Source organism: Nonomuraea sp. NPDC047529, assembly GCF_040642995.1.
Classification (GTDB): domain Bacteria; phylum Actinomycetota; class Actinomycetes; order Streptosporangiales; family Streptosporangiaceae; genus Nonomuraea.
The window spans coordinates 112,105-166,641 of sequence record NZ_JBEYTJ010000001.1 but is presented as its reverse complement, the minus strand read 5'-3'; the positions used below and the strand labels follow the sequence as shown (position 1 = coordinate 166,641).

Below are 54,537 nucleotides of genomic sequence, written 5' to 3'. Positions count from 1 at the left end.
TCGAGGTTGCCGGTGAGCACGTTGAGCACGTCCACGAGCCACTGGGCCAGCGTGCCGAACTCGGTCGTGCACGTGCCGATCCTGGCGTACACGGCGGCCGTCCGCGCGCCGGCCAGCTCCCTGGCCAGCCGGACGATCGTCGCGGCCGGCACGCCGGTGCGCCGGGCGACCGCCTCGGGCGGGAAGTGCTTGGCCGCCTCGCGCACCTCCGCCAGCCCGTTGACCTCCTGCCACGGCCTGGCCAGCTCCTCGGCGAACAGCGTGTGGACGATCCCGAACAGCAGGTACGCGTCGGTGCCCGGCCGGACGAACACGTGCTCGTCGGCCAGCGCGGCCGTCCTGGTCCGGCGCGGGTCCACCACGACGACCCGGCCGCCGCGCCGGCGCAGGGCCTTCAGCCGGCCGGGGAAGTCGGGGGCGGTGCACAGCGAGCCGTTCGACTCCAGCGGGTTGGCGCCCAGCATGAGCAGGTAGTCGGTCCTGTCCAGGTCGGGGACCGGCACGGCCAGCGGATGGCCGAACATCAGGCCGCTGGCGACGTGCTTGGGCATCTGGTCGGCGGTGGCGGCGGTGTAGACGTTCCGGGTGCCGAGCGCCTTGATCAGCGGCCCGGCGTAGAGGGCGCCGGCCATGGTGTGGGCGTTGGGGTTGCCCAGGTAGATCGCGACCGCCTGACGCCCGTACCGCTCGGTGACCCGGCCGAGGCCCCGCTCGACGGCCGCGAACGCCTCCTCCCAGCTCGCCTCGCGCCACTGGTCGCCCTCGCGGATCAGCGGGCTGCGCAGGCGGTCGGGGTCCTCGTCCAGACGGCCCAGGCTCGCGCCCTTGGGGCAGATGAACCCCTTGCTGAAGGGATCGTCCCTGTCGCCGCGGACATCGGTGACGTGGCCGCCGTCGTCGAGGGTGAGCGTCAGGCCGCAGACGGCCTCGCAGAGCGGACAGGTCCGGTGGACGGTCGACGCCATCACGACTCCTGAGTTCGCCGGGTGAACTCATCTTGGACCGTCTCGTCCGCATGGGGAAGCCCCGGGAGCCCCCGCGGTCCCCGGGGCGTGGTTCAGGAAGATGCCCGGTATTCCTGGATCACCGGCTGACTTGCGGCAACGCCAGTGGCGTGCGCAGATCGGGCGGCTCCTTGAGGTCGGACCTGAGCGGCGTCCAGGAGCGGCGGCCGTACAGGCGTTCCAGCCCGGGAGCGGTCACGCCGGGCAGCTCGTCCCGCCGGACGATCTCCACGACCAGCAGCTGGGCCCGGTCGCGGTGCCTGTGGACGGTGGCACTCCTGGCCCAGCAGGCCGCCGCGATCTCCTCGGCGTACGCCTCGAACTCCTCGGCCGAGATGCCCGCCCTGGTCATGACCAGCGCCTTCTCGCCCCTGGCCGACGGCGTGATCCAGAGCACCAGCGGGATCCGGCCCGCTCGGGTGTGCATGGTGGTCTCCAGGCAGACCCGCTGCAGGCGGTGCCGGGAGACCACGCACCAGAAGTGGGCGACGGCCCAGTTGCGGCCCGTCCTGGTGGCGGCGGGCACCGAGACGGCGCTGCTCAGCAGGACGAACGGCACCCAATGTCCGTCCCGCGTGGCCCCCAGCAGGGCCAGGACGAACAGCCCCGCCACGCCCAGCACCATGACCTCGCTGCGGACGCGCCAGAGCCGTACCAGCAGGCCGCCGCCGCCCGCGCCCGGGAGGTCCTCGTCGGCCGGGTAGATCTGGTTGCGCGGGTTCCTCGACACCTCAGGACACCTCCTCGGGCACCAGCGACGTCACCGTGAGCTGGTCGAAGCGTGGGTCGCGGTAGGTGCGGGCGCCGAAGCCCGTCCTGGTGACGGTCCAGCCCCGGTAGATGGCGAACTCGTCCGGCTCCATGCAGATCTCGCGGTCGGCATACGCGATGCATTCCCGGATCCGGGACTTGATTCGGCCGATCCCCTTGGTACCTTGTGAGTACATAGAAGACCCCTTTCGCGGCATTTCCAGAGGTGGCTTCTTCGCCGGGTCGCAGGTCGGGTCCCGTCCCGCCGCAGGGTGGCAGCCCATATGCGGCGAACGCGGATCCGGTCTCGGCCCGGCATTCTTTTTTCGTGCTCAGACGAGCGACAGTCGCGACGTTCTCTCAGACGATGGGACGGTCCTTCCGGCAAGCGGCCTCCCTGGGGCGGACATTCGTATCCGGGACGGCTCCGTTGCCGGTGAGGCGGCGCTCGCGCGGGCGCCCGATCGTGAGCGGAGAGCCCGACGTGCGAGGCCGTTTCGTCATTCCGGCCTCCCCTCGTCGGTCGAGAACCCTCCTGGCTCGATCGTCCTCCGGGTTCCGGGATGCTGCAATACATCGAGCAAGGGAAGATTTAAGTTTCTTCGCAGATTGCTGTTCCAGTTGCGGTGCAACTTGCACGGATTCTGTCATGGGTTGCAAGGGAAGCAGCGCCGACCGAAATCCTCGTCCCACCTCTATACCTACGTGACGCCTTGCCTTGCTCCTACGCTCTCTCCGTGAAAGCCTTCGAGCAACCCCGCGCGGCAGAGTTCGTGCAAGTTGCAGTGTAAGATCGGGTGAACGGCCCACAAACCGGGTTGCCAAACGATCCGTTCCCGCCACGCCTTCATTCCCGACAAGGAGAGTGGACGGTGCCATCGCAGCAGGGCAGTCCGACAGTGCGCAGGCTCCGCCTAGGCCAGGAGTTGCGCCTCCTTCGCGAACGACGGAAGTTCACCGGGGCCCGCGCGGCGAGAGAGCTCGGCTGGTCGGCGAGCAAGGTCAGCCGCATCGAAGCCGCGAAGACCATGCCCAGCGCGGCCGACATCAAGGCGCTCGGCGAGCTCTACAGCCTCGACACCGCCAGACTTGACGAACTCTTCGGCCTGCTGCGAGATGCGGAGCAGCGTGGGTGGTGGGAAGATTATGAAGACTCCCTGCCCGAGGAGTACATCAGGCTTCTCGGGCTGGAGGCGGAGGCGACGGTTCAGCGCAACTGGGAACCCCAGTTGGTGTCCGGTCTCCTCCAGACCGAGGACTACGCGCGAGAGGTCATTCTCTCCGCGAGCGGAATCGTCCGGATCACGCACAGCGGCGTGCGCAGCCGCGTCGAGGCCCGCCTCGACCGGCAGCAACGGGTGCTGCACCGGCCCGATCCCTGCCGCCTCAACGTGGTGCTCGACGAAGCGGTGCTGATGCGGCGCTTCGGGGAGCCCTCGGTCATGCGGGAGCAGATGGAGCACCTCATCGAGGTCTCCACGTTGCCGCACGTCAACGTCCGGGTGTTGCCGCTGGATTCGCTCCATCCGGTCAATACCGGGGCGTTCATTCACCTGAAATTCACCGGCTTCGACGACGTCGTCTATCTGGAGCACTTGTACACTGCGCACTTCGTGGACGATCTCGAACGAGTCGCCGGATATGAGAACGCTTTTGACCACATGTGGGCAGAGGCGCTCGACGAGGACGAATCCCGCGTGCTCATCCAACGCAAAGCCATGATGTGGCGACGCTAGAGCACGCGGTCCCAGGAGGCGGGCAATGGGGCCCGTCTATAGCCTTTGGGGAGAAAATGCATACCAGCACGATCCAGAACTGGCGGAAGAGCACCTTCTGCAACGGCGCGACCTCTTGTGTCGAGGTCGCCCCCCTGGGAGACGGCAACGTCGCCCTGCGGGACAGCAAGGTGGACGACGGGCCCGTGCTCGTCTTCACGCCGTCCGAGTGGGCCGCCTTCACGGCCGGCGTCCGCGACGGGGAGTTCGACCTGCAGACCTTGGCCGCAGCCGGGTGATCAGGCGGCCCTGACGAGTTGACGACACAACCTTCAGGGCCGCCCATGACGAGGCCCGGCCGGAGCCCACCGGCCTGGTTCGCCTCGGAGTATCCACCGGAGCCGGTCCGCAGCCGCCGCCGCAGCGTTCAGCGCGGCAGGCCGAGCGCGGCGGACGACCAGCTTGAGGAAGAACGGGCCCGCGTCCCGTGAGGGGATCGTTGCCGGAGAGTGGGTCAGCGGCGGGCGCGGACGAGGAAGAGGCTGCTCAGGCCCGCCAGTACGGCCAGGCCGGCCATCGCGACGGCGGCCATGAGGGAGGCCGAGACGGTGCCGTGGCCCTGGCTCAGTGAGATGAACAGCGTGCCCACGGTCGAGACGCCGATGACCTGGCCGAGCTGCATCACGGTGAGCAGCGCGCCGCTCGCGTCCGCCGCGTAGGCGCCGTCCACCTGCTCGGTCGCCATGTTGGTCACCGCCACCTGCACGCCGAGCCCGGCGCCGATGAGGGCGCTCATGATCGCGTAGACGACGCCGCCGTCGGCGGCGAGGCCGAGACCGAGATAGGCCGGCGCGGCCACCACGTAACCGACCGGGACGAGCGGGCGCTGCAACCCGGCGGGCAGGCGCGGCCACAGCAGGCCGACGATGCCGAAGGCGAGCGCGCACGGCACCATCATCATCCCCGAGCCGAGCGGGGAGAAGTGCAGGTCGCCCTGGAGGTGCAGGGCCGAGGTGAACAGGAACGCGCCCCAGGTCGCCGGGCCGAACAGCAGGATCGCCAGGCCGGGACGCATGCCCGGCGCCGCCAGCACCTTGGCGTCCACCAGCGGACGCCCGCCACGACCGGTCACCCAGCGCTCAACGCGGACGAACGCCACGAACATCACGACACTGAGCCCCATCGAGACCCAGCCCCAGACCGGCCAGCCGAGGTCACGCCCGAGCACCAGCGGCACCACGAACAGCAGAACGGCCGCCGACAGCGTCACCAGGCCCCACGGGTCGAGCCCGGTCCTGCCGCCGCCCTCGTCGGCGGGCAACGCGCGGAACCCGATGCCGAGCAGCACGGCCGCCACCGGCACGAGCACCAGGAACACCACCCGCCACCCGGCGCCGAAACCGAGCAGAATGCCGCCGAGCGCCTGGCCGACGACGATGCCGCCGCTGATCACCAGCGACCACAGGCCGATCGCCCGGCCCCGGGCCGCGCCCTGGTAGTTGCGCTGGATCAGGGTCAGCACCTGCGGCATCATCATGGCGGCGCCGGCGCCCTGGGCGAGGCGGAAGCCGATCAGCCAGCCCGTCGAGGGCGCGAGGCCGGCGCCGAGCGTGGTGACGGTGAACAGGGCCAGCCCGCCGAGGAAGGCGTTGCGGTAACCGAAGAGGTCGCCGATCCGGGCGCCGGTGATCAAGAGGACGGCATAGACAATGGTGTAACCGGCGACGATCATCTGCAGCCCCGCGCCGGAGGAGTGCAGGTCCGCCTCGATGGTCGGGGTGGCCACGTTGACGATGTTGACGTTGAGGATGGCCAGGAACTGCCCGACGAGGATCACTGCGAGGAGCAGACCGCTGGCCTTGGCCCTGTCCGGTGGGGTTGCCTGGACAGGAGAGGAAACAGTGGCGGATTCGGTCATGTGTTTCATTATTGTGCGTACCTGGTACCAGTAACGAGTGTCCCTTTATACTGGTATTGGCGGCACCTGGATAAGTGTGCGGCGATGCCCCCATAGTGGAGGTGTGACCGTGACCGAGGCAAGACGTACGGATCTGGCGGCGTTCCTCCGCACCCGCCGGGCACGCATCACCCCCGAGATGGTGGACCTCGCGCCGGGCCCCCGCAGGCGTACGCCGGGGCTGCGCCGCGAGGAGGTCGCCCAGCTCGCCGGGGTGGGCGTCACCTGGTACACGTGGCTGGAGCAGGGCCGGCCGATCAACGTCAGCGGCCAGGTGCTCGACGCCGTCGCCCGTACGCTCATGCTGGACAACGCCGAGCGCCAGCACCTCTACCGGCTCACCGGCCAGGCCGAGGCGCCCGCCGTCGTCGACGCCGGCCGCATACCGGCCGAGATGCAGGGCATCCTCGACCAACTGGGCGACATGCCTGCGTCCGTCACCAACAGCCGTTCGGACGTGCTGGCCTGGAACGCCTCCTACGCCGCCCTGTTCCCGCACGTCGTCGAGGCCCCGGACGGCGAGCGGAACTCGCTCTGGCAGACCTTCGTCAACACCGCGGTCCCGACCAGGCTCGTCAACCGCGAGTCGGAGCTGCCGCGCGCGGTCGCGGTCTTCAGGGGCGCCTACAGCCGGCACTCCGACGACCCCTGCTGGCAGGACTTCGTCCGGCGGCTGAGCGCCGAGAGCGCCGAGTTCGCCCGCATGTGGGCCAGGCAGGACGTGGCCGAGCCCGGCCCCCGGGTGAAGCACTTCGAGCACGAGGTCGTCGGCGCCCTCCGCTTCAGCACGACCAGCCTGAACGCCTCCTCCGCGCCCGAGATGCGACTGATCGTCTACAGCCCCCAGGACGACGCCACCAGGTCCGCTTTGGCATGGTTGGTGGGAAGTGGTGATACCAAGTCCTAATCTGCCGCCCATAGAATGCTCGATCCGGAAAAGTCTGGATCGAGTGGAAATGGCGGTAGATGAGACTCCCCCGTGTCCTGCCGGTGCTGGTCGTCGCCGCCTCCCTCGCGGCATGTTCGTCGGCACCCGAGAAAGAGCCGCTGAGCAAGCAGGTCGACCAGCAGGCGGCCGAGTCGCCGAGCCGGAAGCCGAAGCCCGTACGAAAGCCCTTCACCATCTCCTTCGGCGGCGACGTGCACTTCGAGGGCGTCCTGCGCGGCAGGCTCGCCAACCCGGGCACCGCCCTCGGACCCATCGCGAACGTCCTGCGCAAGTCCGACCTGTCGATGGTCAACCTGGAGACCGCCATCACCACGGCCGGGACGCCCGCGCCGGGCAAGCAGTTCACCTTCCGTGCGCCGGCGACCGCGTTCGCCGCGCTCAAGGCGGCCGGGGTGGACGTCGCCTCCATGGCCAACAACCACGGCATGGACTACATGGAGAGCGGCCTGACCGACTCCCTGGCGGCCATCAAGCGCAGCAAGTTCCCGATCGTGGGGATCGGCGCGAACGCGGCGCAGGCCTACAAACCCTTCCGTAAGACCGTGAACGGCAACCGGGTCTCGATCATCGGCGCGACGCAGGTGCTCGACGCCGAGTTCATCCAGTCGTGGACGGCCACGGCCGACAAGGGCGGGCTGGCCTCGGCCAAGGACGAGGCCAGCCTGCTGAAGGCCGTACGCCAGGCGCGCAAGAACTCCGACACCGTCATCGTGCACCTGCACTGGGGCACCGAGATGCAGAAATGCCCCAACGAGGCCCAGCGCTCACTCGCCCCCAAGCTGGTCGCGGCGGGCGCCGACGTCGTGGTCGGCGGGCACGCGCACATCCTGCTCGGCGCCGGATACCTGGACGACGCCTACGTCAGCTACGGCATGGGCAACTTCGTCTTCTACAACTCGACCCCGGGCACCACGGGCAGGACGGGCGTGCTGACGCTGACCATCAACGGCCGCAAGGTGCTCAAGGACCAGTGGACCCCGGCCACGATCCAGGGCGGCATCCCGGTCCCCATGACGGGCACGGCCAAGACCCAGGCCGTGAACGACTGGAAGGCCCTGCGCTCGTGCTCGGGGCTGGCCGCGCGCCCCTGAGCGATCCACCCTCCGGACGGTTCGACGGGTCACCCCGAGGAGAGCCGTCGCTGATATCCCGCAAATTGAAGAATATTCGCAAAATATCGTCTCGCAATATAGTGTGCCGAACAATATGACGCTCGCGCCCGCCGGAACTTTCTCGAACACACCATCGGCGGCGATCCGCGGGACGTTATCCGGAGCATCGCCCCGAGGACACCGAGCGGACCGGACGGACGTCCACCCTGCCCCGCGGGCCTGCGTCGCAGCGCACATTCGGCCCGCCGAGCAGCGCGGAAATACGGTTATGCCGAGTCGTGGATTTCGCCATGGGCGACGCGGCGCGGCAGCCGTCCGAGAAATCCCGCAAATGAGTAGGTAACGATCGTGCCGACGAGAGAAGATGAATCCGTGTCCTCGCCGCAAATGGATGATGACTGCGTCCACCCCAAAGCTCTCCGGCGGCAGCCGGCCCAACGCCGCAGCGCCCGGCGCGTCGAGCGCATGCTCGACGCCTGCGCCGAACTCCTCGACGAGACCGGCTACGAGGCCCTGTCCACCACCCGCATAGCCGAGCGGGCAGGCGTCGCGATCGGATCGGTCTACCAGTTCTTCCCCGACAAGCGGGCCATCACCCAGGAGCTCACCCGGCGCAACGTCGAGCAGTTCGTGGCGCGGGTGGGCCGCCGGTTCATGGAGGAGGAGTACCGCGGCTGGTGGGAGGCCGTCGACGCGATCATCGACGAGTACGTCGACATGCACCGCACGGTCCCCGGCTTCAGGAGCCTGCACTTCGGCGACGTCGTCGACCTCAACCTGCTCGACTCCGACTCCGAGAACAACACGGTCATCGCGGGCAGGCTGCGCGGCCTGCTGTTCAAGGGGTTCGGGCTGGCCGACAGCGAGACGCTCGACCTGGCCGTGCTGGTCGCCGTCGAGGCCGGCGACGCGGTGCTCAAGCTGGCCTTCCGGCGCGACCCCGCCGGCGCGCCGGACATCATCGACGCCGCCAAGCATCTGGTGCGGGGGTTTCTGTCGCGCCAGCTCAGGTCGTGGTCGCCGCACGAGCTGACCGAGGGCGACGTGGGACGCTGACGCAGATCTGGGCATGACAGCAGTGAGCGATCTTTCATTCACTGTCCGTCACGGGTCCCGGGAGGTGAAGATGTCCGATCTTCCACCGTCCGCCTTCCACCGCAGTGCTCCCTTCGATCCCCGTCGCAGGCGTGGGCCGGTCTACGCCACGTTCGGGCTGGTCCTGGCCGTGGGCGCCAGCGGGGTGATCGGTTACACGGCCGGGTACGCCGCCGACGACACGGAGCCGGCGGTGATGACCGTGCGGCCCGTGGTCGCCTGCCGCGCCGTCCCGCCCGCGGCCGTGCCCGCCGAGGTCGAGGCGCCCGCCCGTCCGGAGGCCGTCGCGGGGGTGCCCGCGCGTCCGGGGGCGCGTCCGGCGGTCGTCGTCGGGGCGCGGGCCCATCGGGAGCGTGCCCGCGTCCGGCGGCCCGCCCGCCCGAGCGCCGTCCGGGTGGCCCCTCCGGTGGCGGTCCCGGTGAAGGCACCAGTCAGGGCCCCGGTGAAGGACCAGGTGAAGGCGCAGGTGCAGGCTACGGTCCGAGCGCCGGTCAGGGCGCCGGTCGGGGCGTCGGTGAGGGTGCCGGTCAGGAAGCCGGTGAGGGAGGCGTTGAGGGAGCTGGACGTCGCCCGCGTGCCAGGGCGCTCACCGCTCGAAGCGCTCGTCCAGGAGATGCGCGGCGACCTCTACGCGCAGGTGATCGACCGGATCACCGGGCGGTACCGGCGATGACCGGCCGCTGGGCGCCCGGTTCGGTCCGCTGCCGCGACCCGGGCGCCAGGGCCTCCGTCTCCCGGTGCAGGCGTCTCATGAGCTCCCGGCCGCCCAGCGCCGTCGCGGGCACCTGCTGGATGCGCGGCGTCAACGGCGTACGAAGGCACGGCAGGGGGAAGGACACTGGCCGGACGTCCCGGGCCTGCCTGACGTCGAGCCTGGCCTCCAGCGCGTGCAGGTTGCGCTCGGCCGTCTGGATGGCCTCGAACCGGGCCGACAGATACCCGGCCACACCGGGCCCGAGGGCCGAGAGAACGACGGCACAGGCCAGCGTGAAGGTCATCTGCTTGGACATGCCCATTACAGCCCCCTCCGCCCGCGAGACGCAAAGCATCGGATATATGCCCTATGACCTGCACAGACACGCGCAGCGTAACCAGTCTTTGACGGAACGTTGCCGAATTTGCATGTGACCGGCGATGCGCATTGACCGGGCAAAGCGCCTGGCGGCTCGGTAGTCTCGCGGTGTGGCGCATGTGACCCGAGAGCACCTTGATCGTCTGCTTGAGCAGGCCCTGCTGGCCGACGACCACAGTTCCTTGGCCAGTCGGCTTTACGACGTCGCGCTCGGTTATTCGTCCGGCGACGTCTCCAGGGCGTCCATCCTCGTCCTGGCCGCCGAGGAGTGGCGAGCGGCGGGACAGCCCGCACGCGCGATGGAGTGTTTCCAGCGCGCCGTGGAGGACGGCGGCGACGCGGGCTTCGACGCGCGCGCCGGCATCGCCGACACCCTCTTCGAGCTCGAAAGGCCCGACGAGGCCCGGGAGCTCATCGAGACCATCCGCGCGGAGGGCGACGTCTCCACGACGACCGCCCACACCATCGCGGAGACCCTGGTCGCCTACGGCGATCTCCAGGGCGGCCTCGAATGGGCCACCCAGGCGGTGCTGGGCTGTGACGAGGGCGACCCCGAGCAGGTGGCGCTGCTGCGGACGCGATACCGGATCAGGGTCGACCTCGGCCTTCCGGAAGACGAGCTCGACGAGCTCGTCTCCTAGTCGAGGGGGCCGGACCGGCGGGCCCCGCGCGGGGCCCTGCTTGTCGCGCGCCCGCAAAACCGTGCGGGAGCAAGCGCGTTGCCCGTCGTGTGCCTGTGGAGCTGGGCCGGAGGGGGCGCGTCAGTGTGTGACGCGGCCCCTCCGGTTGAGAAAGCCGGGCGCGGCAGGCACGACCCGCGCCCGGACACTTCGGCTCAGCGCAGGTCGAGGTCGGGCAGCAGGCGGCTGAAGCCGTCGATCGCGGGGTAGCCGCCGGGCAGCGTGGAGGCGCCCTCGATGCCCTCCACGGCCTTGGGCAGCAGGTTCGAGATGAGGTCGCCGCCGACCTCCCGTACGGGCTGCCGAGCCTCCGCGGCCGACCGCGCCGAGCGGGCCGACGCGGGGGCGGTCGGCTTCTCGCCGACCGTCATCTCGGCGGGCACCCGGGCCGCGATGGGCGGCTGCGGCAACGCGGGGAGCGCGGGCAGAGCGGGCACCTGGAGCGTCGTCGCCAGGTCCCGCATGCCGCTCTCGCCGGAGGCCATGGGGAACAGCGCGGGCGAGACGCTGGTCAGCGACGGCATGCCCCACGTCGCCCCGACGCCCCCGAGGTCGGCCAGCGGTCCCATGGCGGACCTGGCGGCGGCCAGACCGGTCAGACCGAGCCGCCTGGCCATGGCCCCGGCGGCCACGGCGAGCTTGCCGACCTCTTCGGTGACGACCCGGTGGCCGTTCGTCTTGTTCTCGTTGAGCTGGAGGCTGGTACGGCCGTCGCAGAACGAGGCGACCGCCTGGAACCGCGGCCTGCAGGTGTCGGCCACCGAAGGACCGGCGACCGGCCAGGTGACGCCCACGGTCAGAGCGGCCACCGCCAGGATGCTTCGGATCTTCTGAGATGCCACCGCATGTCCCTCTGATCGGAATCGGTGATCTGACGAACGCCGAAGGTAGTCACCTGCCCGACCGGTCGCGTGCGGCTTGTGCGAAGGGTGGCGGGAACCTTACCCCGCCGCGACGCGGGATGACCCTGCCATGACATGCGGGAGCCCGGGGATCGTGAGGATCCCCGGGCTCCGGTGGCGCGGGTCTCAGCCGCGCCGGACGACCAGCTCGTCGTCGCCGAGCTCCACCTCGACCTTGTCGCCGTCGGCGATCTCGCCGGACAGGACGGCCTTGGCCAGCTTGTCGCCGATGGCCGACTGGACCAGGCGGCGCAGCGGACGGGCGCCGTACAGGGGGTCGTAGCCGGTGAGCGAGAGCCATTCGCGGGCGGCCGGGGTGACCTCCAGGGTCAGCCGGCGGTCGGACAGGCGCCGGGCCAGGCGGTCGACCTGGAGGTCGACGATCTGGGCCAGCTCTTCGGAGCCGAGCGCGTCGAAGAGGATGACGTCGTCGAGCCGGTTGAGGAACTCCGGCTTGAACGAAGCGCGCACCGCCCCCATGACGGCCTCGCGCTTGGCGTCGTTCTCCAGCTTCGGGTCGACCAGGAACTGCGAGCCGATGTTGGAGGTCAGGATCAGGATCGTGTTGCGGAAGTCGACCGTGCGGCCCTGGCCGTCGGTCAGCCGTCCGTCGTCGAGCACCTGGAGGAGGATGTCGAAGACCTCCGGGTGCGCCTTCTCCACCTCGTCCAGCAGCACCACCGTGTACGGCCGCCGCCGGACGGCCTCGGTGAGCTGGCCGCCCTCCTCGTAGCCGACGTAGCCGGGAGGCGCGCCGACGAGCCTGGCCACGCTGTGCTTCTCGGAGTACTCGCTCATGTCGATGCGGGTCATCGCCCGCTCGTCGTCGAACAGGAACTCCGCCAGCGCCTTGGCCAGCTCGGTCTTGCCCACCCCCGTGGGGCCGAGGAACAGGAACGAGCCCGTGGGACGGTCGGGGTCGGCGATGCCGGCCCGGCTGCGGCGTACGGCGTCGGAGACGGCCTGTACGGCCTGCTGCTGGCCGATGAGCCGCCGGCCCAGCTCCTCCTCCATGCGCAGCAGCTTGGCCGTCTCCGCCTCCAGCAGGCGCCCGGCGGGGATGCCCGTCCAGGAGGAGATGACCTCGGCGATGTCGTCGGCGCCGACCTCCTCCTTGACCATGGCGTTCTCCGGCGGCGCGGCGTCGGAGGCGGCCTGGAGGGCCTGCTCCAGCCGGGGCACGTCGGCGTACATGAGCCGGGAGGCGGCCTCGAAGTCGCCGTCGCGCTGGGCCCGTTCGGCGGCGCCTCTGGCCTCGTCGAGCTGCTTCTTCAGCTCGCCGACCTTGTTGAGCCCGGCCTTCTCGTGCTCCCAGCGGCCGACGAGCGCGTTGAGCTCCTCCTGGCGGTCGGCCAGCTCCTGGCGCAGGCGGTCGAGCCGCTGGACCGACGCCTCGTCGGTCTCCTTCGTCAGGGCCAGCTCCTCCATCTTCATCCGGTCGACGTTCCGCTGGAGCTGGTCGATCTCCACGGGACGGGAGTCGATCTCCATGCGCAGCCGCGAGGCGGCCTCGTCGACCAGGTCGATGGCCTTGTCGGGGAGGAAGCGGTTGGTGATGTAGCGGTCGGACAGGGCGGCGGCGGCCACCAGGGCGCCGTCGGCGATCTGCACCTGGTGGTGGGCCTCGTAGCGGCCCTTGAGCCCGCGCAGGATCGCAATCGTGTCGCCGACCGTGGGCTCGCCCACGTAGACCTGCTGGAAGCGGCGCTCCAGCGCGGGGTCCTTCTCGATGCGCTCGCGGTATTCGTCGAGCGTGGTCGCGCCGATCATGCGCAGCTCGCCGCGGGCCAGCATGGGCTTGAGCATGTTGCCGGCGTCCATGGCGCCCTCGGCGGCCCCCGCGCCGACGACGGTGTGCAGCTCGTCGATGAACGTGACGATCTGCCCGTTGCTCTCCTTGATCTCGGAGAGCACGGCCTTGAGCCGCTCCTCGAACTCGCCGCGGTACTTCGCGCCGGCCACCATCGCGCCCAGGTCGAGCGAGATCAGCCGCTTGTTGCGCAGCGACTCGGGCACGTCGCCGGCCACGATGCGCTGGGCCAGGCCCTCGACGACGGCGGTCTTGCCCACGCCGGGCTCGCCGATCAGCACCGGGTTGTTCTTGGTGCGGCGGCTGAGCACCTGGACCACGCGACGGATCTCCGAGTCGCGGCCGATCACCGGGTCGAGGCCGCCCCCGCGGGCCCGCTCGGTGAGGTCGACGCCGTACTTCTCCAGCGCCTGGTAGGTGTCCTCGGGCGTCTCGCTGGTGACGCGGGCGTGGCCGCGTACCTTCTCGAAGGCGTCGAGCAGCGCCTGCGGGGTCGCACCCTGCGCCTTCAGCAGCTCGGCCATCGGGCCGCCGTCGGCCGCCAGGCCGACGAGCAGGTGCTCGGTCGAGACGTAGAGGTCTTCGAGCCGGTTGGCGTGCTGGGCGGCGGTGTGCATGACGGTGAGGAGCTGCCGGGAGCTCGAAGGCGCGCCCACTGTCGCGCCCTGGGCCTTCGGCAGCGCCGCGAGCTGCTCCTCGACGCGTGCCCGCAGCGTGCGCCAGTCGGCGCCGACCGCTTCGAGCAGCGGGACGGCCGTGCCGCCCGTCTGGGAGAGCAGCGTGGAGAGCAGATGGGCCGGTGAGATCTCCGGGTTGCCCTCGGCGGCGGCGCGCCGCATGGCACCCGAGAGCGCTTCCTGGCTCTTCTGGGTGAGCTTGTAGTCCATACCTAGGCCCCCGGTGGCAGCTCGTAGCGGATCAGCGCCCTGACCATCCGCATCTCGGCGCGCAGGCGGTGAACCTCCTCACGCAGCCGCAGAGCTTCGTTCTCGAGCTCGAGAATCCGCTTGATGCCCGCGAGGTTGATGCCCTCCTCCTGGGAGAGCCGCTGGACCTCGCGGAGCTGGATGATGTCTCTTGTGGAGTAGAGGCGGCCGCGCCCGGCGGTGCGGCCGGGGCTGACCAGGCCGAGCCGGTCGTACTGGCGCAGCGTCTGCGGATGGAGCCCGGAGAGCTGCGCGGCCACCGAAATCACATAAACAGGCGTGTCGTCGGACAGGTCGAAATAGTTGGCGTCCATCGGCTACTCGCTTCTGGCTCGCTGAATGAGATCGGCCCGCGGGTCGTCGCCCACGGTCGCGGTGTTGAACTCGTTGAGGAGCTCGCGAGACTTGTCGTCGAGCGTCTTCGGGACGAGCACCTCGACACTGGCGAGCAGGTCACCCTTGGTGCCGTCCTTGCGGGTGACGCCTCTGCCCCGCACGCGGAACGTGCGGCCGTTGGGCGTGCCCGCCGGGATGCGCAGGGTCACCGGCATGCCCTTGAGGGTCGGCACCTTGATCTCGGCGCCCAGCGCGGCCTCCGTGAACGTCACGGGGACGGTGATCGTGAGGTTGTCGCCCGCCCTGCCGAACACGTGGTGCGGCTTGACGTGCGTCAGGATGTAGAGATCGCCGGCCGGGCCGCCGTTCTCGCCCGGCGCGCCCTTGGCCTTGAGCTTGACCCGCTGCCCGTCGGCCACGCCGGCGGGGATCCTGGCCTGGATCGTACGGGTGCTCTTGGCCCGGCCGCTGCCCTCGCACACGGGGCAGGGGTCGTCCACGAGCAGCCCGCGGCCCTTGCAGTCGCGGCAGGGCTCGGAGAAGGCGAAGTTGCCCAGGTTGCGGCTGGCCGCGCCGGTGCCCTCACAGGTGGGACAGACCCGGGGGGTCGTACCCGCCTTGGCGCCGGTGCCGCTGCACCCGGTGCAGGCGGCCGAACTGGTCAGCCTGAGCGACACCGTGGTGCCCTCGACGGCCTCGGTGAACGAGAGCGTGACCTCGGACTCGACGTCCTGGCCGCGGCGCGGCCTGGTCGCGCTCGTCGTACGGGTGGAGCCCGCCGCCCCGCCCCGGTTGAACAGCCCGCCGAACAGGTCGCCGAGCCGCTCACCGGCGCCCCCGCCCTGCTGGCCGGCGGTTCCGCCGAACAGGTCGCCGAAGTCGAACGGGAAACCGCCACCGCCGGGGCGCTGACCGCCCACCCCGGACCCGAACAGCGTGCGCGCCTCGTCGTACTCCTTGCGGCGCTTGCCGTCGGACAGGATGTCGTACGCCTCGGAGACCTCCTTGAACTTGGTCTCCTTGGCGGCGTCGCCCTGGTTGGTGTCCGGGTGGTACTGCCTGGCCAGCTTCCGGTACGCCTTCTTGATCTCATCGGCGGTGGCGGTCTTGGGCACACCAAGGACGGCGTAGTAGTCCTTTTCCAGGTAGTCCTTGGTGCTCATCTACGGCCCTTCGTCCTTTGTCAGTTTGCTTCGTCGTCATTGGACGCGGGAGGAGCGTCCTCGGGCTCGGCCACCGCGACCCGTGCCGGGCGCAGCACCCGCTCACCCATCCGGTATCCAGGCTGCAACACCTCGATCGCGGTGGGCTCCGTCACGTCGGGCGAGTAGCTGTGCATCAGCGCCTCGTGGACCGTCGGGTCGAACGGGTCGCCCTTCTGGCCGTAGGCGCTGAGACCCAGCTTGGTGAGCACCGATTCCAGCGACTCCGCCACCTTCGCGAAGCCACCGGTCAGCTCGCCGTGGTCACGGGCCCTTCCGATGTCGTCGAGCACGGGGAGGAGCTCGGTCAGCGCGCCGGCGACGGCCTGCTCACGGACCGCGACCCGGTCGCGCTCGACCCTTCTGCGGTAGTTCGTGTACTCCGCCTGGAGGCGCTGGAGGTCGGCGGTCCGCTCGGCGAGCTGGGCCGCCAGCTCGCCGTCGTGGGCCGCCGCCGGCGCCTGCTCGGCGGGCGCCTCGGGCTGCCCGCCCGAGGTCTCCCGAACCTCACCCGTCTCCGGGTCGATCTTGCGCTTGTCGCGGATCACCGGCTCCTCGTGCCCGTTGTCACGCGCCGGCATCACTGGTCCTTCTTCGGCTGGTCTTCGTCGACGATCTCGGCTTCGACCACGTCGTCGTCGGCCTTGGCGCCCTGACCGGCCGTGGCGTCCTGCGGAGCGCCCTCGGGACCGGCCTGCTGGCCCTGGCTGGCGGCGTAGATCGCCGAGCCCATCTTCTGGCTGACCGTGGCGAGCTTCTCCGCGGAGGTGCGGATGACGTCGGTGTCGGTGCCCTCAAGAGCCTTCTTCAGCTCGGCCAGGGCGTCGTTGACCTCGGTCTTGATGTCGCCGGGGACCTTGTCGTCGTTCTCGCGGAGGAACTTCTCCGTCTGGTAGGCCAGACCGTCCGCGTTGTTGCGGACCTCGGCCTCCTCGCGGCGCTTCTTGTCCTCCTCGGCGTACGACTCGGCCTCGCGCATCATGCGCGCGATGTCGTCCTTCGGCAGCGCGGAGCCGCCGGTGATCGTCATCGTCTGCTCCTTGCCCGTGCCCAGGTCCTTGGCGGAGACGTTGACGATGCCGTTGGCGTCGATGTCGAAGGTGACCTCGATCTGCGGGATGCCGCGCGGCGCCGGGGCGATGCCGGTCAGCTCGAAGGTGGCCAGCTTCTTGTTGTACGAGGCGATCTCGCGCTCGCCCTGGTAGACCTGGATCTGCACCGACGGCTGGTTGTCCTCGGCCGTGGTGAAGACCTCCGAGCGCTTGGTCGGGATCGTCGTGTTGCGCTCGATGATCTTGGTGAAGATGCCGCCCTTGGTCTCGATGCCCAGCGACAGCGGGGTCACGTCGAGCAGGAGGACGTCCTTGACCTCACCCTTGAGCACGCCGGCCTGGAGAGCCGCGCCGATGGCGACGACCTCGTCGGGGTTGACGCCCTTGTTGGGCTCCTTGCCGCCGGTCAGCTCGCGGACGAGCTCGGTGACGGCGGGCATACGGGTCGAGCCGCCGACGAGCACCACGTGGGCGATGTCGGAGACCTTGATGCCGGCGTCCTTGATGACCTGGTGGAACGGGCCCTTGGTCCGCTCGAGCAGGTCGGCCGTCAGGCGCTGGAACTCGGCCCTGGTCAGCTTCTCGTCGAGGTGCAGCGGGCCCTCGGAGGAAGCGGTGATGTAGGGCAGGTTGATGGTGGTCTCGGCCTGGCTGGACAGCTCGATCTTGGCCTTCTCCGCCGCCTCACGCAGGCGCTGGAGGGCCATCTTGTCCTTGGCGAGGTCGACGCCGTGGGCGTTCTGGAAGCGCTTGACGAGCTCGTCGACCACGCGCTGGTCCCAGTCGTCGCCACCGAGGTGGTTGTCGCCGGAGGTGGCCTTGACCTCGACGAAGCCGTGGCCGTCCTCCTGGCCGACGTCGAGCAGCGACACGTCGAAGGTGCCGCCGCCGAGGTCGAAGACCAGGATCGTCTGGTCCTGCTCCTTGTCGAGCCCGTAGGCGAGGGCCGCGGCGGTCGGCTCGTTGATGATGCGGAGCACGTTGAGGCCCGCGACCGTGCCGGCCTCCTTGGTGGCCTGGCGCTGGGCGTCGTTGAAGTACGCCGGGACGGTGACCACCGCGTCGGTGATCTTCTCGCCCAGGTACGCCTCGGCGTCCTGCTTCAGCTTCTGCAGCACGAAGGCGCTGATCTGCTGGGGGGAGAACTTCTTGCCGTCGATCTCCTGGGACCAGTTGGTGCCCATCTCGCGCTTGACCGAGCGGATCGTCCGGTCAACGTTGGTGACGGCCTGCCGCTTGGCGACCTCGCCCACCAGGACCTCGCCGTTCTTCGCGAAGGCGACCACGGACGGCGTGGTCCGCGAGCCCTGCGCGTTGGCGATGACGGTGGGCTCACCGCCCTCGAGGATCGAGACGACGGAGTTGGTCGTCCCAAGGTCGATACCTACCGCACGTGCCATGAGTACGTCCTTGTAGTCAAAGTTGAGTCGGTTGGACTCAAGCTACGGATGCGTGTCGTCTTTGTCAAACGACTTGAGCCTACCCGACTCAACCCCTCTGAGCGTGAAAGCATTCCCGGCAATCGGGCAACAACCACCGCGATTCCACACAACACGCGTAACGGGGGCGAACGCCTGGTGGTTCCATCCGATCGCAGGGCGGCCGGCCGCCAGGACGCGGGTCACGAGGAGGACGTCCTCGACCGCGTGGACGCCGCCCGCTTCACCAGGCTGCCGCTGCGTCCCGACCGGCGGGCCATGGTGCTCCGGCTCCTGGCGGGCCTGCCCGCCACCGACGCGCGCGGCGTCGTCCGTGACCCCGAGGGCAGGCCGGGACTGGAGGTGGTCACCGAGCCGAAGGCGTCGCGCGTCGAGGAGCCGCAACCCAACGTGCTGCTCCTCGACCAGGGCACGGGCGAGCCGCTCACCGCAGCCGCCTACGCGACCGCGGGGGGCAGGCCGTGACGTACCTGCCGGGGAACGGCTGGACCGACGCGCGCCCGGCCGTTCCCAAGGACTGCCGGCGCCCCGGACGCTAGGGCTTCGCGCCGTCCACGAGCTTGCGCTTGCCGAGGGCGTGCTTGAGCTTGACGGTCGTGGTCTTCTCCACGGCCAGCATGATGCAGGAGACGCTCTTGGCCTTGGGGGAGGTGCCCTCGTACAGGGTGATGGTGACCTTCTTGGCCGTCTCCTTGACCTTGACCTCGTCCAGCACGGTGCACGGCTCGACGCCCGACCACCAGGTGAGCCTCACCTGCTTGCCACGTGAGACGGGCGTGGCCTTGGTCCAGCGGACCTTGTGCACGTTGATGGCGTCGCCGACCGGCTTGACCGGCTCAGGCCCCTTGGTCGGGCCGGTGGTGACCGGTGTCACGGAGTGCTCGACGGGCGCCTGCGGCAACGGGCGGGCGGCCGGGGGCGCTGTGGCACAACTCGTCGCGAGCACCAGAGAACCGGCGAGAAGAGTCGCTGTCGTCATTGTGCGCATATCCATAAGACGAAAAGGGCAGGCCCGCGGTTCAGCGATATACCCAGGAAGTGGGCGGTTAGTGTGGGTCACGTGCTTCGTCAGGCAATGCTGGCCGTCTCCAAGAGCGAACGCGCCGAACGCGTCATCACCACTTCGCCGCTGACCAGGGACGTGGTCAAGCGATACGTCGCCGACGACGTCGGCGGGATCATCCGCGAGCTGTCCCACGAGGGCCTGCTCGTGACCGTCGACCACCTGGGCGAGGAGGTGACCGACCGGCGGCAGGCCGAGGAGGCCGTGCGCGAGTACCTGTCGCTCCTCGACCGGCTCCCGCCCGGCGGCGACGCCTCGGTCAAGCTGACCGCGCTCGGGCTGCGGCTGTCGGAGCAGGTCGCGCTGGACAACGCGGCCACCATCTGCGAGGCGGCCGCGCCCCGCGGCATCACGGTCACGCTCGACGCCGAGGAGCACGACACGATCGGTGGCCTGCACTTCGTTCACGCCACGCTGCGCAAGGAGCATCCCGACGTCGGGATCGTGGTCCAGGCGTACCTGCCGGACGCGCTCGAACGCTGCGAGAAGCTGGTCGGCGCCCGCGTACGGCTCTGCAAGGGGGCCTACACCGCCCCCGGCGCGTACAGCAGGCCGGCCGACATCGACCGCTCGTTCGTGCGCTGCCTCAGGATCCTCATGGCGGGCACCGGCTACCCCATGATCGCCACGCACGACCCGAGGATGATCCAGATCGCCTCCACCCTGGCCGTGCTCGACGGCCGCGACGTCAACGGCTTCGAGTACCAGATGTTGTACGGCGTGCGCCCAGCCGAGCAGCGCCGCCTGGCCGGTCTGGGCGGCCAGGTGCGCGTGTACGTCCCGTACGGCGCCGACTGGTACGCCTACCTCATGCGCCGCCTGGCCGAACGCCCCCGCAACCTGGCCTTCTTCCTCAGATCGCTGCTGTCGAGAGGCTAGTAGGCTGGGCCCGCGTCCGTTCCCCTCCGAGAGGTCGAGATGATCGCGATTCTGGGCACTGGCAAGATGGGCGAGGCCCTGCTGTCCGGGCTGCTGCGCGCCGGGTTCGAGCCGGGCGACATCATGGCGACCAGCCGCAGGCCGGAGCGGGCGCAGGCGCTGCGCGAGACCTACGGCGTGCGCACGGTCGACAACGCCGAGGCGGCCAAGGCGGCCGACACCCTGATCCTGGCCGTCAAGCCCCAGGACATGGCGACCCTGCTGGCCGAGATCGCCCCCTACGTCCCGGCCGACCGCCTGGTCATCTCTGCGGCGGCCGGCATCACCACCGCGTTCGTGGAGCAGCGGCTCGGCGTCGAGGTGCCGGTGGTCCGGGTCATGTCCAACACGCCGATCAAGTTCGACGAGGCGATGAGCGTGATCTCGGCGGGCGCGCACGCGGGCGAGGAGCACCTGAAGCTCACCGAGGGCCTGCTCAAGCCGGTCGGCAAGGTGCTGCGCATCCCCGAGTCCCAGCAGGACGCCGCGACCGCGCTGTCCGGCAGCGGCCCCGCCTACTTCTTCTACCTGGTCGAGGCCATGGTCGACGCGGGCATCCTGCTCGGCATGCCGCGGGCGGCCGCGCTCGACATGGTCACCCAGTCGATCGTCGGCGCGGCCGTGATGCTGCGCGACTCCGGTGAGCACCCGGTGATCCTGCGGGAGGCCGTCACCTCGCCGGGCGGCACCACGATCGCGGCCATCGCCGAGCTTGAGCGCCACAGCGTGCGCGCCGCCTTCCTGGCCGCCATCGAGGCCGCCCGCGACCGGGGGCGCCAGCTCGCCTCGGGCTGACCGGCGGCCGTGCGGCTCAGGCGTCCCGCCGCTGCATGAGGACGGCCCCGGCGACCACCGCGACGGCGACCCAGAGCAGGTAGACGCCGAGCCCGCTCCACGGCCCCAGCGGGTTGCCGGGCTGGTCCATCACGACCTCCATGCCGGCGTTGGTGGTGAAGTGGTGGGAGACGGTCTTGCCCCACTGGCCGGGCAGCATGCCGGTGAGCTGCGGCAGCACCAGCATCAGCGCGATGGCCGAGACGAGCGCGCCCGGCGTGTGCCGGACCACCGTGCCGAGCCCGAGCCCGAACAGGCCGCAGGCGGTGAGGTAGAGCCCGGCCCCGAGCACGGACCGCGCCGTCGCGCCCAGGTCGACCGAGGCCGGCTGGATGATCGCCAGGCCGACGGCCACCGCGGCGGCCGACGCGATCGTGCTGACGACCAGCGCCGTCGCGGTGAACACCACGACCTTGCCGCCGAGCAGCCTCATCCGCCGCGGCACCGCCATCATCGACGTGCGGATGCCGCCGGTCCGGTACTCGCTGGAGATCACCAGCACGCCCAGGGTGGCGATGGCCAGCGAGGCGAACATGATGCCGGTGAGGCCCGCCATGACGGCCTGGTCACCGGGGATGGGCCGCCCGTCGGCCGTGGCCTTGGACGCGAACGAGATGAGCCCGCCCAGGCCGATCATGAGCAGGGCGGTGACGGCGAGCGTCCACACCGTCGACCGCACCGAACGGATCTTGGTCCATTCGGACCTCAGGATGTCTGTCATGACGAGTACTCCACACTGTCCTTGGTGAGCTCCATGTAGGCCGCTTCGAGCGAGGGCTGCACGAACGTCAGCTCCTCCAGGGGGATCCCGGCCCGCGCGGTCAGGGTGCCGATCTCCAGCGTGCTCATCGCGGTGACGCGCAGGTGGTCCGGGTACAGCTCGCCCACCTTGACCAGGTCCGCGACCTCGGCCAGGCGCGGGGAGCGCACCCGTACGTAGCCCTGGGAGCTGCGCCCGATGAACTCCTGCACGCTCGTGTCGGCGATCAGCCGTCCCCGGCCGATGACGACCAGGTGGTCGGCCGTCTGGGCCATCTCGCTCATGAGGTGGCTGGAGACGAACACCGTCCGCCCCTCGGCGGCCAGCTTGCGCATGAACGTGCGGATCCACAGGATGCCGTCGGGGTCGAGCCCGTTGACCGGCTCGTCGAAGAGCAGGATCTCGGGGTCGCCGAGCAGCGCGGCCGCGATGCCGAGGCGCTGCGACATGCCGAGCGAGAAGCCGCCGATCCGCCGTCGCGCCACCTCGCGCAGGCCGACGGACTCCAGCACCTCGTTCACCCGGCTCGCCGGGATGCCGTTGCTCTGGGCGATGGCCAGCAGATGGTTGCGGGCGCTGCGCCCGCCGTGCACGGCCTTGGCGTCCAGCAGCGCGCCCACCTTGCGCAGCGGGTGCCGGTGCTCCTGGTACGGCCGCCCGTCCACCAGCACGGATCCGCCGGAGGGCCGGTCGAGGCCCAGGATCATGCGCATGGTCGTGGACTTGCCGGCGCCGTTCGGCCCGAGGAACCCGGTCACCTGACCGGGCTCGACGTCGAATGACAGGTCCGCGACGGCATGGGTGCCGCCGTAGCGCTTGCTCAGGTTGGTTGCGCGAATCGCCGTCATGCACTCAAGCGTGCCGTCGGCGGCCCGCGTTCCTCTTCGGCCGTGAGGACGTTCTTGCCGGGCGCCGCCTGGGAGCCTGGTCCTAGTCTCCAGGTTTGATCAGCGCCGCCTCGTACGCGGCGATCACCGCCTGGGCCCGGTCCCTGACCCCGATCTTGGCGAACAGGCTGGTCACGTGGTTCTTGACGGTCGAGGGGGAGACCGCCAGCTCCCCGGCGATCTCGGTGTTCGACCGGCCCCTGGCGATCAGGACGAGGATCTCCCGCTCGCGCTCGGTCAGTGCCTCCAGCACGCGCGGCACGGGCGCGGCCGGCGGCCTCGACGCCCGGACGAACGTGCCGATCAGCCGGGTCAGCAGGCGCGGCGCGACCGCCGACTCGCCCCGGTGCACCACGCGGACGCCCTCGATCAGCTCCTCGGGGGAGACGTCCTTGGGCAGGAAGCCGTCGGCGCCCGCCCTGAGCGCCGCGACCACGTTCTCGTCCAGGTCGAACGTGCTCAGCGCGAGCACCCGCACGCCCGGCAGCTCCGAGGTGATCAGCTCGGTCGCCCGCACGCCGTCGAGCCCCGGCATGTGCAGGTCCATCAGCACCACGTCGGGCCGCAGCCGCCGGCTCAGCTCGACGGCCCGCTCGCCGTCGGCGGCCTCGCCCACCACCGACAGGTCGGGCTGGGCGTCGAGCATCAGCCTGAACCCCTTGCGCACCAGCTCGTGGTCGTCGACCAGCAGCACCGTGATCATGTTGCCTCCAGGGGGATGCGGGCGTGCACCCGGAATCCTCCCCCGGGACGCGGGCCGGTCGAAAGCCTTCCGCCGCACAGCGCGACCCGCTCGGCCATGCCGCCGAGCCCGAACCCGGGCGTGCCGCCCTGCTGGGCCACCCCGTCGTCGAGCACCTCGATCTCGACCGCCGCGGACCCGTAGGCCAGGAGCACGCTGGCCCGCGCGCCGCTCGCGTGCTTGCGGGTGTTGGTCAGGGCCTCCTGCACGATCCGGTAGACGGCGTGGTCCACGGCCGAGGGCAGCGTCACCGGCTCGCCCGTGACGGTCAGGCTGGCGGGCAGCCCGGCGCTCCTGGCCTCGCCGATGAGCGCGGGCAGCCGGTCGGCGCCCACGCCGGTCGCGGCGTCCGGGCCGTCGTTGCCGTCCGCGCGCAGGACGTGCAGCAGCCGGCGCATCTCCGACATCGCCTGGCGGGCGGTCTGCTGGGCGCTCTCCAGCGCCTCGCGGGTGACCTCCTGCTCGGGCGCGAGTGTGGCCCGCGCGCCGCCGACCAGGGCGTTGATCACCGTGATGTGGTGCGCGACGACGTCGTGCAGCTCCCTCGCGATGCGCCGCCGCTCGGTCTGTACGGCGGCGTCGGCGGCCTCCCGCCTGCCGCGTTCGTTCAGCTCGGCCCTGGCCTTGACCAGCGCGCCGATCCCGGCCGGGATCGCGACGACGAAGGCGCCGGCCAGGAACTGGCCGAGGCCCGGCCCCTTGATCTCCATCACCGCGCCGTAGGCGACCATCCCCGCGACGGTCGTGACCAGCGACGGACGGCCGGAGGAGTAGCGCGCCAGGCTGTAGAAGGCGATGGCCTCCGGAACTGTGGCCGACGTCACCATCCCCGCCGCGATGCCGATCACGTCGAGCGCCGTGACGGCCGCCGCCACCGGCACCGGCCTGCTCCGGCGGACCAGCAGCAGCACGCTGGTCAGCAGGAAGTGCGCCGACCCCGACGCCCCCGCCATCCCCGTCTGGAAGGACGAGAGGAGCAGCCCGAGGCCCGCGAGCACGGCGAGCACGACCACGATCGTGGTGTCGAAAACCCGGGGTCGTCGGAAGAAATTCAAGATTCTGAGGAAAGGTCGCGCCCAGCGCACCATAAAACACTAAGTCACGAAATTGCTGATGCGACCGAAGGCGTCCGCGACGATCACCCGGGCTACAACCAGAAGAGGGCGCTGCGGTAACGTCGGCGCAAGGTGAGGGAGCGCGCGAAGGGCGAGGCATGAGCCGAACGGCACGGGTCATCTGGGACGAAGCTCTCACCTCCTACAATTTCGGCCCAAGCCACCCATTGGCACCCATCAGGGTCGAGCTGACGATCGCGCTCGCCCGCGCGCTCGGCGTCCTCGACAAGGTCGAGATGGCCGGCTGCGCGCCCGCCGACGACGACGAGCTGGCCCTGGTCCACGACCGCGGCTACATCGAGGCGGTCAAGGGCGTCTCGGTCGCCGGCGTGCCCGACCTGCGGGCCGGGCTCGGCACCACCGACAACCCCGCCTTCAAGGGCGTGCACGAGGCGTCCGCGCTGATCGCCGGGGCGTCCCTGGCGGCGGCGCGCGCGGTCTGGGAGGGCGCGGCCGAGCACGCGGTCAACGTCGCGGGCGGGCTCCACCACGCCATGCCGGCCGCCGCCAGCGGCTTCTGCGTCTACAACGACCCCGCCCTGGCCATCGCCTGGCTGCTGGAGCAGGGGGCCACGCGGGTGGCGTACGTGGACGTCGACGTCCACCACGGCGACGGCGTGCAGGCCGTCTTCTACGACGACCCGCGCGTGCTGACGATCAGCCTGCACGAGAGCCCCCGCACGCTGTTCCCCGGCACCGGCTTCCCCCACGAGACCGGCGCGGACGGAACGGCCGTCAACGTGGCGCTCCCGGCCGGCTGCGGCGACTCCGGCTGGCTGCGCGCCTTCCACGCGGTCGTGCCGCCGCTGCTGCGCGAGTTCGACCCTGAGATCCTGGTCACCCAGCACGGCTGCGACAGCCACGCCCTCGACCCCCTCGCCAACCTCATGCTCAGCATCGACGGCCAGCGCGCCGCCTACGCCGCCCTGCACGAGCTGGCGCACGAGACGGCGGGCGGCCGGTGGATCGCGGTGGGCGGCGGCGGTTACGAGCTCGTCCAGGTCGTGCCGCGCATCTGGACGCACCTCATCGCCGAGGCCGCCGGCCATCCCGTCGATCCGGCCACGCCCACCCCCGAGAGCTGGCGCCAGTACGTCAGAGAGCGCACCGGCGAGGTGCCCCCGCTGACCATGACCGACGGACGACACCCGGAATTTCACGACTTCTCCGACGGTTATGACCCAGCGGACCCCATCGACCGTGCGGTCATGGCGACCCGGCGCGCGGTGTTCCCCCTGCACGGCCTCGACCCGATGCCCTGACGACGCTTGACGTGCCCCTGATGAGGAAGACCTGTGCTGAGCCGCGACGAACTCCGCCGACACCTGATCCGAACCCGCATCGCCGGTGACGTCGCGACGTCGCGCGAGAACAACCTCGACCACTACAGCTCGCTGGCCAACCGCGACCCCTACTACATGCTCGGCCTGACGTTCGAGCAGCCGTGGTCCTTCCGGGACGTCCTCGCCCTGATGGCCAAGTCGGCGGGCGTGGTCGCCGATCCCGGTCACCGCCGGGGCCAGGACACCATCGACGCCGACCTGACGATCGACGCGATCGACGCCATGGCCGATCGGATCGCGTCCGTGCTGGCGCGGCCGGCCCCGCGCGTGCTGTTCGCCACCGGGCACCCGACCGGGCTGCTCGCCGTCCACCTGCCGCTGGCCAGGTTCGCCGTCGAGCGCGGCGCGACCCTGCTCACCCCGGCCGAGGGCTGGACGTACGCCGGCTCCGACTTCGGCCGTCCGCGCCGCCTGCGCTACCTCCAGGACGTCGCCATGCTCGACGACCGCGGCGGCTTCGTCCACACCCACGACTCGGCCCCGATGCGGCACATGCTCGACGAGCTCGAAGGCGAGCTGCCCGACCTGGTGATCGCCGACCACGGCTGGGCGGGAGCGGCGGGCGAGGCGGGGGTGCCGACGGTGGCCTTCGCCGACAGCAACGACCCCGGACTGTTCCTCGGCGAGGCCGAGGGAAAGATCGACGTGGTCGTGCCACTCGACGACAATGTGCTACCGCGCTATTACGCTCCGCTGACCGAGCGGTTGGTCACTCTGGTCTCACGAGCCCTTTGAGTCGAAAACGGCCCTCCCCATACCGTCTTTTCGCGCCTGCATTCCAAGGGGCTCGCTGTCCCTTTGCCAACTTTTGATGGTGCTTGGGCGACTCTTATGTGTGGCAACTTGGACAGTTCCAAGGTCCAGGCGAGGTGCTCGGCCTGGCTGCTAACCAGCGACTTTACTGGTCCGGCTGACAGGTGGCTCCGTGGACTGAGAAAATAGGGGGTTTGCGCACCCGGAGTCCCGACTTACGCTGACGGCAGTACACGTGCGTGAGCAATGGCACCAGTGGGGATAACCCGGAAACACGTGCGGAAGAGGCGTCCGATGGGTGCAGGCGAAAGACCTCTCAGCGAGGTGAAGTTCCTGACCGTGGCAGAAGTGGCGACGGTCATGAGGGTGTCCAAGATGACGGTGTACCGGCTCGTCCACTCAGGTGAGCTGCCGGCCATCCGAGTAGGCCGGTCGTTCAGAGTGCCCGAGCAGGCGGTCCACGACTATCTGCGGGAGGCCTACATCGAGGCAGGTTGAAGTAGCGGCGCGCCCGAACGCGCCGTGAATTCGGTCGCGGGAGAGGCCCGGCCTGCGCACCACGAGGCCGGGCTTTCACCCCCCAAGGGGCGATCCACCTCGGATCGCCGGTAGTCTGTCACCCGGTGTGCGCTCGCACATCGATTCAGACTTGCTATCAGTACCTGGGGGTCCCGTGGGCTCTGTGATCAAGAAGCGCCGCAAGCGGATGGCCAAGAAGAAGCACCGCAAGCTGCTCAAGAAGACGCGCATCCAGCGGCGTAACAAGAAGTAACCGACGCAGCTGCGAGGCGCTGATGACCCACACCGTGCTTGTCACCGGGGTCTCGCGCCACATAGGCGCCCGGGTGGCGAGCGTCCTCGCGGCTGACCCGGAGATCAGCCGCGTCATCGGAGTGGACACCGTGCCGCCCCCCTCGCTGACGCGGGACGGCGGCATCACTCTGGGCCGGACGGAGTTCGTCCGGGTCGATCTGCGCAGCCCCGACATCGCTCAGGTGATCGCGGCCGCGGACATCGACACCGTTGTGCACATGAGCCTGGTCAGCGCCCCGTCCAAGGGCGACGGCAGGGCTGCCATGAAGGAGCACAACGTCATAGGCACCATGCAACTGCTCGGTGCCTGCCAGCGGTCGTCGACCGTGCGGCGCGTGGTGGTGCGCTCCACCACCGCCGTCTACGGCTCGTCCCCGCGCGATCCGGCGGTGTTCACCGAGGACCTGGAGCCGCACGAAGGCCCTGTCCACGGCTACGCCAAGGACGCGGCCGAGGTCGAGGGCTACGTGCGCGGTTTCGCGCGCCGCCGGCCCGACGTCACGGTGTCGCTGCTGCGCTTCGCCAACTTCATGGGTCCGGGCGTCGACTCGCCGCTCACGCGTTACTTCACCCAGCCCGTCCTGCCGACGGTGTTCGGCTTCGATCCGCGGTTGCAGTTCGTCCATGAGGACGACGCGGTCGAGGTGCTGCGCAGGATGGCGAACGAAGACCACCCCGGCACGTTCAACGTGGCCGGGGCAGGCGTGTTGCTGCTGTCGCAGTGCGCGCGCCGGGCGGGGCGGGCGTCGCTGCCGCTGTTCTCGCCGGTCTTCCGCGCGCTCGGCAACACCGTGCGCCGGGTGGGCCTCGTCGAGTATTCGCCCGAGCAGCTCCGGCTGATGAGTTACGGCCGGGCGGTCGACACCTCCAAGCTGGAGGCCGAGCTGGGCTGGCGGCCCAAGTACACCACCGCGGCGGCCTTCGACGACTTCGTGCGTTCGCGGGGTATGCATCCGTTCGGAGGTGTGCGTACGTGAGCGTGCCGCACGACGAAGAGGAGGGCCGCGTGATCCCGATCCGCGCCGCGCCCTCGTTCGAGGAGCCCGATCCGCTGGCCCGGGTGCTGGCGTTCGTCCGCCGGCGCATCACCGGCGAGTACGACGTCGACGAGTTCGGCTACGACCCCGAGCTGACCGACAAGGTGCTGCTCGAACTGATCAGGCCGCTCTACCACCACTGGTTCAGGGTGGAGACGGCCGAGCTGAAGAACGTGCCCGCCGAGGGCGGCGCGCTGGTGGTGGCCAACCACTCGGGCACGCTGCCGGTCGACGCGCTCATGATGCAGGTCGCGCTGCACGACGAGGCCGGGCGGGCCGTCCGCCTGCTCGGGGCCGACCTGGTCTACCAGCTTCCGCTGCTCGGCCATCTGTCCCGCAAGACCGGCCACACCCTGGCCTGCCCCGAGGACGCCGACCGGCTGCTGCGCAAGGGCGAGCTGGTCGGGGTGTTCCCCGAGGGGTTCAAGGGGGTCGGCAAGCCGTTCTCCGAGCGCTACAAGCTGCAGCGGTTCGGCCGGGGCGGGTTCGTGGCCTCGGCGATCCGCGCGGGCGTGCCGATCGTGCCCACGGCCATCGTGGGGGCCGAGGAGATCTATCCGAAGATCGGCGACCTGAAGTTCCTGGCCCGCCTGCTCGGCGTCCCCTACCTGCCGATCACGCCGTTCTTCCCGCTGCTCGGGCCGCTCGGGCTGGTGCCGCTGCCGTCGAAGTGGATGATCGAGTTCGGCGAGCCGATCCGCACCGACGAGTACGAGCCCGCCGCGGCCGACGACCCGATGCTGGTGTTCAACCTGACCGACCACGTGCGTGAGGTCATCCAGCAGATGCTCAACGAGTTGCGGCTGCGTAGAGGGCCGGCCTTCCCGCCGCTTCTGTGAGAGTGCAACCGGTCGCGCAGGGCCGGTGTTCTTCCCGGTGTAGTCACTGACACCCGAGAGGAACCTCTTCGATGGATCTCCAGCTTTCCGGCCGTGTGGCCGTCGTCACCGGCGCGTCCAAGGGCATCGGCCTGGCCGTGGCGCGCACCCTGGCGGAGGAGGGCGTGCACGTCGTGGCGGCCTCGCGTACCGCGCCCGACGCCAAGGTGACGCACGTCGCGGTGGACCTGATGGACCCGCAGGCGCCCGCCCAGGTGATCGCCCGCGCCGTCGAGGAGTTCGGCGGCGTGGACATCCTGGTCAACAACGCCGGCGGGCCGCCCCCCGGCGTGACGCTGCCCCGGATCGGCTTCCTGACGCCGGGCGACGACGACTGGCAGGCCATGTTCGAGTTCAACCTGTTCTCGGCCGTACGCATGATCCGCGCGGCCGTGCCCCACCTGGTGGAGCGCGGCGGCGGCTCGATCGTGAACATCTCCTCCGGCTCGGCCCGCCAGCCCGGCGCCATGAACGTGGACTACGGCGCGGCCAAGGCCGCCATGAACCACGTGAGCAAGGCCGTCTCCGAGGAGTACGGCCCGCAGGGCGTCCGGGTGAACACGATCTCGCCCGGCCCGGTGCTCACCGACTGGTGGACCAAGGACGGCGGCGCCGCCGACGTCATCGCCGGGATGGCCGGGGCGTCGAAGGACGACGTGATCGCCCAGGTCGCCCCTGGCATGATGAAGCTGGCCACCGGGCGTCTGGTGAGCCCGCAGGAGATCGCCGACATGGTCGCCCTGCTGGTCTCGCCGCGTTCGGGCAGCACGACCGGCGCCGACATCGCCGTGGACGGCGGCTTCCTCAAGGAGATCTGAACCCTCCTGGCGGGTTGTGGCAAGACATCCGTGACCGATTCCCCACAGAAGGGCGGAGATGATCACGCAACCCGCCACCAGAGGGGCGGACTCGGAGCTGGTGAGCGCCTCCTTGACGGAACCGGAGGCGTTCGCCGAGCTGTTCGACCGCTACTCCGCCATGCTCTACCGGTACGTCTCCAAACGCCTCGGCCCCGAGCCCGCCGAGGATCTCGTCGGTGAGACGTTCCTTGTCGCCTTCTCCCGCAGGAAGAGCTACGACCTGTCGTACCCCGACGCCAGGCCGTGGCTCTTCGGGATTCTCACCAAGCTCATCTCCCGCCACCACCGCAAGGAGGCGGCGCGTTACCGGGCGTTCCTGCGTGCCCCCGTCGACCACGACGTGGAGTCGCCCGCCGACCGCGTCGCCGCGGGGGTCACCGCGCAGGCCGCCGGACCCCGTCTGGCGGGCGCCCTGGCCGCGCTTCCCGCCAAGGACCGGGACGTCCTGCTGCTGATCGCCTGGGGGGACCTCACGTACGAGGAGGCCGCCCAGGCGCTCGGCATCCCGATCGGAACCGTGCGCTCCCGCCTCAACAGGGGCAGGCGGAAGGTGCGGGCCGCGCTCGGCGACACCAACCCCATGCTGGAGGAGGAGTGACCATGGACGATCTGAGGATGCTCCGCGACCTCGGCGGGGCTCTGGAGCACGAGCCGCCCGCGACGCTCGTCCGCCAGCGCGAACGCCTGCTGCGGGACCGCCCGCGCCGCAGGTGGACGCCCTTCTGGACGGCCGGGCTCGTCGCCGTGGGCACGGCCGCGGCCGTCGCGGTGCCGACCCTGCTGGTCAACGGCAACACCGTGGCCGCGCCGGCGATGGGCCCGGGGGCGGCCGACATGAGCGGCGCCCGCAACATCCTGGTGATCGGCTCGGACACGCGCGACGGGCCGGGCAACGCCAAGTACGGCCCCGCCATGGCCAGGACCCCCGGCAAGGGCGGCGGGCGCTCCGACACCATCCTGCTCGTGCACGTGCCCGCCGACCGCGGCGCGGCCGTCGGGGTCAGCCTGCCGCGCGACTCGCTCGTGCGCATCCCGGCGTGCGGGTCGCAGCCGGCGAGACGGGACATGATCAACTCGGCGTACAACTCCGGGGGAGCGAGCTGCCTGAGGAAGACGCTGGAGAAGCTGACCGACGTCCGCATCGACCACACGGTCGAGGTCGACTTCACCGGCTTCAAGGGCATGGTGGACGCGCTCGGCGGCGTGGAGATCACGCTCAGGACGCCCGTGGACGACAAGGCGTCGAAGCTGAAGCTGCCCGCGGGCAGGGTCCAGCTCGACGGCGAGAGCGCCCTCGGCTACGCCCGCCTGCGCCGCTACGGCGACGGCTCGGACGTCCAGCGGATCAAGCGGCAGCAGATCCTGATGCTGGCGCTGCTGAAGAAGGCGAAGAGCGCGGCCTCCGACCCGAACCGGCTGAACGCCTTCCTCGGACAGGTGAGCAAGTCGATCAAGACGGACATGAGCCTCGAATCCATGGTCGAGCTGGCCACGAGCACGTCCGCGACGCGGATGTCGTTCGTCACCGTGCCGTGGAAGCCGGCCAAGGACGATCCGAACCGGCTCGAATGGCGGCAGCCCGAGGCCGCGAAGCTGTTCGAGCGCCTGCGATAGGCGGGTCAGTGGGAGCGGTAGTGCCTGCGCAGGGCGATGCCCGCCGCGACGCCGCCCGCGATCGCGCCGACCCCGGCAGCGATCGGCAGGGCCGTCATGGTGGCCTTGCGGCCGGTGCGGAAGTCCTTGACCGGCCAGTCGTGCTTCCTGGCGTGCTCGCGCAGCTCGCTGTCGGGGTTGATCGCCACCGCGCTGCCGACCAGCGACAACATCGGCAGGTCGTTGGCCGAGTCGCTGTAGGCGGTGCAGCGGGTCAGGTCGAGCCCCTCGCGGCGGGCCAGCGCGCGCACCGCCTCCGCCTTGGCCGGGCCGTGGAGCAGGTCGCCCACCAGATGGCCGGTGTAGATGCCACCGGCCGTCTCGGCGACCGTGCCGAGCGCGCCGGTGAGGCCGAGCCGCTGGGCGATGACCCGGGCCAGCTCGACGGGCGTGGCCGTGACGAGCCACACCCGCTGGCCGGCGTCGAGGTGGCTCTGCGCGAGCGCGCGCGTGCCGCCCCAGATGCGGTCGGCCATGACCTCGTCGTAGATCTCCTCGCCGAGATGGACGACGTCGTCGACCTTGGCGCCCGCGACGAAGGCGAGCGCGGTCTCCCGGGCGACCGCGATGTGCTCGGGGTTCTCGTTGCCCCGCAGCCGGAACACGGCCTGGCCCACGGCGAACTTCAGCAGGTCGGAGGTGGTGAACATGCCGCGCGTGGCAAGGCCGCGGGCGAAGTGGTAGATGGAGGCGCCGCGCATCATGGTGTTGTCGACGTCGAAGAAGGCCGCCGCCTCCAGGTCGGGCTCGACCGGCTCGGCCGGCGCGACGGTGACCGCCGCCCGCGCCGCGGCCTCGCCGGCGGCCTCGGCCCCAACCTCGTGTCGTCGTCGCATTAGCCGCCACATGCGGTTCAGCTTACCTAGCCGGTGCCACGAGCCCCTCGATGTAGTCGAGGTAGCCCGCGGCCTGTCCCTTCTGTGCCTCGTTGAGCTGGTCCAGCATCGGCTCGACCACGTCCCGCTGCTTCTGCGCGAACTTCTTGATCTTGGACGAGCGGGGCTGCGTCCGCGCCAGCCGGCTGATGCCGGAGCGGGTGGAGTCCTCCATGTCCTTGAGCGTCTCGCCCACCAGCGGGCTGTCGGTGGACGAGCCGAGCAGGCTGGCGACCTCCTTGGCACGGGTCTCGGCCGAGGCCAGCTCGCGCGCGCCGCGTTCCGCGTCGTCGGTGCTCAGGTGCACGAAGGTGCTCTCCGCGGCCCTCTTGAGCGGGTACAGCGTGTCGCCAGGGACCGCCTGGTACGTGGTGAAGGCGGCGATCACCATGACCCCCGCCAGGCCGAACGTGGCGAGCTGGGACAGCAGCGGGCGGCGGCGCCGGACGGGCGGGCCGGCCGGGGCCGGGGCGCGCTCCTCGTCGGGGGCCGACAGCAGCAGGCGGCCGGAGACCAGGTCCTCGCGCAGCCGCTCGCGGAAGGCCGGCTCCGGCCCGCCGCCCACGGACGGGCCCCGCAGCTCCGTGAGACGCTCGATGACGAGCTCCCGCCGCCTGCGCGCCCTACTCATGACAGCTCCCTGAGGGATCCAGCCGTGACAACTGGCCTAACGAGGTGCGGGTGGGGGAGGTTACGCCAGGTCGTGCTTGAGTGCCCTGGCGAGCGTTCGAATGGCTCGAAACTGCAGCGCTTTGATCGCTCCACTCTTCTTCCCCATGATCAACGCGGTTTCCGCGAGCGAGAGGCCGTGCAGGAAGCGCAGCACCACGCATTCCTGCTGGTCGGGATTGAGATCGCGGACGGCGCGCAGCACCCGGTCATTGATGATGGCGGTGACCACCGCGTTCTCCGGGATGTGCGAGCCTTCGAGCGGTACGTCGATCAGCTCCCCCGTCGGGATCTCCAGTCGGTAGCGGCCGGACTTGAAGTGGTCGGCGACCAGGTTCCTGGCGATGGTGACGAGCCAGGCGCCGAAGTCGCGGCCCTGCCAGGTGAAGTCGCCGATCCTGCGCAGCGCGCGCAGGAAGGTCTCGCTGGTGAGGTCCTCGGCGAGCTGGTGGGCGCCGACGCGGAAGTAGATGTAGCGGTAGACCAGGTCCACGTAGCGGTCGTAGAGCGTGCCAAAGGAGTCCGTGCATCCGTTCTTGGCGTGCAGCACCAGCGTGCGGATGTCGTCGGGCACTTCTTCGCGCACTTCTTCGCGCACGCCAAGCTCGCCCGTCCGGGCAGGTCCAGCGACCGGCGGAGCAAGCAGCCCGGCGAACGGCCACGAATCAGGCATCCGATATCCCTAGGGGTAAGGGGTGCGGCGTGCTCGAATACTCTAGAAATCAACTCGAAATTCCACAATCCGTGCCCGCTGGCATGGCTACGAGTAATCGCCCTATACCGTATAGGCGCATACCCCACAGCCTGCGGCGAAGCCCCTCATGGAGCGCCTGTTTTCTCTTCGGCTACCGGCCGGGAGGCATCGTCCGGCAGCATTGGAGTCACCATGGAGATCCTTGTTGCTGTCATAGCCCTTGCCGGTGCGCTCCTCGCCGCCGTCGCGACCGGAGCCCTGATCCGCCGGTTGCGCGACGAGCCCGAGGGCTGGTTGATCGCCTGGACCGTTGCAGCTGGAGCCCTGTGCCTGTCGCTGGCCGTGGTCGCCATCGGCTCCGTCCTGGGCTTCGGGCCGGTCACGTTCCGGATCTACCAGGTGACGGGTTCGCTGCTGGCGCCGCTCTGGCTGGCCGTGGGCCTGATCCAGCTGATGGCCGACAAGGTGCCGCCGAGATTCCTCGCATGGCTGTTCGGCATCGCGCTCACCGTCGTCTCCGTCGCGATCCTGACCTTCGACCCGCTCAGGTCCACCGACCTGGGCAAGAAGCTGCCGTCCGGCTCGGCCCTGTGGGGGCTCATCCCGGACAAGCTGCTCATCGGCGTGCACGCGATCGACGTGCTCGTCCTGCTGGCGTGCGTGGTGGTGGCCGCGCTCAAGTGGCGCGGCGGCGACGAGTACGACACCGACAACCTGCACGCGGTCCTGGTCATCGCGCCGTCGAGCATCGCGCTGGTGGGCGCCATGCGGTTCGCGGTCCCGCCGCTGTTCACCACGGCGCTGCTCGCGGTGGGCTCGGCGGCGATCTGGTACACCGTGCTGCGCCCGCTGGCGCCGTACGAGGACGACGACGAGGACGAGCTTGAGGCGCCGCACGACGACCGGGAGCACCGGCCGGGACGCAGGGCCGCGCCGGAGCCCGTGCCGGCCGCCGAGCCGCCTCCCGTGGCGCCCCCGCGCCGCTCACCCGGCCTGGGCGACCTGGTGGCCGAGTACCGGGCGGGCGACCAGCAGGTCGACTACGCCGCCCGCATGGGGGCCGCCCCCGACACCGGCCCGGCGACCGGCTACATCATGAACGGCTCCCCGCCCCCGCGCATGGACACCTCCCCGCGCATGGAGCCCCCGCCCCAGCGGCCCGACTACTCGATGCCCGGCACCGGCGTGGCCTACCCGGGCGCCGAGCTGTTCAGCCCGTCGCAACCGCAACCGCAGCCGCAGCCGCAGCAGGGCGGGGGCCGTCCCGCGCCCAGCATCTACGGCCTGCTCACCGTCTTCACGATCATGGACGGCGCCGGCGCCGCGTTCGACCGCCTGGCGGAGGCCACCGTCGAGGCCGTGCGCCGCAGCGAGCCCGACACGCTCGTCTACGCCTGCCACGCCGTCAAGTCGGCCCCCCTGCAGCGCATCGTCTACGAGCTCTACCGGGACGAGGTCGCCTACCGCGACCACCAGCGCCAGCCGCACGTCGAGCGCTTCCTCAACGAGCGTCAGGCGATGGTCCTGGCCACCAACGTGATCGAGCTCAACGTCAACGCCGCGAAGGTGGTGCCGCTGCCCACCGTGATGTTCTAGGCCAGGGCGGCGCGCAGGCGGGTCTCGTCGACCCGCCAGAAGTCGTGCTGCACGCCGTCGATCAACGTCACCGGGATCATCTCCCAGTACTTCTCCCTCAGCTCCTCGGAGGAGTCGATGCTGACCTCCTCCCACGGCACACCCAGCTCTCCGGCCACCCTGGCGATGACCGCGCGGGCGTCGTCACAGAGGTGGCAGCCGGGCTTGCCGAGCAAGGTGATGCGATGCATGTCCCCAACGGTAGCGCCCCTACTTTGTGCATCGGTTCACAAAGGGATTAACCTGAAAGACGGTTCTAATCCGTTCACGCGGTCCCCACCGCCCGTTCCCTGGAGCTCCGGCACGTGAAGAGCACGTCCCAGTCCCGTGACCGCGGCATCCCCGAGGCGACGGTCGCCAGGCTTCCGTTGTACCTGCGGGCGCTGCACGGGATGGCGGAGCGCGGCGTCGCGACCGTGAGCTCGGAGGACCTGGCCGTGGCCGCGGGCGTGAACTCGGCCAAGCTCCGCAAGGACCTCTCGCACCTCGGCTCGTACGGCACCCGCGGCGTAGGCTATGAGGTGGAGTACCTCGTCTACCAGATCTCCCGCGAACTCGGCCTCACCCAGGACTGGGCGGTGGCGATCGTCGGGGTCGGCAACCTCGGCCGCGCCCTGGCGAACTACGGCGGTTTCGTCTCCAGGGGCTTCCGCGTGGCCGCGCTCTTCGACGCCGACCCCGAAGTCGTGGGCGACACCATCGCGGGGTTGAATGTGGAGCACATCGACGAACTGGAAGCCGTCATCAGGCGGCGTGGAGTCTCGATCGTGGTACTGGCGACACCGGCGGCAGCGGCGCAGGAAGTGTGCGATCGCGTTGTCGCCGTGGGCGTGACCAGCATCCTGAACTTCGCCCCAGTCGTCCTCACCGTTCCGGACACCGTCGACGTCCGGAAGGTCGACCTGTCAATCGAACTGCAGATTCTCGCGTTCCACGAGCAACGCAAAGCTGGGGGGCCACTCATGGCGGTGGACGGTCAATGAGTGTTCTGGCGATCGGACTAAGCCACCGGACCTCTCCGGTGGCTCTTCTCGAACGCGTCTCGGTGACCGGTGACGCGCTGGTCAAGCTGCTGCACGACGTGCAGCAGGACGCCAGCGTCGCGGAGGCCATGGTGATCTCGACCTGCAACAGGGTCGAGATCTACGTCACGGTCGACCGCTTCCACGCCGCGGTCACCTCGATCAGCGGGCTGCTGGCCGTGCACTCGGGTGTGCCGGCCGACGAGCTGACCCCGCATCTTTACGTGCACTACGAGGAGCGGGCCGTCGAGCACCTGTTCTCGATGGCGTGCGGCCTCGACTCCATGGCCGTCGGCGAGGGCCAGATCCTGGGCCAGGTCCGCCAGGCGCTCAAGCTCGCCCAGAAGCACGGCACGGTCGGCGCGACCCTCAACGAGCTGACCCAGCAGGCGCTGCGCGTCGGCAAGCGCGCCCACGCCGACACCGGCATCGACCAGGCGGGCCCCTCGCTGGTCTCGGCGGGCCTCGCGCTCGCGGGCGACCTGGCCGGGCGGCGGGCGCTGGTGGTGGGCGCCGGCTCGATGAGCTCGCTGGCCGCCGTCACGCTGCAGCGCGCCGGCGTCACCGACATCGTCGTGGCCAACCGCACGTACGAGCGGGGCGCGCGGCTGGCCGACTCGGTCGGCGGCCGGGCCGTCGGGTTCGCCGCCGTTCCCGAGGAGCTGGCGGGCGCCGACGTCGTCATCACCTGCACCGGCGCGGGGCGGCACGTCATCACCCCGGATATGCTGACCAGGGGCGCGTTCCTGCTGGACCTGGCGCTGCCGCACGACATCGACCCGGCCGTGCGCGAGGTGCCCGGCATCACACTGGTCGACCTGGAGACCATCCAGGAGTCCGGCATCGGCTCGCACGGCGGCGACGCCGTCGAGTCCGTGCGCGCCCTCGTGGCCGAGGAGCTCAACACCTACCTCGACGCCGCCCGCGCCGCCCGCGTCACCCCCACCGTGGTGGCGCTGCGCAGCAAGGCGGCGGGCGTGGTCGAGTCCGAGCTCGGCCGCCTGATGATGCGTATGCCCGATCTCGACGACAAGGCCAGGGACGAAGTCGCCATGACCGTGCAGAGGGTCGTTGACAAACTGCTTCACGAGCCGACTGTGCGTGTCAAGCAGCTCGCCGCCGGTCCAGGGGGCGATCATTATGCGGAAGCCCTGCGTGAATTGTTCGATCTCGACCCGAAGATGCCCGCGGCCGTGAGGGAGGTGGAGCTGTGAACCTGCGGTTGGGCACCCGCCGCAGTGTGCTGGCGACCACGCAGTCCCAGATGGTGGCCGACGCCCTCACCGAGCGCACCGGGCGTCCGGTCGAGCTGGTGGGCGTGACGACCTTCGGCGACGTGACCAAGGCCCACCTGGCGCAGCTCGGCGGCACCGGCGTGTTCGTCAGCGCGCTGCGGGACAAGCTGGTCGAGGGCGAGATCGACTTCGCCGTCCACTCGCTCAAGGACCTGCCGACCAAGCAGGACCCGCGCTTCACGCTGGCCGCGCTCCCCGAGCGCCACGACCATCGCGACGCGCTGGTCGGCTCGCACAAGTTCGCCGACCTGCCCGCCGGGGCCCGGGTCGGCACGGGCTCGCCGCGCCGGGTCGCCATGCTGAGCGCGCTGCGCCCCGACCTTGAGTACGTCCCGATCCGCGGCAACGCCGACACGCGCATCGGCAAGATCGCCGCGGGCGAGCTCGACGCCGTCGTGCTGGCCAGCGCCGGGCTGACCAGGCTCGGCCGCGGCGGCGAGATCGCGCAGATCTTCGAGGTCGAGGAGCTGCTGCCCGCCCCCGGCCAGGGCGCGCTCGCCGTCGAGTGCCTGGCCGGCCGCGCCGACCTGGTCGAGACCCTGGCAGTGCTCGACGACCCGCGCACGCGCAGCGCGGTGACCGCCGAACGCGCCGTGTTGTCCGCACTGGAGGCCGGCTGCGCCGCTCCCGTGGGTGCTTTCGCGGCCGATGACGGGCACACTCTGAACCTGACCGCCACGGTCGTCTCCATCGACGGCCGCGAAGCGGTCCGCAAGTCCGCCGCCGGCTCTCCTTCGGAGGCTGCACAGCTGGGCCGCCTCCTGGCGGCCGAGATGATCGCCGAAGGGGCCGACAGATTGATGGGGGAGCATTCCCATTGAGCTCCGATAGTCCAACCTCCGGTTTCGTCGCCTTCGTGGGGGCGGGTCCCGGTGACCCCAACCTGCTGACGCTCCGCGCCGCCGAACTCCTGGGCAAGGCGGACGCCGTCGTGCTCGACGACGAGCAGTTCGGCCCGCTGCTCAAGTACTGCCGCGAGGGCGTCGAGGTCGCCGAGGGCGACTACGTCCAGCGGGCCAAGGCCGGGCAGCTCGTGGTGCGCCTGTGCGCGGGCGACCCCATGTTGTTCTCCTCGATCGACGACGAGGTCGCGGCCTGCGTGGCGGCGGAGGTGGACTTCGAGATCGTGCCCGGCGTGCCGCCCGCGACCGCGGTGCTCACCTACGCCGGCATCCCGGCGGCCACGGCCGTGCCCGAGTTCCGGGTCGTCGACGCCGCTCAGGAGCAGGACTGGTCGTCCCACGCCGCCACCCGCGGCACGCTGGTGATCTACAACGGCATCACCGAGGCCGTCGCCATCGGCAAGGCGCTGATCGCCGGCGGCAAGCCCGACACCACGCCCGTCGCGGTCAGCAGCGGCGGCACCACCACCGAGCAGTACACCGTCGTGTCCTCGCTCGGACGGCTGCAGGCCGACCTCAAGCACGCCGGGTTCACCGAGCCCGCGCTGATCGTGGTCGGCGAGGCCGTGGGGCAGCGCGACCGGCTGTCGTGGTTCGAGACCAAGCCGCTGTTCGGGTGGCGGGTGCTGGTGCCGCGTACCAAGGAGCAGTCGCGCAGCCTGTCCGAGCAGCTCATGGCCTACGGCGCGGTGCCCGAGGAGGTGCCGACCATCTCGGTCGAGCCGCCGCGCACGCCGCAGCAGATGGACCGCGCCATCAAGGGCCTGGTCACCGGCCGCTACGAGTGGGTGGCCTTCACCAGCGCCAACGCCGTCAAGGCGGTGCGCGAGAAGTTCGAGGAGTACGGGCTCGACGCGCGGGCCTTCGCCGGGCTCAAGGTGGCCGCCGTGGGCGAGGCCACCTCCCAGGCCCTGGTCGAGTTCGGCGTCAAGCCCGACCTGTTGCCCTCGGGGGAGCAGTCCTCCGAAGGGCTCGTGGCCGAGTGGCCTCCCTACGACTCGATGCTCGACCCGATCAACCGGGTGCTGCTGCCGCGGGCCGACATCTCGACCGACACGCTGGTGGCCGGGCTCACCGAGCTGGGCTGGGAGTGCGACGACGTGACGGCGTACCGGACGGTCCGCGCCGCGCCGCCGCCCGCGCCCATCCGCGAGGCGATCAAGGGCGGCGGGTTCGACGCCGTGCTGTTCACCTCGTCCTCCACCGTGCGCAACCTGGTCGGCATCGCGGGCAAGCCGCACAACGTCACCGTGATCGCGGTGATCGGGCCGCAGACGGCCAAGACGGCCGAGGAGTTCGGGCTCCGGGTCGACGTCATGTCCGACAAGCCATCCGCATCCGCCTTGGCCGCAGCGCTGGCCGAGTTCGGTGCCAAGCAGCGCCAGGCGGCCGTGGCCGCGGGTGACAGCCCGCGCAAGCCCTCCCAGAACCGCCGTGGCGCCAGGAGGAGAGCCAAGTGAGCGCCCAGTTCCCCGTCGCACGTCCCCGGCGCCTGCGCCGCAATCCGGCGCTGCGCCGGCTGGTGTCGGGCACCCGGCTGCACGCCGCCGACCTGATCCTGCCGATGTTCGTCAAGGAGGGCATCGACGAGCCGCAGCCGGTGGCGTCGATGCCGGGTGTGTTCCAGCACACCCGCGACTCGCTGCGCAAGGCCGCGCACGAGGCGGCCGAGGCCGGCGTGGGCGGCCTGATCCTGTTCGGCATCCCGGCGGTCAAGGACGCGACCGGCTCGGCGGCCGACGACCCCGACGGCATCCTCCAGGTCGCCCTGCGCGAGGTGAACGCCGAGGTCGGCGACGCCCTCGTGGTCATGGCCGACACCTGCCTCGACGAGTTCACCGACCACGGCCACTGCGGCATCCTCACCCCGTCCGGCGACGTCGACAACGACGCCACGCTTGAGCGCTACGCCTCGATCGCGGTGGCCCAGGCCGCCGCCGGCTCCCAGATGGTGGCGCCGAGCGGCATGATGGACGGCCAGGTCGGCGCCATCCGGACCGCGCTCGACGGGGCCGGCTACGCGGACGTCCCGATCCTGGCCTACTCCGTCAAGTACGCCTCCGCCTTCTTCGGCCCGTTCCGCGAGGCGGCCGAGTGCGCGCCGCAGTTCGGCGACCGCAGCACCCACCAGCAGGACCCGGCCGGTCCGCTGGAGGAGGCGCTGCGCGAGGTCAGGCTCGACCTGGCGGAGGGCGCTGACGCCGTCATGGTCAAGCCTGCGCTGGCCTACCTCGACGTCATCACCCGGGTGCGCGACGCGGTCGACGTGCCGGTGGCGGCGTACCAGGTGAGCGGCGAGTACGCGATGGTCGAGGCGGCCGCGGCCAACGGCTGGGTCGACCGCGAGCGGATGATCATGGAGTCGCTGGTCGCCATCAAGCGCGCCGGCGCCGACCTGATCCTCACGTACTGGGCGACGGAAGTGGCACGAGGGCTCTAACCATGGGGTTTCCCGTCAACTCCTGAGGCCTGTGCGTTAGAGTGCGATAACAAGTGCTGGTGTGTCCCGCGGTGCGCGAACGGCCCGGAGCCGGGACCTCCTCAGGCGCTGGACTTCGACGGGAGACACCATGGTGGGGGTACCACTGGCTCGGCGTACCAGAAAGCGGTCGCGGCCGACGCGCATCGATACTGTGCTGGAGTACGCGTCCCTGGGCTGGCCCGTCGTGCCGGGGGCCTTTCCGCTGCGTCACGGCCCCCGCGCGTGCTCGTGCGACCGCGTCGGCTGTCCAGACCCGGGCGCCCATCCGCTCTCGCCCGCCTGGCACATGCAGGCCACGACGGACACGACGCTGCTGACCCGCTGGTGGGAGAGCGAGCCCGAGGCCAACGTGATCCTGCCCACAGGGCGCGTGTTCGACGTGTTCGACGTACCGCTCGCCTCCGGCCTGTCGGCCCTCACCAGGATCGACGCCGCCGATGCCCACCCAGGCCCGGTCGCCGCTCAAGGCGACCGGGTCTTGTTTTATGTGGCCACCCGCGGCAACCCCGAGGACGAGGACGAGTGGTGGTCCTGCCAGCTCGACTGCGACCCGGCCACCATCGACGACACGCCGGGCCTGCGCTGGCACTGCCGCGACAGCTACGTGCTCGCGCCGCCCTCGACCCTGCCCACGGGCCAGCCGGTCTCCTGGCTCCGCCCGCCGGACGGCCGCCCGCTGCCCGACCCGCTGCGCATCCTGGAATGGCTGGCCGACTGACCACGCCCTGCGGCGAGGGCACCGGTACGCGGGGCTAACCTGGGTCGGGTGAGCCGTACACAGAACTCCGAGGACCTGTTCGCCCGCGCCAGGGAAGTGGTGCCCGGCGGCGTCAACTCGCCCGTGCGCGCGTTCGGCGCGGTGGGCGGCACGCCGCGTTTCATGGCCTCCGGCCAGGGGCCCTACATCACCGACGTCGACGGCAACCGCTACGTCGACCTGGTCTGCTCCTGGGGTCCGATGATCCTCGGCCACCGGCATCCCGCGGTCGTCGAGGCCGTCTCCGGCGCGGTCGCCCACGGCTTCTCCTACGGCACCGCCACGCCCGGCGAGGTCGAGCTGGCCGAGGAGATCGTCTCCAGGATGGCGCCGGTCGAGAAGGTGCGCCTGGTCAGCTCCGGCACCGAGGCGACGATGAGCGCGGTGCGCCTGGCGCGCGGCTTCACCGGGCGGTCCAAGGTGATCAAGTTCGCCGGCTGCTACCACGGGCACGTCGACGCGCTGCTGGCCTCGGCAGGGTCAGGGGTGGTGACGTTCGGGCTGCCGGACACGCCGGGGGTCACCGGGGCGTCGGCGGCCGACACGATCGTGCTGCCGTACAACGACGTCCAGGCGGTGGAGGAGGCGTTCGCGGCGGCCGAGGTGGCCTGCGTGATCACCGAGGCGTGCCCGGCGAACATGGGCGTCGTCCCGCCGCGCGACGGCTTCAACGCCCGGCTGCGCGAGCTGTGCACGGCCAACGGCGCGCTGCTCATCGTCGACGAGGTGCTCACCGGCTTCCGCGTCTCGTCCGCCGGCTGGTACGGCCTCGACCCCGTCGACGCCGACCTCATGACGTTCGGCAAGGTCATGGGCGGCGGCCTGCCCGCGGCGGCGTTCGGCGGCCGGGCCGACGTGATGGCCTTCCTGGCTCCGGAGGGCCCGGTCTACCAGGCGGGCACGCTGTCGGGCAATCCGCTGGCCTGCGCGGCCGGCCTGGCCACCCTGCGCGCCCTCGACGCCGACGCCTACGCGCGCATCGACGCGGCGGCGCTCGCGGTGGGCGACGCGGCGGCCGAGGCGCTGGCGAAGGCGGGCGTGCCCCACCGGTTGCAGCGGGCCGGCAGCCTGTTCTCGATCTTCTTCGCCGAGGCCGAGGTGAGCAACTTCGACCAGGCGAAGGCCCAGAACACCGCGGCCTTCACCGCGTTCTTCCACGCGATGCTCGACCAGGGTGTCTATCTGCCGCCGTCGGCGTACGAGGCGTGGTTCCTGTCGGCGTCCCACGACGACGAGGCGCTCAACCGGATCGCCGACGCCCTGCCGGCAGCGGCGAAGGCGGCCGCGGCGGTTCTGTGACCCGGCGCGGCCTGGTGCCGGCGTAGAGCACGCCGGCGACGATGAGGGCCGCGGCCAGGAGCTCGATCCAGGAGAGCGGCTCGCCGGCCACCAACGCGGCCGACGACATGCCGAACACCGGCACGAGCAGCGTGTACGGCGCCACGGTCGAGGCGTCGTACCGGCGCAGCAGCCAGCCCCACACGCCGAACCCGCCGAGCGTCGAGACGAAGGCCACGTAGGCCAGCGACAACCATCCCTCGGCGGGGGCGGTCAGCACGGGCGGCCCCTCGACCAGCAGCGACAGCAGCAGCAGGGGCGGCGCCGAGAAGGCGCTCACCCAGACCATGAACCGCAGCGAGTCCGGCGGCGCGGCCCTGCGCTGCACCACGTTGCCGAGGCCCCAGGCCGCGGCGGCGGCCACGCACAGGGCGAAGGCGCCCAGCGGGCCGGACACCCCGAAGTCGAACGCGACCAGGGCCAGGCCGCCGAAGGCGACCGCCAGACCGAGGACGCGGCGGGCGGTGGGCCGCTCACCGAGCAGCGTCACCGCGAACAGCACGGTGAAGAGCGCCTGCATCTGCAGGACGAGAGAGGTCAGCCCGGCCGGCATGCCCGCTCGCATGCCCACCAGCAACAGGCCGAACTGACCCACTCCGAGCGTGGCCGCCACCCCGGCGACCCAGCGCCACGGAACTCCGGGCCGCCCCACGAGCAGCAGGGCGGGGAACGCCGCCAGGGTGAACCTGATGCCCGCGTACAGCAGCGGGGGGAAGTACTTCAGGCCGACCTGCATGACGACGAAGTTGAAGCCCCAGACGGCCGCGAGGCCGACGGCGAGGGCGAGGTGGCGGGGGCTCACGCAGAGCGGGTCTTCTGGTACCGGTTGCGCTGCTCGCGGGCCTGCTCGGCGAGCACCTTGAGGTACGAGGTGGAACGGGTCTCGGGCTTCCTGCTCTTAATGATTCGCATGCATATATTTTCATCTGCTTCAGATACAACCACAAGCGAGACTTTCTACGCTAAACCCTTTAGTCTGGCTTACATGTTGGACCTGAACCGGCTCAAGGCTCTTCACGCCGTGCACGTCTACGGTTCGGTCGGCGCGGCGGCCGACGCGCTCATGGTCACGCCCTCGGCCGTCAGCCAGCAGATCGCCAAGCTGGAGCGGGAGACGGGCGCCCGGCTCATGGAGCGCAACGGGCGCGGCGTCCGGCTGACCGACGCCGCAGGCCTGCTCGCCGAGCACGCCGAACGCATCCTCGCCCTGGTCGAGACCGCCGAGGCGGACTTCGAGGCCCTGCGCGGCGAGGTCGTCGGCCGGCTCAGCATCGCCGCCTTCGCCACCGCGACCCGCGGGCTGATGCCCGGCGCGGTCGTCCGGCTCAAGAAGAACCACCCCGACCTGCACGTGCACCTCTACGAGCGCGAGCCCGAGCGGGTGCTGCGCGAGGTGGCCAGGGGCGAGCTGGACCTGGGCGTGATGCAGGACTGGCTCAACCGGCCCATCGCCATGCCCGAGGGCCTGTCCAGGGCCACGCTGCTCGACGACGTGGCCGACGTCGCGATCCCCGCCGGTCACCCGCTGGCCGGGCGCAGGGAGGTGGGGCTGGCCGAGCTGCACGGCGAGCAGTGGATCAGCTCCTCGCCCGGCACGGTCTGCCACGACTGGCTGGTCTTCACGCTGCGCAACGCCTCGCTGGAGCCGGAGATCGCCTGCATGGCCGACGAGTACCCGACCCAGCTCGCCCTGGTCGCCGCCGGGCTGGGCTGCGCGATCGTGCCGCGGCTGGGCCGCGACTGCGTGCCCGACGGCGTGCGGCTGGTCCCGCTCATGCCGCGGCAGTCGCGCCGCATCTACGCGGTGTGGCGCACCGACGCGGCCCGCCGTCCCGCGATCAGGGCCACGGTCGAGGCGCTGGTCGCCGTCAGCCGCGAGCAGGAGAACGCCTGGGCGGTCAGCTGAGCACCCGCCACGCGCCTGCCCCCGCCCCCGCGCCCGCGCTCAACTGAGCGCGATCGCCACCACGCCGCCGAGGATCACGCCCGCCGCCAGCAGCCGCCGCCGCAGGTCGCCCTCGGCCAGCAGCCGCCCGCCGAGCACCACCGCGATCAGCACGCTCACCTCGCGCGCCGGCGCGACCACGCTCACCGGCGCCATCGTGAACGCGACCAGGATCAGCAGGTACGACAGGAAGATCAGGAACGCCGCCCCCACGATCCGCGACCGGTGCTCCCGCCACACGCTCACGACCAGCCGCCGCCTGGCCCCGGCGACGAACGGCGTGAGCGCCAGCGCCCGCCCGACCTCCCCGAGGTAGTTGAGCATGATCGGCGCCACCGCGAACGCGCTGACCACCTGCGAGTCCCACACCGTGTACCCCGCGATGAACAGCCCCACGACCAGCCCGGACACCAGCCCCCGCAGGTCGCCGCGCCCGGCCGCGCCGCCGCTCATCATGAACACGCCGACCCCGACGAGCACGATCCCGGCCACGCCGGCCGGCGCCGGATGCTCGCCCAGGAGCAGCACGGCCACCAGGCTGGCCAGCATCGGCCCGGTGCCGCGGGCGACGGGGTAGACGAGCGACAGGTCACCCGCGCCGTAGCCACGCTGGAGCAGCACGAAGTACCCCAGGTGCAGGGCCGTGCTGCCGCAGATCACCGCGAGGTCGCCCCACGACAGCCGGGCGCCCGTGACCAGCAGGAACCCGGCGAACAGCGGGCTCCACACCACCGTGGCCACGACCCCGATCAGCCAGAGGAAGACGATCCCGTCGGCCTGGGCCGCCTTCTTGCTCAGCAGGTTCCAGGTGGCGTGCGCGACGGCGGCGACGAGAATGAGGACCAGCGCCCAAGGGCTCATGCGGGCGACTCCTTCCAGGGGTGACGGAGAGGAGCCTCCAGGCTTTTGTCCCGTCAGCTGTACGACCCCCCGGGGGCCGTGGCGCCGCTCGGACCTGTCTTCCGGCCCTGGTTGTGGTGGCGGGGGAGGGCAGGCCGGACGCGGAACCCTAGGCGCAGTCGTCCCCGACCCTACCGCCGCGCGAAATGCCGGACCAGGCAGCCCCTGACTATGACCGGCATCGAAACGGATAGGCTGTGGCACACCATGGCTGAAACCACCGTCGTCCACCTTTTGCGCCACGGTGAGGTGCACAATCCCGGCGGCATCCTGTACGGCAGGCTGCCCGGCTACCACCTGTCCGACACCGGCAGGCTCATGGCCGAGACGGTCGCCAAGGCCGTCGGCGGTCGCGACATCGTCGCCGTCCACAGCTCGCCGCTCGAACGCGCGCTGGAGACCGCGTCTCCGCTCGCCGACAAGCTCGGCCTCGACGTGACCAAGGACGACCGCCTGCTCGAAGCGGCGAACATGCTGCAGGGCCGTCCGGTCGGCCAGGGGCTGGCCATCCTCCGCAACCCGCGCAACTACCGCTATTTCTGGAACCCGCTGCGCCCGTCGTGGGGCGAGGCGTACCCGGCGATCGTGGCGCGGATGAAGTCGGCGGTCGACGACGCCAGGGCCGCCGCGCGCGGGCACGAGGCCGTCCTGGTCAGCCACCAGCTCCCGATCTGGACGATCAGGATGGCCGCCGAGGGCCGCCGGCTCTGGCACGACCCGCGCCGCAGGCAGTGCGCGCTGGCCAGCCTCACCACCTTCACCTTCGAGGGCGACCGCCTGGTCAGTGTCGGCTACAGCGAGCCGGCCGGATCGCTGAGTGCGGGGCCGTCGATACCAGGGGCCTGATGTCCGGGCCATGAGTCCCCGCCGGTAGAGTTGCAAGCTCTACCGGTTGTAGTACAAGGAGATCATCCTCCGTGCGCGCGACGTCCATCTCCCTCGTTCTCCTGGCCGCGCTGGCCGCGCTCACCACGGGCTGCGCGGCCAACCAGAGCGGGCAGCCCCAGGTGGGCGACACCCGGTTCGTCGCGGGCGACGGCAAGATCCAGGTCTTCGACGTCTCCGACCGCAAGGCGGCCCCGCCGGTCGAGGGCCCCACGCTCGACGGCGGCACGGCCTCGCTGGCCGCCCACAAGGGCAAGGTCGTGGTGATCAACTTCTGGGCCTCGTGGTGCGGCCCGTGCCGGGCCGAGGCGCCGGTGCTCAAGGAGGCCGCCGCCAAGACCAAGGGCGACGTGCAGTTCATCGGCGTCGACTTCAAGGACCGCCAGGCCGACGCCATCGCCTTCGAACGCACCGAGCAGACCGGCTACTCCCACATCTTCGACCAGCCCGGCAAGGTCGCGCTGTCCTTCCAGGGCACCGTGCCGCCCGCGGCGATCCCGTCCACGCTGGTCATCGACAAGCAGGGGCGGGTCGCGGCCAGGGCGCTCGGGGCGGTCAAGTACACCGACCTGATGAACACGCTCACCAAGGTGCGCGATGAGTGACGTCGTCGCCTCGGGCTCGCTGCTGCTCGCGCTGCCGATCGCGCTGCTGGCCGGGGTGGTGTCGTTCCTGTCGCCGTGCGTGCTGCCGCTGGTGCCGGGCTATCTGTCGTACGTGACGGGCATGAGCGCCGACCCCAAGCGGGGGCGGCTGGTGCTCGGCACGGTGTTGTTCGTGGCCGGGTTCGCGCTGGTGTTCGTGCTCAGCGGCGCGCTGTTCGGCGGGCTCGGCTCGATCATGCTGGGCAACGCCCAGATCATCACGCGGGTGCTGGGCGTCCTGACGATCCTGCTCGGGCTGGCGTTCCTGGGCGTGCTGCCCGGCCCGATGCGCGACGTGCGCATCCACAAGCTGCCGGCCGCGGGCCTGGCCGGCGCGCCGCTGCTCGGCGTGGTGTTCGGCCTCGGCTGGACGCCGTGCATCGGCCCCACGCTGGCCGTCGTGCTCACGCTGGGGCTCAACGAGGGCAGCGCCTCGCGCGGCGCCCTGCTGGCCGTCGCCTACGCGCTCGGTCTCGGGCTGCCCTTCGTGGCCGCGGCCCTGGCCTACAGCAAGGCGTTGCGCACGTTCCGGGCCGTGCGCCGGCACACCCAGCTGATCACCAGGATCGGCGGGGTCATGATGGTGGCCGTCGGGCTGCTGCTCGTCACCGGACTCTGGGGAGCGATGATCGCGGCCATGCAGGGGCTCATCGGCGCGTTCGAGCCGGTGATCTGATGAGCGTCGACGAGCTGGTGCGTGAGGAGCGCGAGCCGCGGCAGGCCAGGCTGGGGCCCGTCGGCTGGCTCCGATGGTGCTGGCGCACCCTCACCTCGATGAAGACCGCGCTGATCCTGCTCTTCCTGTTCGCGCTGGGCTCGATCCCCGGCTCGCTGGTGCCCCAGCGCAGCGTCGAGCCCGACAAGGTGGCGCTGCTCTACCAGCAGAACCCCACCCTGGCCGAGTGGTACGACCGGTTCCAGCTCTTCGACGTGTTCACCTCGGTCTGGTTCGCCGCCGTCTACCTGCTGCTGTTCACCTCGCTCGTCGGCTGCATCATCCCGCGCACCGCGACCTATCTGCGCGAGCTGCGCCGCAAGCCGCCCGCGGCCCCCAAGAACCTGTCCCGGCTGCCGCACGCCGACTCCTTCGAGGGCGACCTGACCGTCGAGGAGGCCGCCGGACGGCTGCGCAAGCTGCGTTTCCGCGTCGTCACCGGCGACGGCTGGGTGGCCGCGGAGAAGGGCTACCTGCGCGAGACCGGCAACCTGTTCTTCCACGTCGCGCTGATCGGCATCCTGCTCGCGGTCGGCTTCGGCTCCCTGTACGGCTACCGCGGCAACGTCCTGGTCGTCGAGGGCGACGGCTTCGCCAACACCGTGGCCGCCTACGACAGGTTCATCCCCGGCAGCCGGGTCTCGGCCGAGTCGCTACAGCCGTTCTCCTTCGAGCTGTCCGACTTCAAGGCCACCTACCAGGTCGAGGGCGACAAGAAGGGCCAGGAGCTCGACTACTCCGCCTATCTGAAGGTGCACGACGAGCCCGGCGCGCCCGTCCGCGACTACGAGCTCAAGGTCAACGACCCGCTTGAGGTCGACGGGACGCAGACGTACCTGATCGGCCACGGCTACGCGCCCGTCTTCAAGGTCACCGACGGCAAGGGCCAGGTCGCCTACGAAGGGCCCGTGGCCTGCCTGATCGACCAGAAGGCCACGCTGACCTCGTCGTGCGTGGTCAAGGCGCCCGACGCGCAGCCGTCCCAGCTGGGGTTCCTGCTGCGCTTCCTGCCCACCAGCGTGCCGCTGACCGACGGCAACTACGCCTCGGCCTTCCCCGGCGAGCTCCAGCCGCAGGTGCAGCTCCTGGGCGGTTACGTGGGCGACCTCGGCATGCGGTCGGGCAAGCCCCAGTCGGTCTACAAGATCCTGCCGGACGAGCTCGACGGCAAGGTCGTCCCGGTGGTGCGGGGATCGTTCGCGACCAAGCCGCTGTCGGTGGGGGAGTCGACCGCGCTGCCCGGCGGGGCCGGGAAGCTGGAGTTCACCGGCGTCAAGGAGTGGATCACGCTCCAGACCGCCTACGACCCGGGGCGCGTGCCCGCGCTGATCGCCGCGGCGGTCGCGGTCGTCGCCATCGCGCTGTCGTTGATGATCCGTCGCCGCCGTGTCTGGGTGCGGATCAAGGAAGGGCGGGTCGACGTGGGCGGCCTGACCCGCACCGAGGGCTCCGCGGCGGGCTTCGCCGAGGAGTTCGCCGAGATCGTCAAGGCTCTATCAGCAGGAGAACAGCATGTCCGCTGAGCAATTGGCCGAGCTGAGCGACAATTTCGTCGTCGCCACCGTCCTGCTCTACATCTTCGCCATGGTGGGCTTCGCGATGGAGCTGGCCTTCGGCAGGGCCGTGCTGGGCAAGGCCGCCGTGAAACGGGCCGCCCGGCAGCCCGTCACGGTCGGCGCCCCCTCGGACGGCGACTCCGCGCCCGAGGCGGAGGAGGCCGTCGCCGACCCCGTGCCCGTCATGGGAGGCGGGGCCAAGGCCGGGCGCATCGCGCTCGTGCTGGCCTGGATCGGCTGGGCGGCCAACCTCGGGGCCATCATCACCCGCGGCCTGGCGGTCGGCCGGTGGCCGTGGGGCAACATGTACGAGTTCGTGGTGGCCATCTGCCTCGCCGCCGTGACCGCGTTCCTGTTCACCCAGGTGCGTCAGAACGTGCGGTTCCTGGGCGCGTTCGTGATGATCGCCGCGACGCTCGGGCTCGGGTTCGCGGTCAAGGTGCTCTACACGGCGGCCGGGCCCGTGGTGCCGGCGCTGAACTCGTACTGGATCGCGATCCACGTCAGCGCGGCGATCCTGGCCAGCGGGCTGTTCACGCTGGCCGGCGTGTCGGGTGTGCTGTTCCTGGTGCGCGGCGACGGGCTGTCCCGCCTGCCCAGCCGCGACGACCTGGAGCGGGTGGCCCACCGTGCGATCGTGCTGGCCTTCCCGCTGTGGACGTTCGCCGTCATCGCCGGCGCGCTCTGGGCCGACCGCGCCTGGGGCCGCTACTGGGGCTGGGACCCCAAGGAGGTCTGGTCCTTCATCACCTGGGTGGCGTACGCGGCCTACCTGCACGCCAGGGTGACCGCCGGCTGGCGGGGCAGGGCCGCCATGATCGTGCAGCTGCTGGCGTTCGGGTGCCTGATGTTCAACCTGGTCGGCGTCAACATCTTCATCTCCGGCCTGCACAGCTACGCCGACGTCAGCGGTTAGTCGTCGCCGCGCATCCGCCGGTCGAGATCTCTCAGGAAGTCGGGGTCGTCGTCCGGGCCCTTCGGCGCGCCCGGGCCCGGCGGCACCGGCCACGGGTCGCGCTCGGCCTTCGGCCGCCCGCGCAGCATCCAGATCACGCCGCCGAGAAGCGGGATCAGCACGACGATGAGGACCCAGAGCGCCTTTGGTACGTTCCTGACCTCTTCCTCGGGTGCGGTGATGACGTCGAAGAGTGAGAAGAGCCAGAAGGCCAGCAACGCCAGGCCGATCAGAACACCTGCCATGCCCGAACTGTAAGCCATCCGCGACGTGATCGTGTCGGACGATGTCCCGTTTCGGATGACTCGGGAAGATCAGCGTCGTACCGTGGAACCCGGTTCGGCATGGACGCGGCGTGAAGGGGTGCGATGGCCTTTTCTCACGACAAGGGCCGACATCGGCGCGGCCGTTGGTGGCGACGCGGGTCGTACCTGTTCTCGCGGCGCGACGAGGCTCCTCCGGACGCGGACCGTTCCTTCTGGTCCCGGCGGAGGGACGGCCGCCCCGAGGTCCCGAGAGAGCGGCTCAACGGCGCGGAGCGGCGTAAGGAGCAGCAGCCGGAACGGTTCGCCCGCCCCGGCGCCCCCCAGCGGCGCGAGGTGACCTGGGACGGCCTCTCGCTGCGCGAGCGCGGGGAACGCCTGCCCGCGGCGGTCGCCGAACGCCCCCGCTACACCTGGTACGACTTCGAGCTCGACGACACACCCCCCAGGGCCCAGCCCAACAGGCCCGAGGCCCCTTCCATCGGCGACGGCCTGCGCCACTGCGGCAAGCTGGAGAAGATCCTCCACCGCCAGTGGGACGCCCGGCACGGCCCGCCGTCCAAGGACGCCGTCCGCGCGGTGGAGAGCCTGGCCCGGCTGCCCGAACGGCTGAAGGAGCTGCTGGCGACCGGCCTGGAAGGCATCTACGTCGGCGCGGGCGGCGTCCCCGACCTCGACGACATGGGCTACTTACGCGGCGCGCCGCTCCCGGCGGGCCGGGCCACCTGGGACATCTGCGCCGGCGCGTACGGCGACCGCAAGATCGTGGTGGGCGACCGGCCCTCACCCACGCCGGACGTGATGATGCACGAGGTCGGGCACGCCATCGACGACCTGGACTCGCTCCACGGCGAATGGGTGTCGGACTCGCCGGAGTTCCTCAAGCTCTACCAGAACGCGTTCCCCAAGCTGGCCTCGACCTTCCACCGCCAGGGCAACGGCCTGGGCCGCAAGGAGTTCTTCGCCGACGCCTTCGCGGCCATCGCCGCCCGCCAGCGCCCGGCCCTGGTGGACATGCTCGGCGGCGACACACGGATGGCGCTCGACGTCATGCTCTTCTTCAACCGGCGCTACGGAATCTAGGTGATCAGCCATGTACGTGATCCGGCTCGCGGACGGGACCTTGCGCGTGCCGCAGAGCCTGACCAGCGAAGACGGGCGTCTGATCGGCAACGCGTACGTGGACGTGCAGCCCGGCGATCCCGAATACGACAAGTGGCTGCCCGAGTCGCTGACCGAGGAGGAGGCGGCCGAGCGCAGGCGTCGCTGGGAGGAGGAGAACGACGACCTCGAACGCGAGTTCCTGGCGTTCAAGGCCAGCCAGGAGGACGCCTGAGGAGGACGGGCGCCAGCCACGGTCGGCGGTTGGCGCCGCCCCGTGCTTGCCCTCGGGAGGTGTGGCCCGGAAGCACGCTCGTTCACGGCCTCACGACGTGAGGCGGATTGAGGTCCCGCCAGCGGTGATCCTGGCGGATCTCAGGATCACCGACTAGACGGAACGTCAGACGCGCGGGGACTCACCTGCTGGCCTGTCGGCCGTGAGAACGTCCTCGCCTCTAAGAAGGGCGTGCACTTCCGACTCGCGGAAGCGCCGGTGCCCTCCGGGGGTGCGGATACTGCTGATGCGGCCTGCCGCAGCCCAGCGCGTAACCGTCTTTGGGTCTACCCGGAAGAGGGCGGCAACCTCTCCTGGGGTCAGCAGACGCTCGCTGCTACTCTCCACCAATCTCTCCCCCTCGCATCCCGCTTCCTGCCAGCGGGCGGACAGGTAACCAGTGTGTCGAGCGAAGCCTGATTTATCCGTGGTTTTCGACAAAGATCACGGGTTGTTATCAGCTGACTGCCCGATTGTTATATGATAGAGCCTCTTTGGGGCTCTCGTGGGTGTTTCTTTACGAAACACCCTTACTGGGAACAGTAGCAGCGCTCGCGTCCGATGCGAAGAGCGACCGCTACCCAGGGACGAGTAACCTCGAACCTGTGCATCCCGTTCTCGTTTACACCGCGTCGCGGATCGGCCTGTTTGTCGTGACCCTGGGTGTTCTCTACCTCGTCGGCCTGCAAAACCCGCTGATCCTGCTCGCAGCCGCTTTCGTGATCAGCGGCGTAGCCAGCTACGTGTTGCTGTCGAGGCAGCGTGACGCCGTCAGCCAACGCCTCAGCAACAAGATCGATCGCCCGAAGCCGCAGGGCGACTAGGGCAGGGGGAACATGCCAATCCGGGCATGGTACTCCCGTCCGAGTCGCGTTGTGTCACTACCGACTAGTAGCCCTGTCTTGTGCGCCAGAAATGCCTTCACGCCGATGCCGCGCTCCCGGCCGGGATTCCAGGCGAGCGCCTTTCCGGTGGACGGATGAATGGCGCCGATGCCCTCGCGGGGGACCGCTCCCGGGCCGGCCGAGTCGCGGCCCTGCGGGTTGTTCAGCCAGCGCTGATGGCCGCCGACATAGACCGCTGAGCCGGTCACCGCGACCGCGTAGAGCGAGTCGCCGCCGGTGGCGTTGGTCCAGGTCGGCCTGATGTCCGAACCCGTCGCGTACGTCTCGAACCGGGCGGCCGTGTCGCACATGCGACCCCTCGGGCCCCCGGTCGTGACGACCACGAAATAGCGGCCGTCGGGGGAGAAGTCCAGGCCGCGCACGTAGGAGGGGAACGGCTCGGCGCAGCGCTGCGCGTAGATCTCGGTGCGCCAGTCGGCGACCCTGGCCACGGGCCCGCTGACGTCGACCAGCCCGAGCTGCGGGCGCGACTTCCCGCCGAGCATGGTGAACGAGCCGTCGACCGCCAGCCTGCTCCCCGACAGAGCCAGGGCCTGGACCTTCACCCTGGGCGTCAGCGGCTCGCCCGGCGTGATGACGAAGCCGGGGTCGGCCACGCCTGTCGCGGCGTCGAGCCCGGCCAGGGCGACGCGCGGCCGGACGAAGTCGCCGCCGACGTAGAGCTTGGACCCGTTCCTGACGAGGGTGGTGACCATGCCGCCCTCGACGCGGGGGGAGAAGCCGCTGACGAGTTGCCCGTCGGCGAGGCTGATCCGGGCCAGCGCGCGGGCGCCGGTGTTGTTGACGCCGGGGAAGGCGCCGCCCACGTAGACCGTGCCGTGGTCGCCGGCGGCCAGGCCGTAGACCGGGCCGGCGACGGACGGCGCGAAGTCGCGCAGGATGCGGCCGGTCGCCAGGTCGTAGGCGAACAGGTTGGCCCGGCGCAGTGTGTACGTGCGGGCGGCGTCGCCGACCTCGCTGAACGAGCCGCCGACGACGACGGTGCCGCCGACCAGCGCGATGGCGTTGACGATGCCGTCGAGGACGTGGGGGGTGTTGTCGACCGGGTCGGCCGAGACCACGCGGGGA

60 protein-coding genes and 1 pseudogene (2 of these 61 cut by a window edge) are annotated in these 54,537 nt (G+C 70.6%); 36 read left to right on the top strand and 25 right to left on the bottom strand.

Annotated elements, in window-relative coordinates; genetic code table 11:
- From ABZ815_RS00880 to ABZ815_RS00870, 3 genes are all read right to left on the bottom strand, one after another.
- Nucleotides 1-965, bottom strand: the 5' portion of a protein-coding gene (locus tag ABZ815_RS00880) for a molybdopterin-dependent oxidoreductase (protein ID WP_357692518.1). Its footprint begins 1,234 nt before the window's first position; 965 of the gene's 2,199 nt are visible here — the first part of the coding sequence; the start codon lies at nt 963-965; the stop codon falls past the left edge of the window.
- 118 nt (nt 966-1,083) lie between these two features.
- A complete protein-coding gene (locus ABZ815_RS00875) occupies nt 1,084-1,734 on the bottom strand; it encodes a hypothetical protein (protein WP_357692516.1) in 651 nt (216 codons plus the stop codon).
- Nucleotide 1,735: 1 nt separating this feature from the next.
- On the bottom strand, nt 1,736-1,951 hold the full coding sequence (locus ABZ815_RS00870; protein WP_357692514.1) for a hypothetical protein: 216 nt from the start codon (nt 1,949-1,951) through the stop codon (nt 1,736-1,738).
- 675 nt (nt 1,952-2,626) lie between these two features.
- Here ABZ815_RS00870 and ABZ815_RS00865 point away from each other — a divergent pair.
- Together ABZ815_RS00865 and ABZ815_RS00860 are read left to right on the top strand one after the other, a co-directional pair.
- A complete protein-coding gene (locus ABZ815_RS00865; RefSeq protein WP_357692512.1) occupies nt 2,627-3,490 on the top strand; it encodes a helix-turn-helix transcriptional regulator in 864 nt (287 codons plus the stop codon).
- A 56-nt stretch (nt 3,491-3,546) separates the two neighbouring features.
- Nucleotides 3,547-3,768, top strand: coding sequence for a DUF397 domain-containing protein (locus ABZ815_RS00860; RefSeq protein WP_357692510.1), 222 nt, complete (start codon nt 3,547-3,549; stop codon nt 3,766-3,768).
- Nucleotides 3,769-3,983: 215 nt separating this feature from the next.
- Here ABZ815_RS00860 and ABZ815_RS00855 read toward each other — a convergent pair whose 3' ends face one another.
- Complete coding sequence (locus ABZ815_RS00855; protein ID WP_357692508.1) at nt 3,984-5,306, bottom strand: MFS transporter; 1,323 nt, start codon at nt 5,304-5,306, stop codon at nt 3,984-3,986.
- Between the two features lie 190 nt (nt 5,307-5,496).
- Here ABZ815_RS00855 and ABZ815_RS00850 point away from each other — a divergent pair, with 190 nt between their 5' ends.
- From ABZ815_RS00850 to ABZ815_RS00835, 4 genes are all read left to right on the top strand, one after another.
- Nucleotides 5,497-6,333 carry a helix-turn-helix transcriptional regulator gene (locus ABZ815_RS00850; RefSeq protein ID WP_357692505.1) on the top strand — a complete coding sequence of 279 codons (837 nt, stop codon included), beginning with the start codon at nt 5,497-5,499 and terminating at the stop codon, nt 6,331-6,333.
- 59 nt (nt 6,334-6,392) lie between these two features.
- Nucleotides 6,393-7,466: a CapA family protein gene (locus ABZ815_RS00845; RefSeq protein ID WP_357692503.1), complete on the top strand. Its 1,074-nt coding sequence runs from the start codon at nt 6,393-6,395 to the stop codon at nt 7,464-7,466.
- A gap of 408 nt (nt 7,467-7,874) precedes the next feature.
- Nucleotides 7,875-8,543 carry a TetR family transcriptional regulator gene (locus ABZ815_RS00840; RefSeq protein ID WP_357692501.1) on the top strand — a complete coding sequence of 223 codons (669 nt, stop codon included), beginning with the start codon at nt 7,875-7,877 and terminating at the stop codon, nt 8,541-8,543.
- A gap of 70 nt (nt 8,544-8,613) precedes the next feature.
- Nucleotides 8,614-9,255, top strand: coding sequence for a hypothetical protein (locus ABZ815_RS00835; RefSeq protein ID WP_357692499.1), 642 nt, complete (start codon nt 8,614-8,616; stop codon nt 9,253-9,255).
- On the opposite strand, the gene ABZ815_RS00830 is transcribed toward ABZ815_RS00835, so the two are convergent.
- A complete protein-coding gene (locus ABZ815_RS00830; protein WP_357692497.1) occupies nt 9,233-9,592 on the bottom strand; it encodes a hypothetical protein in 360 nt (119 codons plus the stop codon). The two genes, ABZ815_RS00835 and ABZ815_RS00830, sit on opposite strands and share 23 nt — an antisense overlap.
- 172 nt (nt 9,593-9,764) lie before the next feature.
- Between ABZ815_RS00830 and ABZ815_RS00825 the strand changes: the two genes are divergently transcribed.
- A complete protein-coding gene (locus tag ABZ815_RS00825) occupies nt 9,765-10,295 on the top strand; it encodes a tetratricopeptide repeat protein (RefSeq protein ID WP_357692495.1) in 531 nt (176 codons plus the stop codon).
- 194 nt (nt 10,296-10,489) lie between these two features.
- Here ABZ815_RS00825 and ABZ815_RS00820 read toward each other — a convergent pair whose 3' ends face one another.
- The 6 genes and pseudogenes from ABZ815_RS00820 to dnaK form a co-directional block, all read right to left on the bottom strand.
- Complete coding sequence (locus ABZ815_RS00820; RefSeq protein WP_357692494.1) at nt 10,490-11,176, bottom strand: hypothetical protein; 687 nt, start codon at nt 11,174-11,176, stop codon at nt 10,490-10,492.
- Nucleotides 11,177-11,362: 186 nt separating this feature from the next.
- A complete protein-coding gene (clpB, locus tag ABZ815_RS00815; protein WP_357692492.1) occupies nt 11,363-13,933 on the bottom strand; it encodes an ATP-dependent chaperone ClpB in 2,571 nt (856 codons plus the stop codon).
- Nucleotides 13,934-14,004: 71 nt separating this feature from the next.
- A pseudogene (locus ABZ815_RS00810) lies at nt 14,005-14,286 on the bottom strand (helix-turn-helix transcriptional regulator); the annotation flags it as partial.
- A 3-nt stretch (nt 14,287-14,289) separates the two neighbouring features.
- The gene (gene dnaJ, locus ABZ815_RS00805; RefSeq protein ID WP_357692491.1) at nt 14,290-15,471 is read right to left on the bottom strand and encodes a molecular chaperone DnaJ; all 1,182 of its coding nucleotides are present in this window, start codon (nt 15,469-15,471) and stop codon (nt 14,290-14,292) included.
- A 20-nt stretch (nt 15,472-15,491) separates the two neighbouring features.
- Complete coding sequence (grpE, locus tag ABZ815_RS00800) at nt 15,492-16,091, bottom strand: nucleotide exchange factor GrpE (protein WP_357692490.1); 600 nt, start codon at nt 16,089-16,091, stop codon at nt 15,492-15,494.
- Nucleotides 16,091-17,962 carry a molecular chaperone DnaK gene (gene dnaK, locus ABZ815_RS00795; protein ID WP_357692488.1) on the bottom strand — a complete coding sequence of 624 codons (1,872 nt, stop codon included), beginning with the start codon at nt 17,960-17,962 and terminating at the stop codon, nt 16,091-16,093. Before dnaK ends, grpE begins: the two co-directional genes overlap by 1 nt.
- 177 nt (nt 17,963-18,139) lie before the next feature.
- Here dnaK and ABZ815_RS00790 point away from each other — a divergent pair, with 177 nt between their 5' ends.
- Entirely contained in the window at nt 18,140-18,466 is a 327-nt protein-coding gene (locus ABZ815_RS00790; protein ID WP_357692486.1) for a hypothetical protein, read from the top strand.
- A gap of 70 nt (nt 18,467-18,536) precedes the next feature.
- Here ABZ815_RS00790 and ABZ815_RS00785 read toward each other — a convergent pair whose 3' ends face one another.
- Nucleotides 18,537-18,980: a hypothetical protein gene (locus ABZ815_RS00785; protein WP_357692484.1), complete on the bottom strand. Its 444-nt coding sequence runs from the start codon at nt 18,978-18,980 to the stop codon at nt 18,537-18,539.
- Between the two features lie 81 nt (nt 18,981-19,061).
- On the opposite strand from ABZ815_RS00785, the gene ABZ815_RS00780 reads away from it, so the two are divergent.
- Entirely contained in the window at nt 19,062-19,943 is an 882-nt protein-coding gene (locus tag ABZ815_RS00780) for a proline dehydrogenase family protein (RefSeq protein ID WP_357692482.1), read from the top strand.
- A 39-nt stretch (nt 19,944-19,982) separates the two neighbouring features.
- Complete coding sequence (proC, locus tag ABZ815_RS00775) at nt 19,983-20,777, top strand: pyrroline-5-carboxylate reductase (RefSeq protein ID WP_357692480.1); 795 nt, start codon at nt 19,983-19,985, stop codon at nt 20,775-20,777.
- A gap of 16 nt (nt 20,778-20,793) precedes the next feature.
- On the opposite strand, the gene ABZ815_RS00770 is transcribed toward proC, so the two are convergent.
- The 4 genes from ABZ815_RS00770 to ABZ815_RS00755 form a co-directional block, all read right to left on the bottom strand.
- On the bottom strand, nt 20,794-21,537 hold the full coding sequence (locus ABZ815_RS00770; RefSeq protein ID WP_357692478.1) for an ABC transporter permease subunit: 744 nt from the start codon (nt 21,535-21,537) through the stop codon (nt 20,794-20,796).
- On the bottom strand, nt 21,534-22,424 hold the full coding sequence (locus tag ABZ815_RS00765) for an ABC transporter ATP-binding protein (RefSeq protein WP_357692476.1): 891 nt from the start codon (nt 22,422-22,424) through the stop codon (nt 21,534-21,536). The genes ABZ815_RS00770 and ABZ815_RS00765 overlap by 4 nt, the downstream gene beginning before the upstream one ends.
- Nucleotides 22,425-22,506: 82 nt before the next feature.
- A complete protein-coding gene (locus ABZ815_RS00760; RefSeq protein ID WP_357692474.1) occupies nt 22,507-23,166 on the bottom strand; it encodes a response regulator transcription factor in 660 nt (219 codons plus the stop codon).
- Complete coding sequence (locus tag ABZ815_RS00755; RefSeq protein WP_357692472.1) at nt 23,163-24,260, bottom strand: histidine kinase; 1,098 nt, start codon at nt 24,258-24,260, stop codon at nt 23,163-23,165. Before ABZ815_RS00755 ends, ABZ815_RS00760 begins: the two co-directional genes overlap by 4 nt.
- Nucleotides 24,261-24,418: 158 nt before the next feature.
- Here ABZ815_RS00755 and ABZ815_RS00750 point away from each other — a divergent pair, with 158 nt between their 5' ends.
- From ABZ815_RS00750 to ABZ815_RS00710, 9 genes are all read left to right on the top strand, one after another.
- Entirely contained in the window at nt 24,419-25,582 is a 1,164-nt protein-coding gene (locus ABZ815_RS00750; protein ID WP_357692469.1) for an acetoin utilization protein AcuC, read from the top strand.
- A 33-nt stretch (nt 25,583-25,615) separates the two neighbouring features.
- Nucleotides 25,616-26,398 (top strand): phosphatase, encoded by a 783-nt coding sequence (locus tag ABZ815_RS00745; RefSeq protein WP_357692467.1) that lies wholly within the window; start codon nt 25,616-25,618, stop codon nt 26,396-26,398.
- 312 nt (nt 26,399-26,710) lie between these two features.
- Nucleotides 26,711-26,914: a helix-turn-helix domain-containing protein gene (locus ABZ815_RS00740; protein ID WP_026214222.1), complete on the top strand. Its 204-nt coding sequence runs from the start codon at nt 26,711-26,713 to the stop codon at nt 26,912-26,914.
- 175 nt (nt 26,915-27,089) lie between these two features.
- Entirely contained in the window at nt 27,090-27,188 is a 99-nt protein-coding gene (locus ABZ815_RS00735; protein WP_018654693.1) for an AURKAIP1/COX24 domain-containing protein, read from the top strand.
- A gap of 22 nt (nt 27,189-27,210) precedes the next feature.
- Nucleotides 27,211-28,206, top strand: coding sequence for an NAD-dependent epimerase/dehydratase family protein (locus ABZ815_RS00730; protein ID WP_357692465.1), 996 nt, complete (start codon nt 27,211-27,213; stop codon nt 28,204-28,206).
- A gap of 29 nt (nt 28,207-28,235) precedes the next feature.
- Nucleotides 28,236-29,105 carry a lysophospholipid acyltransferase family protein gene (locus tag ABZ815_RS00725; protein WP_357693534.1) on the top strand — a complete coding sequence of 290 codons (870 nt, stop codon included), beginning with the start codon at nt 28,236-28,238 and terminating at the stop codon, nt 29,103-29,105.
- Between the two features lie 71 nt (nt 29,106-29,176).
- Nucleotides 29,177-29,962, top strand: coding sequence for an SDR family oxidoreductase (locus tag ABZ815_RS00720; RefSeq protein WP_357692463.1), 786 nt, complete (start codon nt 29,177-29,179; stop codon nt 29,960-29,962).
- Between the two features lie 58 nt (nt 29,963-30,020).
- A complete protein-coding gene (locus ABZ815_RS00715; protein WP_357692461.1) occupies nt 30,021-30,602 on the top strand; it encodes an RNA polymerase sigma factor in 582 nt (193 codons plus the stop codon).
- Between the two features lie 2 nt (nt 30,603-30,604).
- Nucleotides 30,605-31,618, top strand: a complete 1,014-nt coding sequence (locus ABZ815_RS00710) for an LCP family protein (protein WP_357692459.1) — start codon at nt 30,605-30,607, stop codon at nt 31,616-31,618.
- A 5-nt stretch (nt 31,619-31,623) separates the two neighbouring features.
- On the opposite strand, the gene ABZ815_RS00705 is transcribed toward ABZ815_RS00710, so the two are convergent.
- The 3 genes from ABZ815_RS00705 to ABZ815_RS00695 are packed head-to-tail and all read right to left on the bottom strand — an operon-like array spanning nt 31,624 to nt 33,874.
- On the bottom strand, nt 31,624-32,493 hold the full coding sequence (locus ABZ815_RS00705; RefSeq protein WP_357692457.1) for an HAD-IB family hydrolase: 870 nt from the start codon (nt 32,491-32,493) through the stop codon (nt 31,624-31,626).
- A 22-nt stretch (nt 32,494-32,515) separates the two neighbouring features.
- The gene (locus tag ABZ815_RS00700; RefSeq protein WP_357692455.1) at nt 32,516-33,163 is read right to left on the bottom strand and encodes a DUF5667 domain-containing protein; all 648 of its coding nucleotides are present in this window, start codon (nt 33,161-33,163) and stop codon (nt 32,516-32,518) included.
- 60 nt (nt 33,164-33,223) lie between these two features.
- The gene (locus ABZ815_RS00695) at nt 33,224-33,874 is read right to left on the bottom strand and encodes a sigma-70 family RNA polymerase sigma factor (protein ID WP_357692453.1); all 651 of its coding nucleotides are present in this window, start codon (nt 33,872-33,874) and stop codon (nt 33,224-33,226) included.
- A gap of 213 nt (nt 33,875-34,087) precedes the next feature.
- On the opposite strand from ABZ815_RS00695, the gene ABZ815_RS00690 reads away from it, so the two are divergent.
- Complete coding sequence (locus ABZ815_RS00690; protein ID WP_357692451.1) at nt 34,088-35,491, top strand: antibiotic biosynthesis monooxygenase; 1,404 nt, start codon at nt 34,088-34,090, stop codon at nt 35,489-35,491.
- Here the strand turns inward: ABZ815_RS00690 and ABZ815_RS00685 are convergent.
- Entirely contained in the window at nt 35,488-35,721 is a 234-nt protein-coding gene (locus ABZ815_RS00685; RefSeq protein WP_357692449.1) for a glutaredoxin family protein, read from the bottom strand. The genes ABZ815_RS00690 and ABZ815_RS00685 overlap by 4 nt on opposite strands.
- A gap of 114 nt (nt 35,722-35,835) precedes the next feature.
- Between ABZ815_RS00685 and ABZ815_RS00680 the strand changes: the two genes are divergently transcribed.
- The 7 genes from ABZ815_RS00680 to hemL all read left to right on the top strand — a co-directional run bounded on the left by ABZ815_RS00680 (nt 35,836) and on the right by hemL (nt 43,287).
- Complete coding sequence (locus ABZ815_RS00680) at nt 35,836-36,513, top strand: redox-sensing transcriptional repressor Rex (protein ID WP_357692447.1); 678 nt, start codon at nt 35,836-35,838, stop codon at nt 36,511-36,513.
- The gene (locus tag ABZ815_RS00675) at nt 36,510-37,766 is read left to right on the top strand and encodes a glutamyl-tRNA reductase (RefSeq protein ID WP_357692445.1); all 1,257 of its coding nucleotides are present in this window, start codon (nt 36,510-36,512) and stop codon (nt 37,764-37,766) included. The genes ABZ815_RS00680 and ABZ815_RS00675 overlap by 4 nt, the downstream gene beginning before the upstream one ends.
- Nucleotides 37,763-38,668 (top strand): hydroxymethylbilane synthase, encoded by a 906-nt coding sequence (hemC, locus tag ABZ815_RS00670; RefSeq protein ID WP_357692443.1) that lies wholly within the window; start codon nt 37,763-37,765, stop codon nt 38,666-38,668. Before ABZ815_RS00675 ends, hemC begins: the two co-directional genes overlap by 4 nt.
- 35 nt (nt 38,669-38,703) lie before the next feature.
- Nucleotides 38,704-40,209: a bifunctional uroporphyrinogen-III C-methyltransferase/uroporphyrinogen-III synthase gene (locus ABZ815_RS00665; RefSeq protein ID WP_357692441.1), complete on the top strand. Its 1,506-nt coding sequence runs from the start codon at nt 38,704-38,706 to the stop codon at nt 40,207-40,209.
- Nucleotides 40,206-41,189 carry a porphobilinogen synthase gene (gene hemB / locus ABZ815_RS00660; protein ID WP_357692439.1) on the top strand — a complete coding sequence of 328 codons (984 nt, stop codon included), beginning with the start codon at nt 40,206-40,208 and terminating at the stop codon, nt 41,187-41,189. Before ABZ815_RS00665 ends, hemB begins: the two co-directional genes overlap by 4 nt.
- 130 nt (nt 41,190-41,319) lie before the next feature.
- Complete coding sequence (locus tag ABZ815_RS00655) at nt 41,320-41,949, top strand: bifunctional DNA primase/polymerase (protein ID WP_357692437.1); 630 nt, start codon at nt 41,320-41,322, stop codon at nt 41,947-41,949.
- A gap of 48 nt (nt 41,950-41,997) precedes the next feature.
- The gene (hemL, locus tag ABZ815_RS00650; protein WP_357692435.1) at nt 41,998-43,287 is read left to right on the top strand and encodes a glutamate-1-semialdehyde 2,1-aminomutase; all 1,290 of its coding nucleotides are present in this window, start codon (nt 41,998-42,000) and stop codon (nt 43,285-43,287) included.
- On the opposite strand, the gene ABZ815_RS00645 is transcribed toward hemL, so the two are convergent.
- Nucleotides 43,229-44,128, bottom strand: coding sequence for an EamA family transporter (locus ABZ815_RS00645; RefSeq protein WP_357692433.1), 900 nt, complete (start codon nt 44,126-44,128; stop codon nt 43,229-43,231). The two genes, hemL and ABZ815_RS00645, sit on opposite strands and share 59 nt — an antisense overlap.
- A 183-nt stretch (nt 44,129-44,311) precedes the next feature.
- Between ABZ815_RS00645 and ABZ815_RS00640 the strand changes: the two genes are divergently transcribed.
- Nucleotides 44,312-45,232 carry a LysR family transcriptional regulator gene (locus ABZ815_RS00640; protein ID WP_357692431.1) on the top strand — a complete coding sequence of 307 codons (921 nt, stop codon included), beginning with the start codon at nt 44,312-44,314 and terminating at the stop codon, nt 45,230-45,232.
- A 39-nt stretch (nt 45,233-45,271) separates the two neighbouring features.
- Here ABZ815_RS00640 and ABZ815_RS00635 read toward each other — a convergent pair whose 3' ends face one another.
- Nucleotides 45,272-46,132 carry a DMT family transporter gene (locus tag ABZ815_RS00635; protein WP_357692429.1) on the bottom strand — a complete coding sequence of 287 codons (861 nt, stop codon included), beginning with the start codon at nt 46,130-46,132 and terminating at the stop codon, nt 45,272-45,274.
- A gap of 246 nt (nt 46,133-46,378) precedes the next feature.
- Between ABZ815_RS00635 and ABZ815_RS00630 the strand changes: the two genes are divergently transcribed.
- The 5 genes from ABZ815_RS00630 to ccsA all read left to right on the top strand — a co-directional run bounded on the left by ABZ815_RS00630 (nt 46,379) and on the right by ccsA (nt 50,887).
- A complete protein-coding gene (locus ABZ815_RS00630) occupies nt 46,379-47,017 on the top strand; it encodes a histidine phosphatase family protein (protein WP_357692427.1) in 639 nt (212 codons plus the stop codon).
- Between the two features lie 71 nt (nt 47,018-47,088).
- A complete protein-coding gene (locus tag ABZ815_RS00625) occupies nt 47,089-47,661 on the top strand; it encodes a TlpA disulfide reductase family protein (RefSeq protein WP_357692425.1) in 573 nt (190 codons plus the stop codon).
- Entirely contained in the window at nt 47,654-48,376 is a 723-nt protein-coding gene (locus ABZ815_RS00620) for a cytochrome c biogenesis protein CcdA (RefSeq protein ID WP_357692423.1), read from the top strand. The genes ABZ815_RS00625 and ABZ815_RS00620 overlap by 8 nt, the downstream gene beginning before the upstream one ends.
- Nucleotides 48,376-49,938, top strand: coding sequence for a cytochrome c biogenesis protein ResB (locus ABZ815_RS00615; protein WP_357692421.1), 1,563 nt, complete (start codon nt 48,376-48,378; stop codon nt 49,936-49,938). Before ABZ815_RS00620 ends, ABZ815_RS00615 begins: the two co-directional genes overlap by 1 nt.
- Nucleotides 49,928-50,887, top strand: coding sequence for a cytochrome c biogenesis protein CcsA (gene ccsA / locus ABZ815_RS00610; RefSeq protein ID WP_357692419.1), 960 nt, complete (start codon nt 49,928-49,930; stop codon nt 50,885-50,887). Before ABZ815_RS00615 ends, ccsA begins: the two co-directional genes overlap by 11 nt.
- Here ccsA and ABZ815_RS00605 read toward each other — a convergent pair.
- Nucleotides 50,884-51,171, bottom strand: coding sequence for a PLD nuclease N-terminal domain-containing protein (locus tag ABZ815_RS00605; RefSeq protein WP_357692416.1), 288 nt, complete (start codon nt 51,169-51,171; stop codon nt 50,884-50,886). The genes ccsA and ABZ815_RS00605 overlap by 4 nt on opposite strands.
- 123 nt (nt 51,172-51,294) lie before the next feature.
- Here ABZ815_RS00605 and ABZ815_RS00600 point away from each other — a divergent pair, with 123 nt between their 5' ends.
- Nucleotides 51,295-52,272, top strand: coding sequence for a hypothetical protein (locus ABZ815_RS00600; RefSeq protein WP_357692414.1), 978 nt, complete (start codon nt 51,295-51,297; stop codon nt 52,270-52,272).
- Between the two features lie 10 nt (nt 52,273-52,282).
- Entirely contained in the window at nt 52,283-52,525 is a 243-nt protein-coding gene (locus ABZ815_RS00595; RefSeq protein WP_357692412.1) for a hypothetical protein, read from the top strand.
- Between the two features lie 165 nt (nt 52,526-52,690).
- Here ABZ815_RS00595 and ABZ815_RS00590 read toward each other — a convergent pair whose 3' ends face one another.
- Nucleotides 52,691-52,912 (bottom strand): BldC family transcriptional regulator, encoded by a 222-nt coding sequence (locus ABZ815_RS00590; protein ID WP_026214226.1) that lies wholly within the window; start codon nt 52,910-52,912, stop codon nt 52,691-52,693.
- 257 nt (nt 52,913-53,169) lie between these two features.
- Here ABZ815_RS00590 and ABZ815_RS00585 point away from each other — a divergent pair, with 257 nt between their 5' ends.
- On the top strand, nt 53,170-53,388 hold the full coding sequence (locus tag ABZ815_RS00585; RefSeq protein ID WP_357692410.1) for a DUF4229 domain-containing protein: 219 nt from the start codon (nt 53,170-53,172) through the stop codon (nt 53,386-53,388).
- Here ABZ815_RS00585 and ABZ815_RS00580 read toward each other — a convergent pair.
- Nucleotides 53,385-54,537 carry the 3' portion of a hypothetical protein gene (locus ABZ815_RS00580; protein ID WP_357692408.1) on the bottom strand. The gene runs 8 nt beyond the window's last position, so 1,153 of the gene's 1,161 nt are visible here — the last part of the coding sequence; its start codon lies off the right edge, out of view; the stop codon is at nt 53,385-53,387. The two genes, ABZ815_RS00585 and ABZ815_RS00580, sit on opposite strands and share 4 nt — an antisense overlap.

What these genes read in the sequence shown, in the direction of transcription:
- ABZ815_RS00870 (WP_357692514.1), bottom strand. Translation starts at nt 1,951, where the DNA reads ATGTACTCACAAGGTACCAAGGGGATCGGCCGAATCAAGTCCCGGATC.
- ABZ815_RS00860 (WP_357692510.1), top strand. Translation starts at nt 3,547, where the DNA reads ATGCATACCAGCACGATCCAGAACTGGCGGAAGAGCACCTTCTGCAAC.
- ABZ815_RS00845 (WP_357692503.1), top strand. Translation starts at nt 6,393, where the DNA reads ATGAGACTCCCCCGTGTCCTGCCGGTGCTGGTCGTCGCCGCCTCCCTC.
- ABZ815_RS00840 (WP_357692501.1), top strand. Translation starts at nt 7,875, where the DNA reads ATGGATGATGACTGCGTCCACCCCAAAGCTCTCCGGCGGCAGCCGGCC.
- ABZ815_RS00835 (WP_357692499.1), top strand. Translation starts at nt 8,614, where the DNA reads ATGTCCGATCTTCCACCGTCCGCCTTCCACCGCAGTGCTCCCTTCGAT.
- ABZ815_RS00830 (WP_357692497.1), bottom strand. Translation starts at nt 9,592, where the DNA reads ATGTCCAAGCAGATGACCTTCACGCTGGCCTGTGCCGTCGTTCTCTCG.
- clpB (WP_357692492.1), bottom strand. Translation starts at nt 13,933, where the DNA reads ATGGACTACAAGCTCACCCAGAAGAGCCAGGAAGCGCTCTCGGGTGCC.
- dnaJ (WP_357692491.1), bottom strand. Translation starts at nt 15,471, where the DNA reads ATGAGCACCAAGGACTACCTGGAAAAGGACTACTACGCCGTCCTTGGT.
- grpE (WP_357692490.1), bottom strand. Translation starts at nt 16,091, where the DNA reads ATGCCGGCGCGTGACAACGGGCACGAGGAGCCGGTGATCCGCGACAAG.
- dnaK (WP_357692488.1), bottom strand. Translation starts at nt 17,962, where the DNA reads ATGGCACGTGCGGTAGGTATCGACCTTGGGACGACCAACTCCGTCGTC.
- ABZ815_RS00785 (WP_357692484.1), bottom strand. Translation starts at nt 18,980, where the DNA reads ATGACGACAGCGACTCTTCTCGCCGGTTCTCTGGTGCTCGCGACGAGT.
- proC (WP_357692480.1), top strand. Translation starts at nt 19,983, where the DNA reads ATGATCGCGATTCTGGGCACTGGCAAGATGGGCGAGGCCCTGCTGTCC.
- ABZ815_RS00770 (WP_357692478.1), bottom strand. Translation starts at nt 21,537, where the DNA reads ATGACAGACATCCTGAGGTCCGAATGGACCAAGATCCGTTCGGTGCGG.
- ABZ815_RS00765 (WP_357692476.1), bottom strand. Translation starts at nt 22,424, where the DNA reads ATGACGGCGATTCGCGCAACCAACCTGAGCAAGCGCTACGGCGGCACC.
- ABZ815_RS00760 (WP_357692474.1), bottom strand. Translation starts at nt 23,166, where the DNA reads ATGATCACGGTGCTGCTGGTCGACGACCACGAGCTGGTGCGCAAGGGG.
- ABZ815_RS00750 (WP_357692469.1), top strand. Translation starts at nt 24,419, where the DNA reads ATGAGCCGAACGGCACGGGTCATCTGGGACGAAGCTCTCACCTCCTAC.
- ABZ815_RS00740 (WP_026214222.1), top strand. Translation starts at nt 26,711, where the DNA reads ATGGGTGCAGGCGAAAGACCTCTCAGCGAGGTGAAGTTCCTGACCGTG.
- ABZ815_RS00730 (WP_357692465.1), top strand. Translation starts at nt 27,211, where the DNA reads ATGACCCACACCGTGCTTGTCACCGGGGTCTCGCGCCACATAGGCGCC.
- ABZ815_RS00720 (WP_357692463.1), top strand. Translation starts at nt 29,177, where the DNA reads ATGGATCTCCAGCTTTCCGGCCGTGTGGCCGTCGTCACCGGCGCGTCC.
- ABZ815_RS00715 (WP_357692461.1), top strand. Translation starts at nt 30,021, where the DNA reads ATGATCACGCAACCCGCCACCAGAGGGGCGGACTCGGAGCTGGTGAGC.
- ABZ815_RS00710 (WP_357692459.1), top strand. Translation starts at nt 30,605, where the DNA reads ATGGACGATCTGAGGATGCTCCGCGACCTCGGCGGGGCTCTGGAGCAC.
- ABZ815_RS00705 (WP_357692457.1), bottom strand. Translation starts at nt 32,493, where the DNA reads ATGCGACGACGACACGAGGTTGGGGCCGAGGCCGCCGGCGAGGCCGCG.
- ABZ815_RS00700 (WP_357692455.1), bottom strand. Translation starts at nt 33,163, where the DNA reads ATGAGTAGGGCGCGCAGGCGGCGGGAGCTCGTCATCGAGCGTCTCACG.
- ABZ815_RS00695 (WP_357692453.1), bottom strand. Translation starts at nt 33,874, where the DNA reads ATGCCTGATTCGTGGCCGTTCGCCGGGCTGCTTGCTCCGCCGGTCGCT.
- ABZ815_RS00690 (WP_357692451.1), top strand. Translation starts at nt 34,088, where the DNA reads ATGGAGATCCTTGTTGCTGTCATAGCCCTTGCCGGTGCGCTCCTCGCC.
- ABZ815_RS00685 (WP_357692449.1), bottom strand. Translation starts at nt 35,721, where the DNA reads ATGCATCGCATCACCTTGCTCGGCAAGCCCGGCTGCCACCTCTGTGAC.
- ABZ815_RS00675 (WP_357692445.1), top strand. Translation starts at nt 36,510, where the DNA reads ATGAGTGTTCTGGCGATCGGACTAAGCCACCGGACCTCTCCGGTGGCT.
- ABZ815_RS00655 (WP_357692437.1), top strand. Translation starts at nt 41,320, where the DNA reads ATGGTGGGGGTACCACTGGCTCGGCGTACCAGAAAGCGGTCGCGGCCG.
- ABZ815_RS00640 (WP_357692431.1), top strand. Translation starts at nt 44,312, where the DNA reads ATGTTGGACCTGAACCGGCTCAAGGCTCTTCACGCCGTGCACGTCTAC.
- ABZ815_RS00635 (WP_357692429.1), bottom strand. Translation starts at nt 46,132, where the DNA reads ATGAGCCCTTGGGCGCTGGTCCTCATTCTCGTCGCCGCCGTCGCGCAC.
- ABZ815_RS00630 (WP_357692427.1), top strand. Translation starts at nt 46,379, where the DNA reads ATGGCTGAAACCACCGTCGTCCACCTTTTGCGCCACGGTGAGGTGCAC.
- ABZ815_RS00620 (WP_357692423.1), top strand. Translation starts at nt 47,654, where the DNA reads ATGAGTGACGTCGTCGCCTCGGGCTCGCTGCTGCTCGCGCTGCCGATC.
- ABZ815_RS00615 (WP_357692421.1), top strand. Translation starts at nt 48,376, where the DNA reads ATGAGCGTCGACGAGCTGGTGCGTGAGGAGCGCGAGCCGCGGCAGGCC.
- ccsA (WP_357692419.1), top strand. Translation starts at nt 49,928, where the DNA reads ATGTCCGCTGAGCAATTGGCCGAGCTGAGCGACAATTTCGTCGTCGCC.
- ABZ815_RS00605 (WP_357692416.1), bottom strand. Translation starts at nt 51,171, where the DNA reads ATGGCAGGTGTTCTGATCGGCCTGGCGTTGCTGGCCTTCTGGCTCTTC.
- ABZ815_RS00600 (WP_357692414.1), top strand. Translation starts at nt 51,295, where the DNA reads ATGGCCTTTTCTCACGACAAGGGCCGACATCGGCGCGGCCGTTGGTGG.
- ABZ815_RS00595 (WP_357692412.1), top strand. Translation starts at nt 52,283, where the DNA reads ATGTACGTGATCCGGCTCGCGGACGGGACCTTGCGCGTGCCGCAGAGC.